This is a genomic window from Sulfitobacter sp. EhC04 (assembly GCF_001650875.1).
In the GTDB taxonomy this organism is placed as follows: domain Bacteria; phylum Pseudomonadota; class Alphaproteobacteria; order Rhodobacterales; family Rhodobacteraceae; genus Sulfitobacter.
Window position 1 is genome coordinate 1 of sequence record NZ_LXYI01000024.1, and the last position, 54,355, is coordinate 54,355.

The window sequence follows — 54,355 nt, forward strand, 5'->3', positions numbered from 1 at the left end:
AGACATCTTCCCCCGCCGCCATCGACATGGCCCCCGCCACCAGCCCCGCAAGGCCCGCGATCAGGATCTCGGGCCGACCCGATCCTGCTGCCGCCACCCCCACCACGATGCTGGCGGTTGAGACCAGCCCGTCGTTTGCCCCCAGCACCGCGGCCCGCAGCCAGCCGATGCGGTGAACCAGATGCGCTTCGGAATGGGCTGAATGGGTCATGGGTACGTCCTTCGTGTCTCATCCGGGCTGATGCCCCTGTTACGCCAAGCCACGCCCCTGCGCCAGACCGCCCGGCCCCCGACGCCCTACGCCCTACCGGGATGCCGATGCGCGCCCGTTGCGGCAGAAAAAGGCGCATCGACCAATGCGGCCCCCGCGCCCCTTGCCAGCAGGCGGAATTCCATGTTCATGTATGACAGGGGCCGCGCCTGCGCCCGTGCGCGCGCCCCGAGTTTTATTGAAACGGAACGAGGTATGTCATGTCCCGTCTTTTGAAATCCATTGCCCTGTCTACTTCGCTTGCCCTATTCAGCGCCGGCACAGCCTGGGCCGCCGATCCGGTCCAGCAGCATAATTCCAACGCCGTCTGGTTCGAGAACTGGATCGGGCTGAGCAACGCCAGCATGGTTGTTGCCGCCCCCAACGGCAAGATCACCGAAATCTTTGCAAAATCCGGCACGCCGGTGTTCGAACTGAAACCCGGCGAGGTTCTGGATGGCGTTTATCGCTATGAACTGCGCGCCGCGACCGAGGAAAAGCAGGAAATCGTGAACCCGATCGACAACGGCCGGGGCGAATTGCAGACAGAATCCTTTGTGCCCTTTTACCGCACCGGTGCCTTCTTTGTGGAACGCGGCGTGATCGTCACGCCGAAAGAGGTCAAGGAAGAAGAAGGCTGAACGCTTCTCCGCTCAGCCATCCCATTCGGCTACAGGCCCGCGCTCCCGGCGCGGGCCTTTTGCATCAGGCATCTGCACTTTCGGGCTGCGGCATCTGCAACCCGCCGAGAGACAGCACATGGTCCACCACCTGCTGCACACCCGTCCCGTGCCGCAATGCACAGAACGCCACCGGCCTGTCCCCGCGCATCCGCGCCGCGTCACGGGCCATGACCTCAAGCGATGCGCCCACATGCGGGGCCAGATCGGTCTTGTTGATCACCAGCAGGTCCGATTTGGTGATCGCTGGCCCACCCTTGCGCGGGATCTCTTCGCCCGCCGCCACGTCGATGACATAGAGTGTCACATCCGCCAGTTCCGGGCTGAAGGTGGCAGAGAGGTTGTCACCGCCGCTTTCGATCAGCACCAGATCGAGGTCGGCGTGCCGTGCGCGCATCTGCGCGATGGCCGCCAGGTTGATCGAGGCATCCTCGCGGATCGCCGTATGCGGACAGCCCCCGGTTTCCACCCCGATCACCCGGTCCTGCGGCAGGATCTGCATGCGCATCAGCGCCTCCGCATCCTCCTGCGTGTAAATGTCATTGGTGATCACCCCAATCGACAGCGCCGGGTGAAAGACACGGGCGAGTGCGGCGGTCAGCGTGGTCTTGCCCGCGCCCACCGGGCCGCCGATCCCGATCCGCAAAGGGCCATTCATCGAAGTCATGATCTGAATATCCTGTGTTCAAGGGTTTCGTGCCGCATCGCGGCCACGTCAGACAAAAAGGCGCTGCTGGCCAGATCGTCGAGGCCCATGCCGTGGCTCTGTGCAACAACCTGTTCCACCAGCGGGCTGAGCGCCGCAAGGCAGGCCTGCCCCTCTGTCTGGCCCAGCGGCACCAGCCGCACCGCCGCCGAGACCAGATTGCCGGCAAAGGCCTGAAGGTACATCCGCGCGGTCAGTTCCAGCGGCAGCGCCATCCGCCCGGCGGCATAGCCCACTGCAACGGGGTGTGTGAGGTCAGGCAGCGCGCCGCCCCAGATCGCGGCAGTGGTCCGCGCAAACGCCCCGCCCTGCACCTGCGTTTCCGCCAGCCGTTCGGCGCTGCTGGCAAAGGCGCGGGCATGGGCATCCACCTGGGCCACTTCATCCACGCTTTCGCAGGCATGGGCGGCGCGGATCAGAATGCAATCACTGCGCCCGGTGCCATGGGCCAGCACGTCCTCCAACCATTCCTGCAGGCGCGCGGCACTGTCGATCTGGCCGGTTGCAATCGCCATCTCCAGCCCGTGCGAATAGGCAAAGGACCCCAGCGGATAGCCGGGCGAAAACCATTGCGCGAGGGTCAGGATGGCGGCGTCAGTGGTCATGCGCCGTTTTCCCGTGTTCATGGCTGTGCGTGCGCCCATGGCCATAGGCACCGCCCTCGGGCGTGAAGGGGGCCGTGACCTCCGTCAGGCTCGCGCCCACATGTTCCAGCATATGGCCGATCACCGGATCGTTCTGGATCAACAGATGATCCTGCGCGATCTGGCAGGGCGTGTGCCGGTTGCCGATGTGCCAGGCCAGCCGCGCCAGTTCCGGGCCGGTGACACGCAGCAGCGATTCCTCTGCCGCGCGGACAAGGATATGGGTGCCGTCCTCCAGCACCAGCGCATCGCCATCTTCCAGCGAAGTTGTCTGCGGCAGGTCAACGACAAACGGCCGGCCCTCCAGCGTTTCCAACCGCTTGCGGCGCAGAAACCGCCCGTCGTAATCCAGCAGGCAGATTTCGGCAGGACCGGACCAATGGCCCTGTTTCAGATGGGTCTGCGCCAGGGGCAGCGTTCTTGTCCTTTCGGCGGTCTGTGTCATCCTCGGCTTCCTTTCTCAGAACATGAAATAGCGTTGCGCCATCGGCAGCACCTCTGCCGGGGCGCAGGTCAGCAATTCGCCGTCGGCGCGCACCTCATAGGTTTCGGGGTCCACCTCGACCTTCGGGGTGGCGTCGTTCAGCAGCAGGTCCTTCTTGCCGATATTGCGGGTATTCGCGACGGCAACGGTCTGTTTGGCCAACCCCAGCTTGCCCCGAATGCCATCCGCCTGCGCCGCGCCCGAGACGAAGGTGATGCTGGAGTGTTCCAGCGACCGCCCGTAGGCCCCGAACATGGGCCGCGTATAGACCGGCTGCGGCGTGGGGATCGACGCATTGGGGTCACCCATCTGCGCCACGACAATGGTGCCACCCATCAGCACCATTTCCGGTTTCACACCAAAGAACGCCGGGCTCCACAGCACCAGATCGGCCCGCTTGCCCACCTCGATGGAGCCGACAACATGGGAAACCCCCTGCGCAATCGCAGGATTGATGGTGTATTTCGCGATATAGCGGCGGACGCGGAAATTGTCGTTCTCGCCGGTCTCCTCCGCCAGACGCCCGCGCTGTTTCTTCATCTTGTCGGCGGTCTGCCAGGTGCGGATCAGCACCTCGCCCACGCGCCCCATGGCCTGACTGTCGCTGGCGATGATCGAAAACGCCCCCATGTCATGCAGGATGTCTTCCGCCGCAATTGTCTCCCGCCGGATGCGGCTTTCGGCGAATGCGATATCCTCGGGGATCGACTTGTCCAGATGGTGGCAGACCATCAGCATGTCCAGATGCTCTTCCAGCGTGTTCACGGTGAACGGCCGCGTCGGGTTGGTGGAGGACGGCAGGACAAAGCTTTCGCCGCAGATCTTTATGATATCCGGCGCATGGCCGCCGCCCGCCCCTTCGGTGTGGAATGCATGGATGGTGCGACCCTTCATCGCGCCCACGGTATGTTCGACAAAGCCGCTTTCGTTCAGCGTATCGGTGTGGATCATCACCTGCACATCCATATCGTCGGCCACGCTGAGGCAGCAGTCGATGGCGGCGGGGGTGGTGCCCCAGTCCTCATGCAGCTTCAACGCCGATGCGCCGCCCTTGACCATTTCCACCAGCGCCTCCGGCTGGCTGGCGTTGCCCTTGCCCGAAAGCCCGACGTTCATCGCGATGCCGTCAAAGGCCTGCAACATCCGCCCGATGTGCCAGGGCCCCGGCGTGCAGGTGGTGGCCAGTGTGCCATGGGCCGGGCCAGTGCCGCCGCCAAAACAGGTGGTGACGCCGGAATGCAGCGAATCCTCCATCTGCTGCGGGCAGATGAAGTGGATGTGACTGTCCACGCCCCCCGCCGTCAGAATGCGGCCCTCGCCCGCGATAATCTCTGTTCCGGGGCCGATGATGATATCCACGCCCGGTTGCGTGTCCGGGTTGCCCGCCTTGCCGATGGCATGGATCAACCCGTCTTTCAGCGCCACATCGGCCTTGAAGATGCCCGCATGGTCGATGATCAGCGCATTGGTGATGACGGTATCGACTGCGCCGCCCGCCCGCGTCACCTGAGACTGCCCCATGCCGTCGCGGATCACCTTGCCGCCGCCGAATTTCACCTCTTCGCCGTAGGTGGTCAGGTCACGTTCGACTTCGATCACCAGATCGGTATCGGCCAGCCGCACCCGGTCGCCGGTGGTGGGGCCATACATGGCGGCATATTGCGCGCGGGGGATGGATGTTGGCATGTCAGGCTCCTGGTTTCTTCAACGAATTTTCTTGCAGTCCCGCCCGGACGACAGGCCGGGCCGCGCCCGACCCTCCCGTCGAACCGAAGGTTTGCCTCCGGCAAAACGGAAGGGCGCATTTGCACCGGTGCGACAGGCGAAGCCGTTACACCGGGTCGCGGGCGCGCATTCCCAAAACGAGTGCGGCAGCGCCCACCCAGGCTCGGTCGCGGCCCTCAACGCTGCCATCATAGTGCCCCCATGACCTTGCCATTGAACCCGAACACCACACGCTTGCCGCCATAAGGCACCAATGCCACCTCGCGGCGCTGGCCGGGTTCGAAGCGCACGGCGGTGCCTGCGGCGATGTCCAGACGGCGCCCATTGGCTGCGGCGCGGTCAAATTCCAGCGCCGGGTTGGTTTCGGCGAAATGATAATGGCTGCCCACCTGCACCGGGCGATCACCGGTATTGGCGACCATCAGCACCACCGCATCGGCACCTTCGTTCAGGGTGATGTCGCCTGCGGCGGGGATCACTTCGCCGGGGATCATTTGCGGCGATCCCGCATGTTGCGCGCCCGGATGGCCGCACGCCCCGCCGTCACCGCGACGGCAGTGACAATGGCGAGCATGCCCAGCACCAGTGGCAGCCATGCCACCGCACCGTCCGAAACATGCGGATGCAGGTGCAGCCCCGCATCGGTATGGGCGGCCACCGGGGCGGCCAGGACGGCAAGGCCAAGGGTAGGAATGATTTTCATGGCAGTTTCCTTTTCAGCGGATCGGGTTGTGAACGGTCACCAGCTTGGTGCCATCGGGAAAGGTCGCCTCGACCTGTACGTCGTGGATCATCTCGGCGATGCCTTCCATGCATTGATCGCGGGTCAGCACATGGCCGCCCGCCTCCATCATGTCGGCCACGGAGCGGCCGTCACGCGCGCCCTCGACAACGGTGTCGGTGATCAGGGCGATGGCCTCGGGGTGGTTCAGCTTCACCCCCCGCGCCAACCTCTTGCGCGCCACTTCGGCGGCCATGGCCACCAGCAGCTTGTCCTTTTCCCTTGGGGTCAGTTGCATCTCAAAGTCTCCAGTTCATCGGCAGGTGCCCAGTGTTCAACAGCATCAAGGCGGGGATCAGGGTGCGGCGCAGCTCGAAACTGTCCGTCGCCAGCAGGCGCGCCACCAGCACCCCGCCCGGCAACAGGCTGGCCGCCGCCGTATCGGGCAGCAAGGCGCGCAAGGGCCCCAACTGGGCCTCGGCCTGCGTGCTGACAAAGACCAGCGTCGCCACCGCCCCTGCCCCCCCCGCAATGGCGGGCCGCGCCAGATGGGCCTGCACATCCCCGTCCAGCGCGATGCCGTCCAGATAGACCGGCGCGCCGTCGCGGTTGATGCGGATGCGGTCGCGCAGATGTGCGGCATGCAGCACCTCGCCCATCGCGGCGCGGCCAAAGACGAGGGTTTCCACCATCAGCAGCGATGCATCATTGGCCAGATCAACCGTCAGACGCCGGTTCAGCGCCGCATGGTCAAACAGGATGGTCTCCTGTGGCAACCAGTTCACCCGCGCCCCCGCCGCGACCGTCAGCCGGGTCTCGATGCACCCGACCTCGCCCGGTTGCGCCCGGTAGATCCGTTCCGCCGCCTGTGTGCTCAGCGTCAGGCAGGCGCCGGGACCCGCCGCCGCGTCGAGGTGCAGCCGGTCGCCCCCGGTCACACCGCCCGCCGTGTTCACGATCACCGCCTCGACATCCGGGCGGAAAACGCGCGGTAACACCAGCTTCATCGCCCCCGACTGGCGCAGGTTGGCCAGCCGCGTCACCCCGCCCGCGTCGGCGCGCACAGCGATGCTGCCAGCGCCACGGGTGCGGGGCTGAAGCGGGGCGGCATCAAGCCAGTCCTGCGGCGCAAAAGAAGTGATCGGCTGTCCTTTCCCGTATGGTTGCCGATCAACCTACCGCCCTCGACCGCCGCTGCAATTATTTGCGCGGGCCTGCGGGGCTTTTCGCCCGTTTTCAGGTCACAGTGATCATTTTTTGTGCAAAGCCACCTGCCACCGCTTGCCTGCGGCGGGTGCAGACCGCATCAAGAAAGCATGTCGGCCTTTGCCCCTCTCGCCCTCCGATCAGACGCGCTGACGGCGCAGATTCTGCCTTATGGTGCATCGCTGGTCCGCCTGCATCTGCGGGGCAGCCCGGACAACCTCGTGCTGGGGTTTGCCGACCCGCAGGATCACGCCCGGCTGGTGCTGCGCGCTAAACTGGCGGATGGCGAGGGCGGGTTGCCGGCAACCGCGCCCTTTGACCCTTCCATGCCTTCGCGCTGGAACCGCAAGACTGGCCCGACGCCCCGCACCATGCGCATTTCCCGCAGGTCACGCCAGCGCCGGGCGAGACCTGGCAGCAGACGACCAGTTACCGGATCACTTCGGCACCATAACGCCATATTTTTGCCGCAATTAAGCCCCGCTGTCGGCAAGGTCTTGCGCAAGCCTGTGATCCGGGCGCAGGACCCGCGCCTGAAAACAGGAGCAGTCATATGGCCCGCCATGACCCCGACCCGATACCCCAACCGCCAAAACCGGCCCCATCGCCGGACCAGACCCTGGCACAAAAGCCCAAACCCAAACCACCGCTGATCACCGACTACGCAAGTATCTGAGCAGCCTCCGACGGTCTTTCCCCTTGATTCCTTCAACTTGCACGCCAGTTTTTCGGTGTAAGACCAGGAAGGACCGCACCATTGGAACACCACGCCCACACCAGCGACCTGGCGCGCCTGCGCCGCCTCGCGACCCGTATGGACACCCAGTTTCGTCTGCCCGGCACCGGCATCCGCTTCGGCTGGGACGCCGTTCTGGGTCTTGTGCCCGGCGTCGGTGACACGCTCGCGCTTTTGCCTTCTGCTTACATCATGCAACAATCGCATCGCCTTGGCGCGCCGAAACCGCTTTTGGCGCGGATGGCGCTGAACACCGGCATCGACCTTGTGATCGGCTCTGTGCCGCTGGTCGGCGATATCTTCGACATCGGCTGGAAATCCAAGATCCGCAACGTGGACCTGCTGGAGCGCCACCTCAGACAGCAGGCCGCCCGCGCGCCCGACACCCCGCAGGTCGAAGGCGCGCTGTCCTCGCACCATCCCACCTTGCGCGGCTAGCGTCGGAGGCAATTCATCAGGTCACAAAGACCCGGCTTGAGACCTGAATGGAATTGTTCGACGGGTCCTTGGCGTTGGCAAAACTGTATCCTTCCGCTTGATGGATCTTTCCGAATGCCAACCCATCGGCTCTTGCAGCATCGCAGAACGCCGCGACATCTTCGACGTCGAAGACCAGCTTGACCAGAACCTGCCCTTCTTTCTGCTTTGCAGCCGCTGGATGCAAGAGAATGGTCAGCCCCGTGCTTTGCGGCACCAGTTCCACAATGCGGTCCCTTTCGGCGCGCTTCACCGAAAATCCGAAGTGCCGGGCATAGAAATCAGCCATCTGGTCGATCTTGCCCGTATAGATCACGATCCGGCCGAGTGCAGGTGCCATCGCCTGTTCCTTCAAAAGCTCCAATCGCGACCGCCATAGCACAAACAGGTGCCCAAGGCGCGCCCGGTCGGAAAATCGGCGGCCAAAAACGCCAACGCCCCCGCAGTTTCCCGCGAGGGCGTCAATAATCCGGGGCGTTCAAAGGCGATACAATGCGCGCCCTCAGCCAGACATGGCCTGCCTCAGCCGACCAGTTCCAGACCGGAGAAGAAATAGGCGATCTCCACTGCTGCCGTCTCCGGCGCGTCCGAGCCGTGCACGGAGTTTTCGCCAACGCTTTCGGCAAATTCGGCGCGGATGGTGCCTGCTTCGGCATCGGCGGGGTTGGTGGCCCCCATCACTTCACGGTTCTTGGCAATGGCGCCTTCGCCTTCCAGAACCTGTGCCACGATCGGCGCGGAAGCCATGAATTCGCACAGCTCGTCATAGAAGGGACGTTCCGCATGCACCTTGTAGAACTCGCCCGCCTGCGCCTTGGTCAGGTGGATACGTTTCTGCGCCACGATGCGCAGACCGGCATCCTCGAACTTCTTGTTGATGGCGCCGGTCAGGTTGCGGCGGGTGGCGTCGGGCTTGACGATCGAAAATGTACGCTCAAGGGCCATGTGGCTTGCTCCTTCGGGGTGTTGAATTTGGCGCTCCCTAGCATGGGGTCCGGGGCTTGAAAAGCCGCGATTGACGGGGCCTGCAACTTGGTCCACACCGCGCGCATGTTACGCATTTCCGAAATCAACTATTCCGTCGAGGGCCGTCCGCTCTTTGAAGAGGCAAGCGCCGTCATCCCCGAAGGTCACAAGGTTGGCCTTGTCGGGCGCAATGGCGCGGGCAAAACCACGCTGTTCCGCATCATCCGGGGCGAGCTGGGCCTTGATGCCGGGGCCATCAGCCTGCCCAGCCGGGCCAAGATCGGCGGCGTCGCCCAGGAAGTTCCTTCCTCGGATGTTTCGCTGATCGACACGGTGCTGGCCGCCGACACCGAACGCGCGGCGCTGATGCAGGAAGCCGAGACCGCCCAGGACCCCGGCCGCATCGCCGACATCCAGGCGCGGTTGGCCGACATCGACGCCTGGTCCGCCGAAGGGCGCGCCGCCTCGATCCTCAAGGGTCTGGGCTTTGACGATGCCGAACAGCAGATGCCCTGCTCCGACTTTTCGGGCGGCTGGCGCATGCGCGTGGCGCTGGCGGGGGTGCTCTTTGCCCAGCCCGATCTGCTGTTGCTGGACGAGCCGACCAACTATCTCGACCTTGAAGGCGCGCTGTGGCTGGAAAGCTATCTGGCAAAATACCCCCATACGGTCATCATCATCAGCCACGACCGTGGTCTGCTGAACCGCGCCGTCAACGGCATCCTGCATCTCGAAGACCGCAAGCTGACCTTCTATCAGGGCCCCTACGACCAATTCGCCCGCCAGCGCGCCGAACAACGCGCCGTGCAGGCGGCGATGGCCAAGAAACAACAGGCCCGCCGTGACCACATGCAATCCTTCGTGGACCGGTTCAAGGCCAAGGCCTCCAAGGCCAAACAGGCCCAGTCCCGCCTCAAGATGATCGAGAAGATGGACATGATCTCGACCCCCGAACAGGCGGCGAAACGGGTCTTCACCTTCCCGGAACCGGAGGAACTCTCGCCGCCCATCATCTCCATCGAGGGCGGCTCCACCGGCTACACCGCCGGTCAGCCGGTGCTGTCACGGCTGAACCTGCGCATCGACCAGGACGACCGCATCGCGCTTCTGGGCAAGAACGGCCAGGGCAAATCCACCCTGTCGAAACTGCTGTCGGACCGGCTGGTGCTGATGGACGGCAAGGCGGTCAAGGCCAACAAGCTGCGCATCGGCTTTTTCGCCCAGCACCAGGTCGATGAATTGCACATCACCGAAACCCCGTTGCAACACATGATCAGCGCCCGCCCCGGCGTGCTGCATTCGAAACTGCGCGCGCAGCTTGCGGGTTTCGGCCTTGGCGCCGATCAGGCCGAAACCGAAGTGGGCCGCCTGTCGGGTGGCCAGAAGGCGCGCCTGTCGCTGCTGCTGGCGACGCTGGACGCCCCGCACCTGCTGATCCTCGACGAACCGACCAACCACCTCGACATTGAATCCCGCGAGGCGCTGGTGGAGGCGCTGACGCAATATTCCGGCGCGGTGATCCTGGTCAGCCACGACATGCACCTGCTGTCCATGGTGGCCGACCGGCTCTGGCTGGTCTCGGACGGCACCGTAACCCCCTACGAGGAAGACCTCGAAAGCTACCGCAAGATGTTGCTGCAGCCGACCCGTCCGGTCAGCAAGAACAGCAAGCCCAAGGAAGCCCCCAAAGAGAAGCGCGCCAGCCGCGAAGATATCCTTGTCCTGCGCTCGGAAGTCCGCAAATCCGAATCCCGCGTTGAGAAAATCAACGAAATGCGCGATAAACTGGCCAGGAAACTGGCCGATCCCGCCCTCTACGAGGACACCAAGGTGGGCGAGCTTGAAGTCTGGAACAAGAAATACGCCGAAGTGATGCAAGCGCTCGAACGTGCTGAAACACTCTGGCTGTCGGCACAGGAAAAGCTGGAGAAAGCCACCGCCTGACTTTCTTTTTGGCAAGAAATATTCCCGGGGGTATCGGCCCCGGGCCGATGGGGGCAGCGCCCCCGCAAAACAATGTAATGGGCGCAGCCCGCAATCGGATCACGGCAGCATGACGCTCGACACCGCCTATATGATCACGGCCCTGGTCACCATGTTCGTGGTGATCGACCCGATCGGCATTGCCCCCCTCTTCATCGCCCTGACGCCTGGCATGACACGCGCCCAGCGGCGACGCGTAGCCTGGCGGGCGGTGCTGGTCGCCGGGTTCGTGCTGACCCTCTTTGCCTTTCTGGGCGAGGCGGTGCTGGGCTTCATCGGCATCTCCATGCCTGCCTTCCGGGTCGCGGGGGGCATCCTGCTGTTCCTGACGGCGCTCGACATGCTGTTCGAGCGGCGCACCAAACGGCGCGAGGACCGCACCGACGAGACCTCCGTCGATGACCCTTCGGTCTTTCCGCTGGCGATCCCGCTGATGGCCGGTCCCGGCTCCATCGCCTCGGTGATCCTGCTGACCGGCGAGCGACCGGGGGCCGAGGGGCTGGTCACCGTGCTGGGGATCACCGCGCTGACGCTTGTGGTGATGGCGTTGCTGTTACAGGCCTCCAGCTATCTTGAACATGTGATCGGCAAGACCGGGATCGACGTGATCACCCGGTTACTGGGCATGTTGCTTGCCGCGCTTTCGGTGCAATTCGTGCTCGACGGGCTCAGCGCCTTCGGTTTTGGCCCCGGCACGGGCTGACACCACCGCCGGTCGCGCCTATATCTCAAAGCGCCCCGCCTTGAACTTGATACGCCAATACCCTGCCGCGCTGCGCGCTCTCGGGAGATTGGCGAAGTGATATGTTTCAGGTTAAAGGCGGGACGCTGTAAGCCAGCAGGAGGTGATGCGAGACATGGGCGACATCGACACAATGCAATTGATCTACCTGATCGTACTGGGCGCGATGGTGGCCGGCTGGTTCTTTCTGCAATCGCGCGAAAGCCTGAACCGCAGCCTGCAATATGCCGCCGTCTGGGGCATGATCTTTGTCGGCGGGGCCGCCGCCGTGGGCCTGTGGCAGGACATCAGCCGCGACGCGCGACGCCCGCAGATGGTGCTGACCGGCGGCGACCGGATCGTGGTGCCCAAATCGCGCGACAGCCACTACTACCTCACGCTTGACATCAACGACACGCCGATCCGTTTCGTGGTGGACACCGGTGCCACCGATCTGGTGCTGACCCAGGCCGATGCCCGCAGCGCCGGGATCGACCCCGACAGCCTGAATTTCCACGGCAGCGCCAATACCGCCAATGGCACGGTGCGCACTGCCTTTGTCCGGCTGGATACCGTCACCCTGGGCGACGTCACCGATACCAATGTCGCCGCCGTGGTGAACGCGGGCGAGATGCAGCAATCGCTGCTGGGCATGGGTTACCTGCAACGCTGGGGCCGCATCGAAATCACCGGTGGAGAGTTGATCCTGACGCGTTAAGGGCGCGCGGGCGGCGTTGTCAGGCGCTCAGGTCTCCGCCTTTTTCTCCCAACGGCCTGATTCCTCTGACCAGTATTGGGCCGAGGCACCCGCTTCCTTCAGCGTCTTCCATTGGGCGCGGGCGCGGGTCAGGGCGGCTTCGTCATCGCCATCGAACAACACGCAGACCCGTTCCAGCGCCGCAACCTCCTCTGCCGTCACCTCGGCCCCATGCACGGACATGACGCAGGCGGGGGTGTTCGCGGCCTCGGCGGCCGTGGTCAACAGCACCGGCTGCGCGGCATCATGCGGCCCGCCTGCCATGCCATGCGGCAGGAACCCGTCGTCGGGGCCCAGCCACAGCGCGCGGTCCAAGGCCTCCAGCCCCGCCAGATCCGGGCCGCGCACGGCCACGCGCCAACCCTGGGCCTGTGACCTGTCCAGCAGCATCCGCAAAGTGTCGACCAATGGCCGCCGCGTCAGGTGATAGAAATAGGCCGCCCCCATCGCCGGTTCACTCCGTCTCGAAGCGGTCGGCCACCAGCCGGTTCAGTGCTGCAACGCCCCAGCCTGTCGCCCCTGTGGGGGCCAGCGCCGTCTCCGACTTGACCGAGGCAACCCCGGCGATGTCGAGGTGTATCCATGGGGTCTCTTCCTTGACGAAGCGTTGCAGGAACTGGGCCGCGGTGATCGACCCCGCCGCACGGCCGCCGATGTTCTTCATATCCGCGATCCGGCTTTTCAGCAGGTCGTCATAGGCCTGACCCAGTGGCATCCGCCATGCGCCTTCGCCCTCGGTCTCCGCCGCCTTGAGGAAATCAGCGCAGAACCCGTCATTGTTGGAAAAGACCCCGGCGTTTTCATGGCCAAGCCCCACGATGATCGCGCCGGTCAGCGTCGCGAGATCAACCATCGCGGCGGGTTTGAACCGGTCCTGCGCGTACCACATCACGTCGCAGAGCACCAAACGCCCCTCGGCGTCGGTATTGATGACCTCGACCGTGTCCCCCTTCATCGAGGTGATCACATCGCCCGGACGGGTGGCATTGCCCGACGGCATGTTCTCGACCAACCCCACCAGACCCACGACATTGGCCTTGGCCTTGCGCAGCGCAAGGCTGCGCATCACGCCGGCCACAACGCCTGCGCCGCCCATGTCCATGGTCATGTCTTCCATGCCGGCACCGGGTTTCAGGCTGATCCCGCCGGTGTCGAACACCACCCCCTTGCCGACCAGTGCCAGCGGTGCCGCATCCTTGGCCCCGCCTTCCCAGCGCATCACCACCACTTTGGACGGGCTGTCGGAGCCCTGCCCCACGCAGAGCAGCGTGCGCATGCCCAGCTTTTCAAGCGCTGCCTCTTCAAGCACCTCGACCTTGAGGCCGAGCTTTTCCATCGCGGCAAGCCGGTCGGCGAATTCGGTTGTCGTCAGCACGTTGGCGGGGGCGTTGATCAGGTCCCGGGTCATGAAGGCCCCTTCGGCCACCGCCATCAGCGGCGCGGCCTCTGCCTGCGCCTCTTCGGGCTTGCTGCACATCACGGTCACGGTGCCCTCGCGGTCTTTCGGCGCGCTCTTGTGGTCTTCGAACCCGTAGTCGCGCATGGCAAGGCCAAAGGCCATTTCCGCCACCCGGCGCATGCCCGCCGCCAGCACCAGCAGGTCAGCGGTGCCGCGCGCCTTGGCCAGGCTTGCACCTGCGCGGCGCGCCTCCTTGACGCTGATACGGCGCGGCAGGTGGATCACATCCACCGCCTCCGCCGCCAATCCGGCGGGATAGGCCATCGCCACACCCTGCCCCGGCTTCATCTGCGCGAACTTCTCGCCCTCGACCAGACGCGCCAGCGCCCCGCGCATCAGCTTGTTGACCCGCCGCGCGCCCGCGTCCAGACGCCCCTCCGGGTTGACGAAAACAGCGATCCGGCCCTTGTGGCTGGCGATCTTGTCGATGTCGGTTTGGGAAAAGCTGATCGGGGTGAGGTCGGTCATGAAAGGGCCCTTGTTCTGGTTTCCCGCAAAGACCTAGCGCGCCTGCCCGCCCATGACCAGATATCAGTTTTCCCCCCGCAGCTTTTACATTAATGTCGCATTCAACATCGCCGTCAGAGCGCCGGATGACACCTTGGGGGGATCGCAGTGGCCAGACTTGACCGCTACATGCTGTCGCAGTTTCTGCTGCTGTTCGGCTTTTTTGCGCTGGTTCTGGTGGCGCTGTTCTGGATCAACCGGGCGGTTTTGCTGTTCGACCGGCTGATCGGCGATGGCCAGTCCGCGCTGGTGTTCCTGGAATTCACCGCCCTTGGCCTGCCCAAGCTGATCCTGACCGTGCTGCCGATCGCCACCTTTGCCGGTGCAGCCTATGTCACCAACCGGATGAGCAGCGAAAGCGAGCTGACCGTACTGCAATCGACCGGCTCCGGCCCCTGGCGGCTGGCGCGGCCCGTCTTTGTCTACGGTCTGTGCGTGGCCGGCATGATGTCCGTGCTCAGCCATTTTCTGGTGCCGATGGCGCAGGGTCAGCTCAGCCAGCGCGAGACCGAGATTTCCCAGAACGTCACTGCGCGCCTGCTGACCGAAGGCACCTTCCTGCATCCGGGCGAGAACGTCACATTCTACACCCGGCTGATCGACACCGACGGCGTGTTGCGCGACGTTTTCCTGTCAGACCGGCGCAATCCCGACGAAGGGGTGATCTATACCGCCGCCGAAGCCTATCTGGTGCGCAACGGCGAAGGCACCACGCTGATCATGGTGGACGGGCTGGCACAGCGCCTGAACCGCGACACCAAACGGCTGGCCACGGCCAAATTCCGGGACTTTTCCTTTGATATCTCGGCGCTTGTCAGCAAATCCGCAGGGCGGCGCATTTCGGTGCCAAACCGGACAACCCCGGCTTTCCTGACCTCCTGGGACCAACTGTCAGAGGACTCGGGCGACAGCCTGGGCACGATTGCGGAAGAGTTTCATTCCCGCTTTGCCCAGCCCCTGTTCTGCGTGGTGGCGGCGATGGTCGGCTTTTCCACCCTGCTGCTGGGCGGATTCTCGCGCTTTGGGGTCTGGCGCGAGGTCGTCATCGCCTTTGGCTTGCTGATCGCAATCGACGGGTTTCGCGGCGCGCTGGTGGACGAGGTGCTGACCGACCCGTCCAACTGGCCGCTGATGTACATGCCGGTCCTTGTCGGGACAATCCTGGTGGTGGCGATGCTGTCGGTGGCATCGCGGCCCAGCCTGTTGCGGCGCCGACGGCGGGGGGCTGCGGCATGATCCTGCATCTGTATTTCGCCCGGCGTTTTGCCATCACCTTTGTCACCATCACCGCCATACTGTTTGCACTGGTGATGCTGGTCGATGCGGTCGAACAGGCGCGCCGCTTTGGCAGCTATGACCTGGGATGGCAACGCATCCTGGGGCTGACCCTGTTGAACACACCGCAGACCATCAACCTGATCCTGCCGCTGATCATGATCCTTGCCACCGTGGCATTGTTCATCTCGCTGGCCCGGTCATCTGAAATGGTGGTGACGCGGGCCGCGGGCCGGTCCGCCCTGCGCGCGCTGATCGCGCCCGTGGTGGTGGCGCTGATCATCGGGGTGATGGCGGTGGGCATGCTGAACCCCATCGTTGCGGCCACCAACAACCGCTACCTGCAATTGTCCGAAAGCTACCGCGCTGACGGGGCCTCTGCCCTGTCGATCAGCGACGAAGGGCTGTGGCTGCGCCAGGGCAATGTCGATGGCCAGACCGTGATCCGCGCCTGGCGCTCGAATGCCGATGCATCGGTGCTTTATGACGTGACCTTTATCACCTATGAGCACGACAAGGGGCCGGTGCGCAGGATCGAGGCCGGATCAGCCGCCCTGACCGACCGCGAATGGCGGTTGCGCGACGCCAAGTCATGGCCGCTGGAGGCCGGGGTCAATGCCGAAGGCAGTGCCACCACCCACGACCTGCTGACCATTCCGTCCTCTCTGACGGTGGAGCGCATCCGCGAAAGCATCGGCGCGCCGGGTGCGGTGTCGATCTATGACCTGCCCGAATTCATCCGGCAGCTTGAGCAGGCAGGCTTCAGCCCGCGCAAGCACCAGGTCTGGCTTCAGGCCGAATTCGCGCGGCCGTTTTTCCTGATAGCCATGGTTCTTGTTGCGAGCGCCTTCACCATGCGGCATACCAGATTTGGTGGTACAGGGGTCGCTGTACTGGCATCTGTGCTATTGGGGTTCACGTTGTATTTCATTCGCAGCTTCGCGCAAATCCTTGGTGAGAACGGGCAGATTCCCGTTCTTCTGGCCGCCTGGGCCCCGCCTGCGGTTGCGATCCTGCTGGCACTTGGCCTGCTCCTGCATGCAGAGGATGGCTGAGCCGTGTACCGCTGGCTGCTGATACTGGCCCTCGCCGTGATGCCGCTCTCCGCCAAGGCGCAGCAAAGCGCGCCCCCCGCCGCGGTGCTGGTGGCCGATCAGGTCTTCCTGACCCGCGACCGGACGCTGGTGGCCCAGGGCAACGTCGAGGCCTTTCAGGGCGAAACCCGCCTGCGCGCCCGCACGATCAGCTACAACCAGACCACCGGGGCGTTGACCATCGAGGGCCCAATCGTCATTTCCGAAGGCGACGACACGCTGATCCTGGCGGATGCGGCGGAACTGGACCCGGATCTGCAAAATGGCCTGCTGCGCGGCGCGCGGCTGATCCTGAACCAGCAATTGCAACTGGCCGCCAACCAGATCAACCGCGTCGACGGGCGCTACAGCCAGCTTTACAAGACCGCCGTGACGTCGTGCAAGGTCTGCGAGGACGGGCGCGCGCCGCTCTGGCAGATACGGGCCAAGCGGGTGGTCCATGACAAGCTCGAACAGCAGCTCTATTTCGACGAGGCATCGTTTCACATCCGCAACTTGCCGGTCTTCTACTTGCCGCGCCTGCGCCTGCCCGACCCGACGCTGGCGCGGGCCACGGGGTTCCTGCAACCCTCGATCAGGACCACATCGCAACTGGGTACGGGTTTCAAGATCCCCTATTTCATCAAGATCGGGGACCACCGCGACCTGACCCTGACCCCCTATCTGTCCAGCGCCACCCGGACCCTGGAATTCCGCTACCGGCAGGCGTTCAAATCCGGGCGCATCCAGTTCGACGGCGCCTATACCCGCGACGACCAGCGCCCCGGCGAAACCCGTGGATACCTCTTTGGTGTGGGCCGGTTCGACCTGGCGCGCGATTATGTGCTGGAGTTCGGGATCGAGACCACCAGCGACCCGGCCTATCTGACCGACTACGGCTATTCCGCCAAGGACCGCCTGACCAGCCAGCTGACCGTGAGCCGCGCGCGCCGCGACGCCTATGTGCGTGCCAGCATCTACAATTTCGAATCTCTCCGCGATACCGAAGTGAACGACGAATTGCCCACCATCGTCCTTGACGGCGACTACGAGCGGCGGATGTTCCCTTCCGGCATCGGCGGCGAGGTGCGGATGCGAATCCAGGCGCACAGCCACCGGCGCACCTCGGATACCGACATCATCGGGCGCGACGTGGCCCGCCTGCACGGAGAAATCAAATGGCTGCGGCGCATGACCTTTGGCAACGGGCTGGTTGCGGACGGGCAGATCGGCGCCAGCTTCAACGCCTTTGATATCGTGCAGGACAGCAGTTTCGCGCAGAACCACTCTGACATCGTACCGGCAGCGGCCCTTGCCCTGCGCTATCCGATGATCCGGCGCGGGCGGGGCGGTGTGACCCACCTGCTGGAACCGATTGCCCAGATCGGCTGGTCCGGCGGCAACCGCCTGCCGATCCCCAACGATGAAAGCACGCGGGTCGAATTCGACGAGGGCAATCTGCTGTCACTGTCGCGCTTTCCACGCCCCGACCGCCGCGAAAGACATGCGGTGGCGGCCATTGGCCTCAACTGGTCGCGCTTTGATCCCACCGGATGGGACGCACATCTGACCATCGGCCAGGTCCTGCGCGAACAGGCCGATCTGGAATTCACCACAACCTCCGGCCTGGCGGGCACCTCTTCGGATTTCCTGCTGGCGGGCCAGATCAAGACCGCGCAGGGCCTGTCGCTGACCGGGCGCGGGTTGTTTGACGACGAATTCCAGTTCGCCAAGGCCGAGCTGCGCGGCGACTGGGAATTTACCCGCGGACGCCTTGGCGGCAGCTATGTCTGGCTGGACTCCGATCTGGCCGAAGACCGCACACAGGCGGTGTCCGAGATCGCGCTTGACGGCGATTACCGGATCAACAGGCAATGGACCGCATCAGCCGACTGGCGTTTTGACGTGGCAGACGACCGCGCCGCCTCGGCGGGCGTCGGCCTGACCTACAACAATGAATGCGTGTCGGTCGACCTTTCGGTCAATCGGCGCTATTCCACTTCAACAAGTGTTGAGCCCTCTACCAATATCGGTTTTAACATCGGGCTCAGGGGCTTTGCCGCCTCCAATGGAACAGAAAGATACGTGCGCTCATGCCGAAACTGATCAGACCGACACATTCGTTCATCCCAAGGTGGGCGTTCATCCCAAGGTGGGCGTTCATCTCAAGGTGGACGTTCCTCCCAAGGTGGGCTGCGGCCCTTGGACTGGCGCTGTGCCTGCTGGTGCCGCCTGCCGCCATGGCCCAGAACCTCTATGCCTCCGTGGCGCGGGTCAATGACAAGACCATCACCGAATTCGAGGTCCAACAGCGCCAGCGCTTCATGCAACTGCTCAACGCCCCCGGCTCGGACCGCCAGAATGTGATCGACAATCTGATCGAGGAACGTCTGCGCAATGACCTTGCCGACCGATACGATCTGAAATTGCCGCCAGAGGGGATCGAGGCCGGGCTGACCGAATTTGCCGGCCGCGCGAACCTCAGCCTGGAAGAATTCACCGCCGCGCTGGAACAATCCGGCGTGGCACAGCAGACATTCCGCGATTTTGTCGTGACCCAGCTGACCTGGCGCGAGCTGATCCGCGCGCGCTATGGCGCGCAGGTCAACATCTCGGACGCCGAGATCGACCGCGAACTGGGCCGCAGCGGCTCTGGCAGCGGCATCCGCGTCCTGTTGTCGGAAATCATCATCCCCGCCCCGCCGCAGAACGCCGCCCGTGTCAGCGCGCTGGCCGACCGGATTGCCCAAAGCACGTCAGAGGCCGAATTCTCCCGTTATGCCCAGCAATACTCCGCAACCGCCTCCCGTGGCCGGGGCGGCAGGATGCCATGGACCCCGCTGGAAAACCTTCCACCTTCGCTGCATCCCATCCTGCTGGCGCTTGCGCCGGGCGAGGTGACATCGCCGCTGCCGATCCCCAATGCCGTGGCGCTGTTCCAGCTGCGCGGGATCGAGGAAACCGGCGCGCCCAGCAAGTCCTATTCCGAAATCGAATACGCCGCCTATTACATCCCTGGCGGACGCAGCGAACCGGCCTTGGCCCAGGCGGCAAACGTGCGCGCCCAGGTCGATACCTGCAATGACCTCTATGGCGTGGCCAAGGGCCAGCCCGAAAGCGTGCTGGACCGCGGCTCCAAGAAACCGGGCGACATTCCGCAGGACATCGCGATCGAACTGGCCAAGCTTGATCCAGGCGAAAGCTCCACCGCGCTGACGCGGGCAAACGGGCAGACCCTGGTGTTCCTGATGCTGTGCAAGCGCACCACAGAGGCAAACGCGGAAGTCACCCGCGAGGCGGTGGTCGCAAGCCTGCGCCAGCGCAAGCTGCAAGGCTATGCCGACCAGCTGACGGAACAATTGCGTGCCGATGCCCGCATCATCGTGAAATGACCCAAGCCCACCGGGACGGAGAGGCGCAGGACAGGCCTGTGGTGATCTCCTGTGGTGAGCCCGCAGGCATCGGACCCGAAATTGCCGCCCGCGCATGGGCGGCACTTGCCGGTGAAATCCCGATGCTCTGGCTGGGCGACCCCCGCCACCTGCCCGCCGATGTCCCGCACCGCACCGTCCGCGGTGCGGCAGAGGCGGCAGAGGTGTCGGCAGACGCCCTGCCGGTGCTGGCGCACAACTTTGGCCCGGCCATGATACCCGGCACCCCGCGCCCCGAACACGCGCAGGGCGTGATCAACATGATCGCGCTGGGGGTGGAGATGGTCCGGGATGGCAGCGCCTGCGCCCTGTGTACCGCCCCGATCCACAAGAAGGCGCTGATGGACGGGGCCGCATTTGCCTATCCCGGCCATACCGAATACCTCGCCGCCCTTGCCGGTGTCGATCGGGTGGTGATGATGCTGGCCTCGGATCAACTGCGCGTGGTCCCCGCGACCATCCACATCGCGCTGGCCCAGGTGCCGACCGCGCTGACCCCCGAAAGCCTGCGCCGCACCATCGAGATCACCCATGCGGGCCTGCGCGACCTCTTCGGCATTGCGGCCCCCCGCCTCGCCATTGCCGGGCTGAACCCCCATGCGGGCGAAGGCGGTGCCATGGGCCGCGAGGAACTGGACTGGATCGCGCCCCTGATCACCGAAATGCGCGGCAAGGGCTTTGACCTGACCGGCCCGCTGCCCGCCGACACCATGTTCCACGCCGCCGCCCGCGCGCGCTATGACGCAGCGGTGGCAATGTATCACGATCAGGCGCTGATCCCGATCAAGACGCTGGATTTCGACAAGGGTGTGAATGTGACCCTGGGCCTGCCCTTCCTGCGCACCTCGCCCGATCATGGCACCGCCTTTGACATCGCGGGCAAGGGGCTGGCCAACCCCACCAGCATGATCGAGGCAATCCGCCTCGCACACCGCATGGCCACAGGCACCACATGACCTTTCATTGTTCCAGAAATATACACATCCCCGGCCCGCGTCCGGGCGCAGGATGTGCCCCATGAGCGCCATCGACTCCCTGCCGCCCCTGCGCGAGGTGATCCAGACGCACGGGTTGTCGGCGCGCAAGTCGCTGGGGCAGAACTTCCTGCTGGACCTGAACCTGACCGCCAAGATCGCCCGGCAGGCCGGTGACATGGCCGATTGCGACGTGCTTGAGATCGGACCGGGGCCCGGCGGGCTGACCCGTGGCCTGCTGTCCGAAGGCGCGCGCCATGTGCTGGCCATCGAAAAGGACAGCCGCTGCCGCCCCGCATTGGATGAAATCGCCGCCGCCTATCCCGGCAGGCTGACGGTGCTCGAAGGCGACGCGCTGGACATCGACCCGCTGGCCCATCTGACGCCGCCGATCCGGGTGGCGGCCAACCTGCCCTATAACGTCGGCACCGAACTGCTGATACGCTGGCTGACCCCGCCCGACTGGCCGCCCTACTGGCAAAGCCTGACCCTGATGTTCCAGCGCGAAGTGGCTGAACGCATTGTGGCACCGCCGGGCAGCAAGGCCTATGGCCGCCTTGCCCTGCTGGCCCAATGGCGGGCAGAGGCGCGGATTGTCATGCATCTGCCGCCCGGCGCCTTTACCCCGCCGCCCAAGGTCTCCTCTGCGGTGGTCCATCTGACCGCCCTGGCCGAACCGCGCTTTCCGGCCGATGCCGCCGTGCTGAACCGCGTGGTTGCCATGGCCTTCAACCAGCGCCGCAAGATGCTGCGCTCGGCGCTCAAGGGCATCGCGCCCGATATCGAGGATGTGCTGAACGCCGCCGGAATCGCGCCCACCGAACGCGCCGAACAGGTCCCGCTTGAGGGGTTCTGCGCCCTGGCCCGCGAGGTGGCGAAACGATGATCCGGCTGATCGCAGCAATCGCGCTGCTCTGCGCGCTTGCCGCCTGCGCCCCCACCACCGGCCCGTCACCCGGTTCGCGGGCGGATGTGGCGGCGCTGACCCGCGCCTTGCAGGCGATGTCCCCCGGCGTCGATCCGGCAGAGGCCGCACATGCGGCTGATCTGTCCTACCGCTATACCTTTCAACTGGCGCAACAGTACCAGATCACCGATGCGCCGCTTGTGCATAACGCCAAGGTCAACGCCGGGAAAAAACCGCGCGGGCTGTGCTATCACTGGGCCACGGACATGCAGCATCTGCTGAATCAGTCGGGGTTCGAAACGCTTGAGATCCAGCGCGCCATCGCCAATGCCGCAAACCCGATCCTGATCGAACATTCGAGCGCCGTGATCACCGCGCGGGGTGCCCCGATGCACAGCGGCGTCATCATCGACCCATGGCGTCAGGGCGGCAGATTATTCTGGTCGCCGGTGACGCAGGACCGCCGCTATGACTGGAAGGAACGCGGCGCGGAGCTGCGCCGCCTTGGGCGCGTCACCTACGTCAACCCCGATGGCACCGCCTCTCTGCAACCGGAGTGATCATGCCCCGCTTCCCCCGCCCCCTCCTGCCCGCTGCGCTGGTCCTTGCCGCCAGCATCGGCATGGCCTCCGCCACCGGGGCGGAAACCCTCTGCACATTGGTGATGGAGGTGCAAAGCGGCGAACTCCTGCTTGAGCAAGGCGACTGCAAGACGCGGGTCACCCCGGCCTCGACCTTCAAGATCCCGCTGGCGGTGATGGGATACGCATCCGGCATCCTGGAGGATGCACACGCCCCGGTGCTGTCCTACCGCCCCGGCGAACCGGATTGGGGCGGCGCGAACTGGACCCGCGACACCGATCCCACCGATTGGCTGACCTATTCCGTGGTCTGGTACTCGCAACGCATCACCGCCGCCCTGGGCCAGCACGGTCTTGCGGAATATGCGGAATCCTTCGGATACGGGAATGCGGATTTCTCCGGCGATGCGGGCTATGACAACGGCTTGGAACGCGCCTGGATCGCCTCTTCGCTCACCGTGTCGCCGATCGAGCAGGCCATGTTCCTGCGCGGCCTGCTGCGCGATGAACTGCCCGTCAGCCCCAAGGCCATGGCACAGACCCGCGCCATTGTCGAAAAACGGAAAGTGGGCGGCTGGACCCTGCACGGCAAGACCGGAGGTGCCTATCCGCGCCGGGCCGACCGCAGTTTTGACCGTGCGCACGGCTGGGGCTGGTATGTGGGCTGGGCAGAGCTTGGCAAACGCAAGCTGATCTTTGTCAGGCTGACACAGGATCGCACGCGCAAGACGGGATCACCGGGCATCCGCGCCCGCGACGCCTTTATCGAGATATGGCCGGATCTGGCCAAGGGCCTGCGGCGGTAATCTCCGGCACCGGGCAAAGGCCCCGCCGCCCCCTGAGGAACGGCGCGGCAGGTTATTCCGCCGCCTGGCCCGGATCGCTGCTGTCACTGTCCGCCTTCGGCTTGCGGCGGTAGGTGCGCTTGGGCTTCGGCTTGCTTTCCGGCGTTTCGACCAGACCGCTGCTGTCCTGATCATCGTCATCGCTGCCGCCTGTCACGAAGTCCGGCAGTTGCGCAGAATCTTTCTGGGGCGGCTTCTTGGTGCGCTTGGGCTTTTCAGGCGCGGGCTGCTTGGCCTCTTCGACCGCAGGCTGGTGATCATCACCGGGCTGCGGCTGATCGCCCTGATGGGTGTTTTGCTGATTGTTGTTTTGCTGATTGTTGTTGTGTTGATTCTGGTTGCCGTCGCGTTCCTGCCGCTCCGACCGCTCGCGGTCGCGTTCGGCCTGGCGCTCGCGGTTCTGGCGTTCCTGCTCCTCGCGGCGCTGGTCGATCTCGCGCTGCGCTTCGGACAACAGGCGCAGGTAATGCTCCGCGTGCTGCTGAAAATTCTCTGCCGCAACGCGGTCATTGCTTAGCTGCGCGTCGCGGGCAAGCTGATTGTATTTCTCAATCACCTGCTGCGGGGTGCCGCGCACCTTGCCTTCGGGACCGCTGCTGTCAAAGACGCGGTTGACGACATTACCGCCGCTTTGCGGCTGCCGGTTGCGGTTATTCTTGGACCGGGACCGTGATCTGCTGGATTTCATGAAATGATGTCAGTCTTTGGTGAGTTGTCATAAGAACCGGTGCAGCGATCATCGCCAATTGCACCCGATTGCGAAAGATTGTTGGGCTTACCGCCGCGCGGGACCGCCAAAGGCATCCACCGCTGCAACACCCTCGATAAAACATGGGCTGGGCGACAGGGCAAGGGCAAAGTGGCGAAAATTAAATAAAGTGGCCCGTTTCCGCCACTCAGGCTGGGTTTGCAGCACTTACAACCCGCGCGCGCCCGCCCAGATCATGGGCCAGATGCACATCGCCCCAGCCCGCGCGCCGGAAAATATCCTGCACCGCCGCGCCCTGCTGCCAGCCGATTTCCACCAGCACCCGGCCGGTTGCGGTCAGATACCCCTGCGCTTCCTCAGCAATGGTCCTATAGGCAGACAGCCCGTCCGCCCCATCGGTCAGCGCGATGCGCGGTTCGTGATCGCGCAATTCCGGTGCCACCTCGGCCATTTCCTCGGCCGCGAGATAGGGTGGATTGGACACGATCAGGTCAAAGCGCCCCTCGACCGCATCGAACCAGTCCGACTGCCGGATATCCGCCCGCGCCGCCACACCATGCGCAACCGCATTGGCACTGGCCTGCAGGCAGGCCCCTTCCGACAGGTCGATGCCCAGTCCCGTCGCCTCGGCCCGCTCCGCCAGCAGGGTCACGAGGATACAGCCCGACCCGATGCCAAGGTCCAGCACCCGCTCAAACGGCGCGCCAAGCGCCAGTTCGATCAGCGTCTCGGTTTCCGGGCGCGGGTCCAGCACCTCGCGGCTGACCTTGAAATCGCGGCCATAAAAGGCGCGCGCCCCCACCAATTGGCTGACCGGCACCCGCACCGCCCTGAGCGAGACCAGCCGCTCGAACCGCTCCGCGATTTCTGGCGCGATCTCTTCGGGGGCAATCAGCGTCACCCGCCCGGCATCCACCGAGGCCGCATGGGCCAGCAACAGCCGCGCATCGCGGGCCGGGTCCGGCACACCCGCCGCCCTGAGCCGCGCCGCTGCCGCCGCCATGATTGCGCCCGCCGTCGTCATGCGTTCATCGCCGCAAGCTGCTGCGCCTGCGCATCAGCCGTCAGCGCATCCACGATCTCGTCCAGATCGCCCTGCATCACCGCATCCAGCCGGTACAGCGTCAGATTGATCCGGTGGTCGGTCATCCGCCCTTGCGGAAAATTATAGGTCCTGATCCGCTCCGACCGGTCGCCCGATCCCACTTGCGCCGCCCGGTCGGCTGAGCGTGCGCTGTCCACCCGTGACCGTTCCATGTCATAAAGCCGCGCTTTGAGCACCTGCATCGCCTTGTCGCGGTTGCGGTGCTGCGACTTTTCCGAAGAGGTCACCACGATCCCTGTCGGAATATGGGTGATCCGCACGGCGGAATCGGTGGTGTTGACATGCTGCCCGCCCGCACCCGAGGACCGCATCGTGTCAATGCGCAGATCATTGGCGTTGATCTCGATATCCACATCCTCGGCCTCCGGCAGCACCGCGACAGTGGCGGCAGAGGTGTGGATGCGCCCGCCGCTTTCGGTGCTGGGCACCCGCTGCACCCGATGCACACCGCTTTCGAACTTCAACCGGGCAAAGACATTCTGGCCGGTGATATGCGCCACCACTTCCTTGACCCCGCCCAGTTCCGTCATCTGGCTTTCGATCAGGTCGAACCCCCAGCCGCGCGTCTCGGCATAGCGCTGGTACATCCGCAACAGATCCGCCGCGAACAGCGCCGCCTCGTCGCCGCCGGTGCCGGGCCGGATTTCCAGCATCGCAGGCTTGGCGTCAGCGGCATCGCGCGGCAAAAGCGCCAGTTGCAGCGCCGCCTCCACTTTGGGCAATGCCTCCTTCAGGGTCGGCATTTCCTCGCGCGCAAGCTCGGCCATCTCAGGGTCCGCCAGCATCGCCCTGGCGTCCTCCATGTCCCTGAGCAACTGCCGGTACAGGTCGATCTGCTCCACCACCGGCTTCAGATCGGCATATTCCTTGGCAAGCGCGGCAAAATCAGCCCCGTCGGACCCGGCAGACATGGCGGCCTCCAGGTACTGGAAGCGCTGGGTGATCTGCAAAAGACGGTCCATGGGTATCATCGTCAGGGATGTCGCTGATGGAAAGGCTTTGGTCAAGGGCCGCCGCGTGCTATAGTGGCACCATGTTTCGCGCAGCGCTTCTGATCGGGCTGATCGCCCTGCCCGCCGTCACCTTGGGCGATGTCACCTCGCCCAGTGGCAAGACGGTTGATTGCTATTGCACCGACCGCAACCACAACCGCATCGAACTGGGTGAAACCATCTGCCTGCAGGTGGACGGGCGCATGTTCATGGCGCAATGCCAGATGTCGCTGAACGTGCCGATGTGGCGCGAGGTGCAAAAGGGCTGCCTGTCCTCAGAGCTGAGCCAGCCATCCCTTGATCCGCTTGGCGTTTACCCCAAAATCTGAGCGGCCGAAGCGCAGGCGCCCGAAAACCTCCAGAATGCCGTCATCCAGTGTCACCGTGGTGTAATCGGGAAACCCGATCCAGCGGGTGCGGCTGACGTAAGTCACCTGCCAATCCCCGACAGACCCGGCCAGAACCTGCGTCCCGGCAGTGCCGCGTATGATCCGATCCAGCTGTTCCAGCCTGGCAGGCCCTGCGGCCCCCACATCCTCCCGCCAGATGAAACCGCCGTCCAGTGGCGTCTCGCCCAGCGGCGCACCGGCGGAGGCATGATGCCAGCGCATCACATTATGCGGGGCCAGCCGGATATAGGCCAGCAAGCCCGCCAGCAGGAGGACCAGGATCAAGAAAAAATACATGCGCACCCCAGCTCTTTCATTGTTCCAAAAATACACCCTTCCGCCCTGTCAGCGGTACGCGACCCCCGGCAGGACGCACAACAGCTCGTAAAGGATGTTCGCCCCGGTCAGTGCCGTATTGCCTGATGTATCGTAGGGCGGCGAGACTTCAACCAGATCGGCCCCGACAATATTGAGCCCCTTCAGCCCCCGGATCAGCTCAAGCGCCTGCATCGTGCTCAGCCCGCCGATCTCCGGCGTGCCGGTGCCGGGGGCAAATGACGGGTCAAGACTGTCGATGTCAAAGGTCACATAAGTGGGCAGCTTGCCGATGTCGCGGCGGATCTCGCCACTCAGCGCCGACAGGCTGCGCCCCCAGAGTTCATGCGCCGGAAACTGCTGGAACCCCCAGGCCGCGGCCTCGGCAAAATCATCCGCGCCGTATCCGGTGCCCCGCAACCCGATCTGATAGACTTTCGAAGGGTTTATCAGACCTTCCTCATGTGCGCGGCGGAACACGGTGCCATGGGTCTCCCGCACGCCGAACATCTCCTCGTTCACATCCGCATGGGCATCCACATGGATCAGCGCCACCGGCCCGTGCCGCCGCGCCATCGCACGCAGGATCGGCAGGGTTATGGAATGGTCTCCGCCGATGGCCAAGGGCATCGCATCATAGTTGAGGATCGCATCGTAACTCTCTGCAATGATGCGCAAACTGTCGCTCAGCGAAAAGGTGTTGATCGCCAAATCGCCAATATCGGCTACCTGCAGGCTGTCGAAGGGGGCCGCCCCCGTGGCCAGGTTATAGGGCCGCAGCATCGCGCTTTCGCTGCGCACCTGCTTGGGGCCGAACCGCGTGCCGGACCGCCAGGAGGTGCCGATGTCCATCGGCACCCCCAGCACCGCCACATCCAGCCCCGCCAGATCATTCACCGATGGCAGCCGCATGAAGGTATTTGGCCCCGAGAACCGCGCCAGGTCGTTGCCGCTGATCGGCTGGTTCTTGCCGCTCATGCCGTCCTCATCCGGTGCCCCAGCAGACAAAGGATCTCCGTCGCCACATGCGCCCCGGCAATCGCCGTGGCCCCGGTGCTGTCAAACGGCGGAGAGACCTCCACGATGTCGCCGCCCATGATATTGATCCCCGCCAGATCGCGCAGCATGATCGCGCATTGCGCCGATGTCAGCCCGCCCCAGACAGGCGTGCCGGTGCCGGGGGCAAAGGCCGGGTCCAGCGCGTCGATGTCAAAGGTCAGATAACAGGGCCGGTTGCCCAGCACTTTCTTGATCTTCGCCACGGCGGCGGCAGGCCCCTTCTCATGCACTTCGCGGGCGTCGATGGTGGTCACCCCCAATGTGTCGGGATTGGTGGTGCGGATGCCCACCTGAACGCTTGTCGCCGGGTCCACGATCCCCGATTTCACCGCCTTGTAGAACATCGTGCCATGGTCGATCCGGTCCATGTCGTCATCCGGCCAGGTGTCGGAATGGGCATCGAATTGCAACAGGCTGATCGGGCCGTATTTCTCTGCATAGGCCTTGAGTATCGGAAAGCTGATGTAGTGATCGCCGCCCAGCACCACGCTGGCAGCACCGGCGTCCAATATGCCCTTGATATGCGCCGTCAGCGCCGCCGGGAATTGCGAGACATGGCCGTAGTCAAAGGCCAGATCGCCATAATCCGCGATGGCAAATTCGCTCAGCACGTCGAAATCCCAGCCGTAAGGCGGGTCATAGGGTTGCAGCGTGCTGGCCTCGCGGATGGCGCGGGGGCCAAGGCGGGTGCCGGTGCGGTTGGTCACCGCCTGGTCAAAGGGCACGCCGGTCACGGCGATGTCCACGCCCCTCAGATCCTTGGTATAGCGCCGCCGCAAAAAGGACGTGGCCCCACCAAAGGCATTCTCAAAGCTCGGCCCCTTAAGGTCATCACGGGTAAAGGCCTGATCGACCTGGGTTTTTGCATCTTCCAGCGCCATGGCTCAGACCTCCGCCACGGGCTGCGCCCGCTCGACCAGCCGGGCAAAGAAGGATGCGCCGATGGGTGCGATCTCATCGTTGAAATTGTACTTCGGATGATGCACGCCCGCGCCCTCGCCCTGGCCCAACAGCAGATAGGCCCCCGGCCGTGCCTCCAGCATGTAGGAGAAATCTTCCGCCCCCATGACCGGGGCGAAATCTGTCTCGACCCCTGCATTGCCCGCCACCTCTTCGGCGACATCGGCGGCGAAACCGGTGCTTTTGGGGTCATTGACCGTCGGCGGATAGCCGAATTCAAAGTCCAGTTCCGCATGCAGATCAAAGCTGGCCGCATGGCCGTCCACGATGGCCTGCATCCGGCGCAGAACCATGGCCTGCACCTCCTTGTCAAAGGTGCGCACGGTGCCGTTGATATAGACCTCTTCGGGGATCACGTTGTCGGTGGTGCCGGTGTGGATCTGGGTGGTCGAGATCACCAGTTGCGACTGCGGGTTGGTGTTGCGGCTGACGATGGTCTGCAGCGATTGTACCAGCGCACAGGCGGCCACCACCGGGTCGATGCATTCATGGGGCCGCGCGCCATGGCCGCCCTGCCCGGTCAGCCGGATGGTAAAGGTATCCGCCGCCGCCATGATCGGCCCCGCCGTGGTATGGAACCGCCCGAAATCCAGCCCCGGCGCATTGTGCAGCGCATAGACCTGGGCGATGTCGAACCGGTCCATGACCCCCTCGTTCACCATGACCTCACCGCCGCCGCCGGCCTCTTCGGCGGGCTGGAACAGCAGGGCGACACGGCCCGCGAAATTGCGCGTCTCGGCCAGGTATTTCGCCGCCCCCAGCAGCATCGCGGTATGGCCGTCATGGCCACAGGCATGCATCTTGCCCGCATGGGTGCTGGCGTATTCCAGCCCGGTTTCCTCAAGTATCGGCAGCGCGTCCATGTCGGCGCGCAACCCGATGGTGGGGCCGTCGCCCTGCCCGTTGATGATCGCCACGATCCCGGAGGTGGCCACCCCTTCGTGCAGTTCGTCCACGCCAAATTCGCGCAGCCGCGCCGCAACAAAGGCCGCCGTCTGGTGACACTCCAGCCCCAGTTCCGGGATGGTATGCAGATGCCGTCGCCATGCGGTCATATCCGCGCTGAAATCGGCGATGCGGTTGACAACAACCATGGGCTGGACTCCTCGGGCTTAAATACTCACCTTCGCATCTGACACCACACAGGACCCGGTTGCAATGGCACAAGACCTCATCCACGACCCCGACGCGGGCATCGAACGGCTGCTTGAAATCATGCGCCGCCTGCGCGACCCGGACACCGGTTGCCCCTGGGACATCGAACAGGATTTCGGCAGCATCGCCCCCTATACGATCGAGGAAGCCTATGAGGTCGCCGACGCCATCGCACGCGGGGACTGGGCCGAACTGGAGGGCGAATTGGGCGATCTGCTGCTGCAATCGGTCTATCATACGCAAATGGGCGCGGAGGCGGGGCATTTCACCTTTCAATCCGTGGTGCGCAACATCTCTGACAAGATGGTGGCCCGGCATCCGCATGTCTTTGGCGACGACTCCCGCGACAAATCCGCCGAGCAGCAAACCGCCGATTGGGAGGCGATCAAGGCGCGGGAACGTGCCGGCAAGGCGCAAAAGGGCGCGCTGGACGGTGTGGCGGTCGGGTTGCCCGCCCTGCTGCGCGCCTACAAGCTGCAAAAACGTGCCGCACGAGTGGGATTCGACTGGCCGGATACCGGCGAGGTAATCGCCAAGATCGCAGAGGAAGCCGCCGAACTGGTCGAAGCGCGCGACACCCTCGGACAGGATGAAATGGAAGAGGAATTCGGTGACCTGATGTTCGTGATGGCCAACCTGGGCCGCCATCTGGGGCTGGACCCGGAGGCAGCGCTGCGCGCGGCAAATGCCAAGTTCACCCGCCGTTTCGCCGGTGTGGAGGCGCAATTGGCCGCTGCGGGCAAACGCCCCGAAGACAGCACGCTGGAGGAGATGGACGCGCTTTGGGATGCAGTCAAGGCGCAGGAGCGCAAGACCGCCCCCTGACACCGCCCCCCTTTTGTTCCGCCGTCAAACCCCCTATTTCAGCCAAAAGGAATTTTCCCATGCCCCCACGCAAGATCATCATCGACACCGACCCCGGCCAGGACGATGCCGTCGCCATTTTGCTGGCGCTGGCCAGCCCCGAAGAGATCGAGGTGCTGGGCATCACCTGTGTTGCGGGCAATGTGCCGCTGGACCTGACATCGCGGAATGCGCGCATCGTCTGCGAACTGGCGGGCAAACCGGATGTCAAAGTGTTTGCAGGCTGCGACCGCCCGCTGGGCCGCGATCTGGTCACCGCTGAACATGTGCATGGCAAGACCGGCCTCGACGGCCCCGACCTGCCCGATCCCAGCATGCCGCTGCAGGACGGTCACGCGGTGGATTACATCATCGACACCCTGCGCGCCGAGCCCGCAGGCAGTGTCACCCTGTGCCCGCTGGGGCCGCTGACCAACATCGCCACGGCGTTTGAAAAGGCCCCCGACATCGTCGCAAAGGTGCAGGAGATCGTCCTGATGGGTGGCGGCTATTTCGAGGGGGGCAATATCACGCCCACTGCGGAATTCAACATCTACGTCGACCCGCAAGCCGCTGATATTGTTTTCAGATCAGGCGTTCCGCTGGTGGTCATGCCACTGGATGTGACACACAAGGCGCTGGTAACCAAGCCGCGCAACGATGCCTTTCGCGCGCTGAACACGCCCGCAGGCATTGCCGTGGCGCAGATGACCGACTTCTTCGAACGCTTCGACAAGGAGAAATACGGATCGAACGGCGCGCCGCTGCATGACCCCTGCGTCACCGCCTATCTGATCAACCCGGACCTGTTCACCGGCCGCCACATCAACGTGGAGATCGAGGTGACATCGGAACTGACCATGGGCATGACGGTCGCGGACTGGTGGCGCGTCACCGACCGTGCGCCCAATGCGATGTTCATGGGCGGCATTGACGCCGATGGCTTCTTTGCCCTGCTGACCGAACGGCTGGCGCGGCTATGAGCGCCTCGCTCACCCTTGGCAAGCCGGAGCATCTGGACAAGCTTGTGGCCCTTGTTGCGGCCTTTCATGCCGAGGAAGGGATCGTGATGACCGACGAGGCGCGCCACAAGGGCGTTGCCCCCTTGCTGGACGGCATCCCCCATGGTGCCGCCTATCTGATCGGCCCGCCCCGCGCGCCCATCGGCTATATCGTGATCACTTTTGGCTGGTCGGTTGAATTTGGCGGTCTGGATGCCATCATTGACGAGCTTTACATCCGCCCCGGCGTGCGCGGGCGTGGCATTGCGTCAGAGGCGTTGATCGCCCTGCCCCGCGCGCTGGCGGGCGGCGGTCTGCGCGCGATCCATCTGGAAGTCGACAATACCAACGAGGCCGCCAAGAAGCTTTACCGCCGCGCTGGATTCGCGCCGCGCGACAACTATATGTTCATGTCGAGGAAGCTATGAAAACACCCGCCTTTGACAACAGCTATGCCGCCCTGCCGGCGGCCTTTTATACAAGGCTGACCCCGACGCCGGTCAAGGCACCGAGGCTGCTCGCCTTCAATGATGACATGTCATATTTGACAGGTCTTGATGCGGTGCCGCCCGAGGACCGCGCGGCGGTGTTCAGCGGCAACCAGGTGCCGGACGGGGCCGCACCGCTGGCACAGCTTTATGCGGGGCATCAGTTCGGCACCTATAATCCGCAGCTTGGCGATGGTCGCGCGATCCTGCTGGGCGAGGTTCTGGGCCGTGACGGCATCCGCCGCGACATCCAGTTGAAAGGCTCCGGTCCCACCCCCTATTCGCGCATGGGCGATGGCCGTGCCTGGATGGGCCCGGTGCTGCGCGAATACGTGGTCAGCGAGGCGATGCATGCCCTTGGCATCCCCACCACCCGCGCCCTGGCCGCCGTCGCCACGGGCGAGGACATCTGGCGCGAACAGGGTGCGCTGCCCGGTGCCGTCCTGACCCGCGTGGCGCGCAGCCACCTGCGGGTCGGCACCTTTCAGGTCTTTGCCCACAGGGGCGAGGTCGCGGCGCTGAAGACCCTGACCGACTACGCCATCCAGCGCCACTATCCGGATGCGAAAGGCCCGATGGACCTGCTGCGCGCGGTCTGTGCCGCACAGGCCAGTCTGATCGCGCAATGGATGTCGGTCGGCTTCATCCACGGCGTGATGAACACCGACAATGCCGCGATTTCGGGCGAAACCATCGACTATGGCCCCTGCGCCTTCATGGATGCCTTTCACACGGGCCGGGTGTTCAGCTCCATCGACCAACAGGGCCGCTATGCCTATGGCAATCAGCCCAATATCGCGGTCTGGAACATGGCGCAGCTTGCGACGGCCCTGATCCAGCAGATGGAAGACAAGGACGCCGCCGTCGAAGAGGCAACCGAGGTGATCCATGCGATGCCCAAGCAGATCGAGGAGGCCTGGCGGACACGTTTCGCCGCCAAGATCGGGATCGGCACGCCGGTGGCGGATGACACAGCGCTGATCGAGGATCTGCTGGCGCTGATGCAGAAGGATGGCGCGGATTTCACCAACACCTTCCGCGCGCTTGGCACTGACAACGCCCGCGATCAGTTCACCGACCGCGAGGCCTTTGACGCCTGGGCCAGCCGTTGGCGCAGCCGCATCGCGTCAGAGCCGGAACCGCTTGCGCTGATGAACGCCACCAACCCGGCGGTGATCCCGCGCAATCACCGGATCGAACAGATGATCGAAGCTGCCGTGGCGGGCGACATGGCCCCCTTCGAGCGGCTGACAAAGGCACTGGCCACCCCGTTCGAGGTAACCGACCCGGAGCTTGCCCGCCCCCCGTCGCAGGACGAGATCGTGCCCGCAACCTTCTGCGGGACCTGAGCCGCCGGATCAGCCGCCGGGAAAGACCAGCTTTTTCGCCCGCGGTTTGCGGTTGATCAGGTAGATGCCCGCAGCCACCAGCACCAGCGCACCCCAGACCGATGCGGCCACGTTCTCTGACAGCAGCAGCCAGCCCAGGATTACCGAGAACACCGGCGACAGAAAGCTGAACGAGGCGACGGAGGATGCCGGATAGATCGACATCAGCCAGAACCATGCAAGGAACCCCAGGCTGGCCACCGCGATGATCTGGAACAGCAGACCCGCGATGTGCACAGGCTCGATCCCCCGGATCAGCGGCCCGAACAGCGGCGCGATCAACAGCAGGATCGGTGCGGAAATCGCCACCTGGAACATGAGCTGCAGCGCGGGCGGCACCTCTGAAAGCGGCGTGATCCGCACGCAGAGCACGATCCCCGCCCAGCAGAGCGCCGACGCCAGCGCCAGCAGGTCGCCGGTCCAGCTGGCCCCGGCCGCATCCCGGTCCAGCAGCGCAATCGCCACCCCCGCCATGGCCATGACCAAACCCAGCACCTTGAGCCGGGTCAGCCCCTCGCCCGGAAACAGGAAATGCGCCAGGATCGCCAGCCAGACCGGCATCGTATAAAAGATCACCGAGACGCGGCTGACGGTGGAAATATCCAGTGCGATGAAAAGGCACATGAATTCAAAGGCAAAGAACAGGCCCGACAGGATGCCGCCAAGCCATGCGCGGCGCGGGATCTGCATCGGCACGCCGCGCAGCTTCATCCAGATCAGCAGGACCACCACAGCACCCGCCGACCGCAGACCGGCAGAGAACACCGGGTTGAACCCGCCTGCGGTGACCTTGACCACCACCTGGTTGAAAGCCAGGTGAAGGGCAAAGGCAATCAGCGCCGCCGCCCCGAAAAGGTCCATGTGATCCTTGCGTTCCATCCGCACAACAACGGTCAGTAGATCGGGGAAGTCAATGCGCGATCAAACGCTTGTTGACGCGCCGCCGGTAATTTTCCCCGCTACGCCGAGGCGAAACATGCCACATTGGGGCAAACGAGCCATGAAAGGGAATGAACATGAGTCTGATGAAAACACTCGCCAAAGTCGCCATCGGTGTCGCGCTGGCGAAGGGTGCCAGCTCGATGATGAAGCGCAACGCAGCAGGCGGTTCGGGCAATGCCGGGGGCCTTGGCGGGCTGCTCGGTGGTCTGACCGGCGGCGGCGCGACCGGCCAGGTCGGACAGGGCCAGCGCATGGGTGGCAGCCACAGCCCCAAGGGCGGCCTTCAGGACATGATGGGCGGTCTGCTGGGTGGCAGGACCAGCACGGCGGGCGCTGCCTCGGGCGGATTGGGCGGCCTGCTGGAAAGCCTTGGTGGTTCAGGGCGTTCGGGCGGTCTTGGCGGGATGCTGGGCGGTCTGGCCGGTGCTGCCGGTGCCGGTGGCCTGCTCTCCGGCACGGACGAGACCCTGCGCCGCCACCCCGAAAAGGAAAACGCCAGCTTCGGCGCGGTCCTGAACTCGCAGTTCGACAGCACGCCCGAACCCGAAATCGAACCTTCGCAGGATCAGGAAGCGCTGGCCGCCCTGATGCTGGCGGCGATGATCCAGGCGGCGAAATCCGATGGCACCTTTGACGAGGATGAAAAGGTAAAACTGCTGGATCACCTCGGCGAGGTCGATCAACAGGAGGCCGCCTTTGTCCAGGCGCAGATGCAGGCACCTGTGGATGTGGATGCGCTGGTCCGGGACACGCCCGAGGGCATGGGGCCGCAGATCTATGCGGTGTCGCTGCTGGCCATCGACCTCGACACCCAGCAGGAAGCGCAATACCTGCACAAGCTGGCGCAGGCCTACGGCATGACCCCGCAGGAAGTGAACGAGATTCACGCCGACATGGGGGTGCCGTCGCTTTACGCGTGATGTCGAACCTTGCGCATGTTTGACCGATACCGGACCTTCGACGCAGCGCGCCGCGTAATGGTTCGAAACGCCCTCCAGCTCAGGCGATGTCCGGCCTGCGCCTTATGTCGCGCCCGACTCGAAGAGAACATTCGCCGCCACCGCGCTGCCGTCTTCATGCCAATCGGCCCAACCGGGAAAATCAAGGGGTTTGGCCTCGTCCAGACCGGACAGCCGCATGGACCAGTCATCCAGGTTTCGTTTCAGCCGGTCGTGAAGAACGTTTTCGTCTTCGTAGCTGTAGCCATGTCCCTGCACCCCGTAGGATATGAAGGGCGGAAGCACTGAAAAGCCGAGATAATGCATCGAGTACTGCACCGGCCATAACATCGTGTCGAAATTGCCACCCCGTCCGCCCGGACCAAAGGCCCCGCGCGGGGCCCCCGTCGTGACCGAGACCAGCGCGCGTCGCCCCCTGAAATATCCCGCATCATACCGCATCCGGCTGGTGTAAAGGCCGCCGCTGACAAATACCCGGTCCATCCATCCTTTCAGCATCGCCGGGGGACCGTGCCACCATAACGGAAATTGCAGGATGACCAGATCGGCCTGTTCAAGCAGCCCGATTTCCGCCGCGACGTCGGCAGGCAAGGTGTCGGTCTTCCATGCATGGCGCTGCTCGTTCAGGGCCGCAAAACTTTCGGTCGCGGCCCGGCTTTTGTAGTGGTCGGCGCGTTCGACGGGGTCAAAGCCCGCTTGGTACAGGTCGCTGACCGTCACCGTGCCTCCCGCCGCGCGCAGCCTCTGCCCTGCGGTCTGGGTGAGCATGGCGTTATATGACCCCGGTGCCGGGTGAACATGAACAATATGGGTATGCATCTGCAACTCTCCGCTGACGGTTGACATCAGCTTCCATAGTAATGTTCATATTTGATGTGTCTTCGAAAGATTCATTGGCTTAGCATTGCAAGAATGAACAACAAGCTCGACTGGAACGATTACGAAATCATCCTGCGGATCGCGGACGCGGGGTCTTTGTCCGGGGCTGCGGAACAGATGGGGTCAAGCCATCCGACCCTGTTCCGCAAGATCAATGCTGTGGAAGAAAAGCTTGGCGTGCGGCTGTTTGATCGGCTCAGGACCGGGTATCAGATTACGCCCGCAGGCGAAGAACTGGCATCCGCCGCCCGCCAGATTGCCGAACTGACCAACACCACCGAAAGGCGCCTGTCCGGGCAGGACCTGCGGCCCTCGGGTGTGGTGCGTGTGGCGACAACCGACACCTTGCTTTTCGGCATCCTCGCGGGGGAGATCGGCAGATTCCGGCAAGTGGAACCCGACATCATTCTTGATGTCTCCGTGTCGAATGAGATTTCCAATCTTTCGCTTCGCGAGGCCGATATCGCGATCAGACCCGCATCGTCGCCGGACGACCACCTTGTCGGGCGACGGCTGGGCGTTATCCGCCAGGGTATCTATGCGCATCGCTCGCTTGATCTTGACGCAGCCACCCGACCGGCATGGGGGGCCTTGCCCTGGGTCGGGCCAAGCGCGTCAATGGGGTATGGCCAGTTGCACAGATGGATGAAAAGCGCCGGTCTTGACGACGCGTGTGTGTGCCGTCTGGACAGTGTGCTGAGCATCTTTGCGGCGGTCCGGTCCGGTATCGGCGTTGCGGTTTTGCCGTGTTATCTGGCCGATGCCTGCGCCGAACTTGTCCGGCTTGGGGACCCGATTGATGACGTTGCGGTGGACCTTTGGATCTTGACCCATCCGGACCTGCGCCGCACAGCGCGCGTGCGGGCGGTTCTGGACCATTTCGGGAGAATTGGTGCGCGCCTGTGACGAGACGCAGTTGGCCATTCGCCCGTGACGTACAGGCGCGCCAAAGCCGTCGTTTTGCCACCTGCGCCAAACCCGGCGCACAATCCACACCGGAAAGGAAAAAGGCAGCCGGGGCCTGAATGCCCCCGCTGCCCTGTTTCCGCGAACCGCGAAATGCGGCGCAGTGCGGCCCGTGTCAGGCTGCGTGCTGGCCTCTGGGCTTGCCACCGCCGCCGCCGCCACCGCGCCGCCGGTTGCGTCCTGCGCCGCCGGGCTTGGCAGCACCACCGCCGCCGCCACCACCGCGCGGACCACCGCCACCGGGGCGCCCGCCGCCACCGCCGCCGCCCCGGCGACGTCCGCCAGCCTGCTTGGGCTTGTCGGGAATTTCGGAGGCTTCCCAGACCCGACCCGAGGCCACGGGTATGGAAATGCCCATGGTCTTCTGAATTGCCTTCAGCTCGCCCATCTCGTCCGGTGCGCAAAAGGCGATGGCCGCGCCATCCTTGCCCGCCCGCGCGGTCCGGCCGATCCGGTGCACGTAGTTGTCGGGCACATTGGGCAGTTCATAGTTGTAGACGTGTTTCACATCGGGAATGTCCAGCCCGCGCGCGGCCACATCGGTGGCCACCAGCACGGTGATCTTGCCCTCCTTGAACCCTTCGATGGCGCGGTCGCGCTGCCCCTGGCTCTTGTTGCCATGGATGGAAGCCGCGTCGAAACCGGCCTTGACCAGCGTCTTCATCAGCTTTTCGGACCCGTGTTTCGTGCGGCCAAAGACCAGCGCGCGCTCGCCCTTGTGTTTGGCCAGCAGCTCGGTCAGCAGCGCGGTCTTTTCCGCCTTGGCAATGAAATGGACCTCTTGCGTGACCTTGTCAGCGGCCTTGCCCGGCGGGGTGACTTCGATGCGGATCGGACGCACGAGATAGGAATTGGCAATCTCGTTCATCAGTTTGGGCATGGTGGCCGAGAACAGCATCGTCTGACGCTCTTTCGGGATCACGGCGGAAATCTTGCGCAGGTCATGGATGAAGCCCATGTCCAGCATCTGATCTGCTTCGTCGAGCACCAGGAAGGTCGTCTCGCTCAGGTCCACCGCGCGGCGGTCCATCAGGTCCAGCAGACGGCCCGGTGTCGCCACCAGCATGTCCACGCCCCGCTCCAGCCGCTTGATCTGTGGATTGATCGACACGCCGCCGACCACCATCTGCGCCTTGAGCGGCGAATTTTCACAATAACCCTTGAGGTTGACCATGATCTGTTGGGCAAGCTCGCGGGTCGGGGCCAGCACCAGCGCACGCACGCAGCGCGGTCCGGGGCGGCGGGGATTTTCCAGCATCTGCGCCACCAGCGGCACGCCGAAGGCCGCCGTCTTGCCGGTGCCGGTCTGCGCCAGGCCCATCACGTCGCGCCCGTTCAGCGCATGGGGGATCGCCTGTTTCTGGATCGGTGTGGGATCGGTGATCCCCATTTCCTTGAGCCGCGCCACCAGTTTCGGCGGCAGCTCCATCATGTCGAAATCGCTCATCTTTTATCTTTCCGGCACGGGCAATACCCACGCCCTGTCGTAGGGGCGCATCACGCGCCCGCAGGGTCACGCCAAGGGAATCGCAGGTATCGGGCTGACTGCCACAACACCTGTCCATCGGCGCTTGGCCCCACGCGTGATTTTGGGAACATCGGCGGACCTTGTGAACCGGATCGCATTCATGCCCCGACATCTGTCGAAAGGGGCTGGCACCGGCACTGCTCACGCGGCAGAAGGCATCGCTTGACCCCCACATGGCGTGCTGCGGTGCAGAAGTCAACCTTTCACCGCAGAGCCCGCGCAGTGACCGTGCGAAACCCGGTGGCCCCGGACTGGGTTTCCCGCTAAAGCAGGGGTCCGTACGAACCGGAAAGACATGTCATGAGCAAACCCATCATCAAACGCTGCGAGGCCATGGGCCTGCGCATGACCGGCCAGCGCCGCACCATCGCCACCGTGATCGAAGAAAGCGAGGACCACCCGGATGTGGAGGCGCTGTTCAGCCGCGCCGTGGCCCTGGATGCCGGTATTTCCATCGCGACGGTCTACCGGACCGTGAAGCTGTTCGAAGAGGCGGGCATTCTCGACAAGCTGGAGTTCGGCGACGGGCGCGCGCGCTATGAAGATGCGGAACGCGACCACCACGATCACCTGATCGACATGCATTCGGGCGAGGTGATCGAATTTGTCGACGCCGAGATCGAAGCGCTGCAGGAAAAGATCGCCGAGAAACTGGGCTATGAACTGCGCGGTCACCGGCTTGAGCTTTACGGCGTGCCGATCAAGAAGACCTGAAGGTTATCTGCAAGGCGTGTGCGAAAGACAACAACGTCGCGCCCACGGACCGTGGCCGCGATCCGCTTGGAGGTCTGCCGTGCGGAACATCGCCGCCGCGCCATTGGCGCAGTGCCTACCCCCAAGCGCCCCCGCCCGGCTCGCGCCTCACGTCAAATTGGGCTCCTTTCCGACCTCCACCGCGCTATGCACGAAGGTCCGGTTTCCCATTTCGGATCAATTGATGACGCAGAGGTCAAATTCGCCTAACCTCTGACCGCATGAGAATTGGTGTCATAGGATGCGGCAAGATTGCCAGCGCAGCCGTCCGGGGCATTGCTGCGGACGGTCATCAGATCATCGTGTCCGAGCGCAGCGCCGTGCATGCAAATGCGCTATCGGAAAGCTTTGCCAACGTCAGAATCGCGGACAATCAAGGCGTCGTGGATGCAAGCGACGTCATCTTTCTGGGGCTGATGGCCGGAACCGCGCCTGATATTCTGGGCGCTCTCGCCTTTCGGGAGGGCCAGCGGATCATCACCTTCATGGCGGGGGCCAGTCTGTCGGCTGCCGATGCGATGGTGCGCCCTGCCCGCGCGGTTGCGATCATGATGCCCTTTCCCGGCATTGCCGAAGGCGGCACGCCGGTGATGATGCAGGGCGACGAAACCCTCGTCCGGGACTTGTTCGGTGCAAGGAACAGTATTTTCCCGCTCAAGACCGCAGAGGAGCTTGCGGCATATCTGTGCGCCCAGGCCGTGCTGTCGCCGGCCGCGCGGATGGTGCAGGACGCGGCGGGTTGGCTGGGGGAGCGTGTGTCGGACAAGGTGCAGGCGGAGGCCTTTCTGCGGGTGCTTGTGACCTCGAACCTGTCGGCCATGACAAGTGCTGCCCTGCTGGAGGCGCTGAACACGCCGGGCGGCTACAATCAGCGGCTTCGACAGCATATGGAGGCTGCTGGCATGCCGGATGCCCTGCGCGACGGGCTGGACGCCCTGGCGTAGGCTTTCGGGCGGGAAACTGCAGTTTGGTCCCTGTGCCGGCCTGAACTGGTATCGCGTGAGCGGCCTGTGGCCGGGCCGCGCCCCTTCTGGTGGATCATGCTGCTAGACTTCACCACGGACCTCTGCCACACCGCTTTCATGACAGAACAAATTCCAAATGCTTCACTGCGTGACCGCCCCCTGCTTGCGGTGCTGGTCGACGCGGACAATGTGCCCGCCAAACACGCCGCCAAGATCATGCGCGAGGTCGCCTCGATTGGTGAACCTGCGCTGCGGCGCGTCTATGGTGACTGGTCGAACCCGCATCTGAAGGGCTGGAAACAGCCGATTCACGAGCTGGGACTGGTGGCGCATCAGGAGACCTCGAACTCCACCGGCAAGAACGCCTCTGACATCGGCCTGGTGATCCATGCCATGGACATCCTGCACGGCGGCAAGTTCGACGCCTTTGTCATCGTGTCCTCTGACAGCGATTTCACCGCTCTGGTGAACCGCCTGCGCGAGGACGGGCTGACGGTGATCGGCATCGGCGAGGCCAAGACGAACCCCGCCCTGCGCAATGTCTACAACCGTTTCATCCTGATCGAGAACATCCCCGACCCGGATGCGCCAAAGACCGTCAAGGAGAGCAACGCCAAGGCCGACAAGGCCCTGCCGCTGTTCGAAGATGCGATGGACAAGATCGACGCCGAGGACGGCTGGTACAACCTGGGCCAGGTCGGTCAGGCGATTCAGGCAAGTCACCCCGATTTCGACACCAGGACCTATGGCCATACCAAGCTGAGCGCGCTGGTCGCCGCATTGACCGCGCTGGAGACGGAAAAGAACGGCAACCGGCTGGTGATCCGGCTGAAGAATTAGCTCACCACGCCACCGGGGGCGCCCTGGGCCGGATGGATGGAAAACTGACAGGCCCTGCTTTGCAGAACCAGTGACATTTCTGAATGGTGTTTACACCTGCCGCTCTCGGCTGTGCCGGGTCTCTTTGGCGCGGGGCCTCAGTATGGTGGATCTGAACTTCGCTCCGCGCTTCGCATCAGTGAGGCGAACTTCAGATTCGGGTGACTGGCGCTATGGGCAGCCTTCGGCACTCGGGTTGCGGCGGCCCAGCATCAGTGGCAGCAGCACCGTCAGCACCAGCAGCCGCGCGATATGGCAGGCCGCGACAAAGCCGGGGACCACGCCCAGCACCACGCCCATGGCGATCATCGTTTCAAGCCCGCCGGGGGCAAAGGCCACCAGCACATGCGCCAGCGGCATCCCCAGTGCCAGCGCAACGGGCAGCGCGCCCAATCCCGCGACCCCGACCGCCACAAATGTCACCATCAGCCCCGCCCCCAGCCCCTGCATCAGCAGGGCGGGCGTTACGCCCGAGAATCGCGTGCCGATCAACGCGCCAAGCACCAGATAGGCAGGCTGGACCAGCCAGCCCGGCAATACCCCTGTGGCAAGCCCCGTGAGATGCCCCATAGCAGAGGCGACCATCGCCCCCAGCAGCAGCGGTGCGGGCACCGACAGCCGGGCAAAAACCTGTCCGAGGCCAAGCGAGATCAGGGCAACCACGACGAGGGCCGCCGGTTCCATCTCTTGCCCCTGCGGTGCGATGTTGCTGGCGACCTCAACCCCAAGGGTGATGGCAACAAAGGGCACAACCAGTGTCAGCGCCAGCAGGCGCACCGACTGCACGATGGACACGCGGGCCACGTCCAGCCTGCTGTCTGCCGCGATTGCGATGACGAAACTCAGATGCCCCGGTGCCGCCGCCAGCAGCGCCGAGCGGCCATCGAAACCGAAGAACCGGGTCAGGATCGCCCGGCTGACAACCAGGATCAGCCACAGCACCAGCGCCATCAGGACAAAGGCCAGCGGCCAGCGCAGCATTGCCCCCAAAGCGTCGCGGTCAAAACCCGCGCCCACCGCGATGCCAAGCACCACAAAGCAGGCATCACGCAGCCGCAGGTCCACCCCCGTGCGCAGCCCCGCCAGCCCGGCCAGCGAGACCGCCACCGCAGGCCCCAGCAGGATGAAGATCGGCGCAGAGAGCGCCCATGCCACAGCCGCGCCCAGGACACCGACGGCAAGTGTCAGCAAAGTAACCTGCGGCGAGGAAGTCATGTTGGGCCAGCGCATGGCCGACAGCTATCATCGCAGATGCGCGCCTTCCAGCCATCCCTTGTCCTTTGCACAAAAACCGGGCATCGGTGCAGCAACTGGCAAAGGACGGGCATCATGGACAATTTTCGCGGCGCGCTGCTGATGGTGTTGTCCATGCTGGGCTTTGCCTTTGAGGACATGTTCATCAAGCTGCTGGCCGATGCGCTGAGCGTCGGGCAGATTCTGGTCATGCTGGGCTTCGGCGGTGCGCTGGTCTTTGGCGGCGTGGTTGTGGCGCAGGGGCGCAAACCGCTGAGCCGCGACATGCTGAACCTGCCGATCGCCCTGCGTGCACTGGGAGAGATCATCGGCACGATGTGCTTTGTCTCGGCCATCGTTTTGACCCCCATTTCAAGCGCCTCCGCCATTCTGCAGGCCACGCCACTGGTGGTCACGCTGGGGGCGGCGCTGTTTCTGGGCGAAGCGGTCGGCTGGCGTCGGTGGAGCGCAATCATCGTGGGCCTGCTGGGCGTGCTGCTGATCATTCGGCCCGGCATGGACAGTTTCCAGATGCTGTCGCTGTTGGCGGTGGGTGCGGTCTTTGCCCTTGCCATGCGCGATCTGGCAACCCGGCGCACGCCTGCGATCTTTTCCTCCATGCAACTGAGCTTTCTGGGCTTTGTCGTGATCATCCCGGCGGGTCTGATCCTGATGGTCGCACAGGGGGATCGCTTCGTGCTGCCGCGCGGCATCGAATGGGTCTATTTCCTGACCGGGATGAGCATCGGCATCTTGGCCTATTACGCCATCGTGGCGGCGATGCGGGTGGGCGAGGTCAGTTTCGTGACGCCGTTCCGCTATGCGCGGCTGTTGTTCGCGCTGGTCATCGGCGTGACGGTGTTTGGCGAAAGCCCCGATGCGCTGACATTGATTGGCGCGGCGGTGATTGTCCTGTCGGGCATCTACACGGTCTGGCGCGAGCGCAGGATCGGCGTGCTGCCCTGAGCGCTTGACGGTCCTGGAATTCCAGGGGTTCGCGCGGTGGGCCGAACGCTTTGGCCCGGTGGCGCGGCAGATGGAGACAAGCAGGGCGACGCCCTTGGCCTGCATGACCGGGACGGTGCCGGGTGCTTGCATGACCTTCGAATGACGACATGTCATGCAAGACATGTCAAAAATGACATGTCATCTTATTCCGGACCTCAGGCAGCCGCAGGTCGCACCGGAGCCGCCCCGCGCCTCTGCCCGTTTCAGCGCCGCCTGGCCGCAGGCGCAGGCCGGCCCGATCGCCCTCCCCGGCAAAGCCTTCTTTTCATCCTCGCCCCTTGCCGCTAAAACCCGCGCAAAGTCATTTATCCTTAGGACATCTCATGAGCACCATCATCGACATCCACGCCCGCGAAATCCTGGACAGCCGGGGCAACCCCACGGTCGAGGTCGACGTGATCCTTGAAGATGGCACCATGGGCCGGGCCGCCGTGCCTTCTGGTGCCTCCACCGGTGCCTATGAAGCGGTCGAGCGCCGCGATGGCGACAAGGCCCGCTACATGGGCAAGGGCGTGCTGGAAGCCTGCGCCGCCGTGAACGGCGAAATCGCAGAGGCGCTGGTGGGCATCGACGCGACCGAACAGGTGGAAATCGACGCGATGATGATCGAGCTGGACGGCACCGAAAACAAGAGCCGCCTTGGCGCCAACGCGATCCTTGGCGTGTCGCTGGCGGCGGCCAAGGCAGCGGCGGATTACTGCACGCAACCGCTCTACCGCTATGTCGGCGGCACCTCGGCCCGCGTGTTGCCGGTGCCGATGATGAACATCATCAACGGCGGCGAACATGCCGACAACCCGATCGACATCCAAGAATTCATGATCATGCCGGTTGCGGCCGAAAACATCCGCGACGCGGTGCGCATGGGCGCCGAAGTCTTTCATACGCTGAAAAAGGAACTCTCCGCGGCGGGTCTCGCCACCGGCGTGGGCGATGAGGGCGGCTTTGCACCCAACATCAGCTCCACCCGCGACGCGCTTGATTTCATTCTGAAATCCATCGAAAAAGCAGGCTACAAACCGGGCGAGGACATGTATCTCGCCCTCGACTGTGCCGCGACGGAATATTACCAGTCCGGCGTCTATACCCTGGCGGGAGAAGGCAAGAAACTGAGCTCGGCGGAAAACGTCGATTACCTCGCCGCCCTGGTGGCGGACTACCCGATCATTTCCATCGAAGACGGCATGTCTGAGGATGACTGGGACGGCTGGGCCGCCCTGACCGCGCGTCTGGGCGACAAGGTGCAACTGGTGGGCGACGATCTGTTCGTCACCAACCCTGCCCGCCTTGCCGAAGGAATCAAACGGGGCTCGGCCAATGCGATGCTGGTCAAGGTCAACCAGATCGGCACGCTCACCGAAACGCTGAAAGCCGTCGACATGGCCCACCGCGCCGGCTTCACCAATGTGATGTCGCACCGCTCGGGCGAGACCGAGGATGCCACCATCGCGGACCTTGCCGTGGCCACGAACTGCGGCCAGATCAAGACCGGCAGCCTTGCGCGTTCGGACCGGTTGGCGAAGTACAACCAGTTGATCCGCATCGAGGAAATGCTGGGCGAAACGGCCGAATACGCGGGCCGGTCGATCCTGAAATAAACGTCGATCCTGAAATAAACACCGCCATCAGACCAGAAAGGGAGGGCGCAATGCCCTCCCTTCACGTTTGCGTGCCAGCGAAATCAATCGTCCCACATATTTTCATCGACCTCCGGCAGATTGTTCAACTCTTCCTCGGTCAGGTTGGTCACATAGTGGATTGTTCCGCCACTTCCGGCAAAGCGCACATTCTCAAGCGGCAGGATCACATCGCGGTCGCCGATGTCGAGAAAACCTCCGATCTCGGCCAGAACACCAATGATCTGTCCATTGCGGTCAAAGAGCACATCTTCGATCTCGCCGACCCGGCTCCAGTTCGCGTCCACTTCGGTATAGCTGGCGTTGTCGGTCCAGACCGTGTCACCCTCGGTCATCTCCATCCGGTAAACACTGCCGTCGGTGATCTGATCGGCTGAAATCAGGTTGGCCGGATTCATCTGCTGCTGCGCCATCGCCATGGTGGAGACTGCTGAAAGGGCGGTCGTGGCTGCAATAAATATGCGTTTCATGTCTGATGCTCCTTTATGTCTGTTTCTCAACGCGGACGGCTGGTAAGAGTTCACGCGCCGCCGATCAATTCTTGCCGGAGAAGACATGCCGGATATTCCCTACTCGATCCAGCCAGCGGAAAGCCCCGCCGACCTCGCCGCCGTCCGCGCGCTCTGCTGGGATTACCGCGCCGCGTTGATTGCCAATTCCGAAACCGACCGGCAGATCACTGAAACCTTCTACCCGGTGCCCAAATACGAAACCCTGATGCGCGACCTGCCCCGCCTGCACGCGCGGCCGCGCGGCGTGATCCTGCTGGCCCGTGACCCGGATGGCACCCCGATCGGCTGCGGCATGTCGCACCCGCTGGATGCGGAAACGGCAGAGATCAAGCGCGTCTACGTCACACCCGCCGCACGGGGCCTCGGCCTGGCCAAGGCGCTCTGCCGCGCACTGATCGAACAGGCCCGCGCCGACGGCTATGGCCGCGTGGTGCTCGACACCTCCCGCCATCTGCCTGCCGCCGCGCCGCTGTACCGCGCCCTTGGCTTTGCCGACCGCGGCCCCTATCAGGACATCCCGTCAAGCGCCCTGCCGCATCTGCTGTTCTTCGAATACGCGCTGACCTGAAAGCCGAGGCCCCCATCATGACCGCCGACCAGATCATCGCGCATCTCGACCTTGCCCCACACCCGGAGGGTGGACATTACCGCCAGACCTGGGTGGCAGACAACGCGGGCCGCCCCAGCGGCACCTGCATCTATTTCCTGCTGCGCGCGGGCGAGCGCAGCCATTGGCACCGGGTCGACGCAACCGAAATCTGGCTATACCACGCCGGTGCGCCGCTGATCCTGTCGCTGTCTGATACCGATACCGGACCCGCCAAAGATCACCTGCTGACCCCGGATCTGGCCACCGGCGCACCACAGATCATCGTGCCGGAAAACCACTGGCAGGCCGCACGCAGCACCGGCGACTACACCCTGGTCAGCTGCACCGTCTCTCCCGGCTTCCACTTCGACGGCTTCACCCTCGCGCCGCCCGGCTTCGACATTCCCCGCTAAAGCGCCCCGCCTTGAACTTGAAACGCCAATACCCTGCCGCGCTGCGCGTTCTCGGGACATTGGCGAAGTGATATGCTTCAGGGTAAAGGCGGGACGCTGTTACATCCCTGGTCTGGCGCCGCCCTTACTTGAGAACGTCAGGGCACCAGCCAACCGGATTGCCAAACACAATCGCCGAGGGCCCCCGAAGGGGATACGGCTATTGTGCTTGGGAAGACGGATGGCTGGTGCGATGAAAGAGATCAATCAAGGGCGGCGCCAGACCTTCCTGGGATGGTGGGCCCGCAGCGCAAATCAATAATGTCGTCTGCGCGCAGCGCAGGCATTCGGATCACGTCGGATCAGATCACCCCGGCATGCTGACCGTGCCACCGCCTACCGCCGCGCGCACGCCGGTGGTGCCGGGGCAGGACGTGGGCAGCCCCCGCGCCACCCGCACCGCGAGATAGGCAAAGGCCTGCGCCTCCAGCATGTCGCCATCCAACCCGACCTCCTCCACCGGCACCACGGGGCACTCCAGCGAAACGCTGAGCATCTGCATCAACACCGGGTTGTGCCGCCCGCCGCCGGTAACCAGCACCCGTGCGGGCGGGCGCGGGCAGTGCTGCATCGCCTCGGCCACACCGGCGGCACACATCGCCGTCAGCGTGGCGGCGGCATCGGCATCGGAAAGCTCGCTCACCAGCGCCACCATCTCGGCAAAATCGTTGCGGTCCAGTGACTTGGGCGGGATACGCGCGAAATAGGGTTCGGCCAGGAACAGCTCAAGCGCGCCGGTTTCCACCCTGCCCCGCCGCGCGATCCTGCCGCCCTCGTCAAAGGGCAGACCCAGCCGCGCCTGCAACAGATCGTTGAGCGGCGCATTGGCGGGCCCGGTGTCGAAGGCCAGCAAGGCCCCCTCTGCCTCCGGTGCCTCGATGCCTGGGTCCACCCATGTCAGGTTGCCCACGCCGCCAAGGTTCAGGAATCCCACCGGGCCGTTGATGCCCGCGAACCGCGCGCAGGCGTGGTGAAAGAACGGCGCCAGCGGCGCGCCTTCGCCGCCAAGCTGCACATCGGCGCTGCGGAAATCCCAGACCACGGGCAGGCCCAGCTTCTGCGCCAATGCTGCGCCATCGCCCACCTGCAAGGTCCCGCGGCTGCGCGGCGCATGGGCCAGCGTCTGGCCGTGAAAGCCGATCAGATCCACCGCGCCAAAGCCACCCAGCAGTTCCAGATGCGCGGCTTCCACGACCTCTGCCGCCGCCTGCACTTCCGGCCCCGCCCATTTGCCCAGACCTTCCGCGATAACCGCCCGCTCCTGCGGGGAATAAGCGCGATAACCGCTCTTGCCGAAAGACGTGATCTGCCGGCCGTCGGTGCGCAGCACCGCCGCATCCACGCCGTCCAGCGATGTGCCCGACATCGCCCCCAGCGCGGTCACCACGCCCGTTTTCCCGATGGCCCTGCTCATGTTGCCGTCCAAGGCCTTTCCCTTTGATCCTGCTGCGCCTATAGATGCCCCGCAATCCCAGCCCGAGGCAAGACATCATGACCTATCACCCCAAATCGGAGTTCATCCACACGATGATGCAACGCGGCTTTCTGGCCGATTGCACCGATTATCAGGGGCTGGACGAGGCCATGCTGAAGGGTGCGCAGCCGGGCTACATCGGTTTCGACGCCACCGCCAAATCGCTGCACGTCGGTTCGCTGATCCAGATCATGATGCTGCGCTGGTTGCAAAAGACCGGCGGCAAGCCGATCACCCTGATGGGCGGCGGCACCACCAAGGTGGGCGATCCGTCGTTCCGCGCCGATGAACGCCCGCTTCTGGGGCCAGAGCAGATTGACGACAACATCGCGGGCATCAAGCGCGTGTTCAGCGCTTACCTGAGTTATGGCGACGCCCCCACGGACGCGCTGATGATCAACAATGCCGAATGGCTGGACGGGCTGAACTACCTCGATTTCCTGCGCGACATCGGACGGCATTTCAGCATCAACCGGATGCTTTCCTTCGAATCGGTCAAATCGCGGCTGGACCGCGAGCAGAGCCTCAGCTTCCTCGAATTCAACTACATGATCCTGCAAGCCTATGATTTCATGGAGCTGCACCGCCGCTATGGCTGCATCCTGCAGATGGGCGGCAGCGATCAATGGGGCAATATCGTCAATGGCATCGACCTGACCCGCCGGGTGATTGATGGCGAGGTTTATGGCCTCACCTCACCGCTGCTGACGACCTCGGATGGCAAGAAGATGGGCAAATCCCAGTCCGGCGCGATCTGGCTGAATGGCGACATGCTGTCACCTTATGAATTCTGGCAGTTCTGGCGCAATACGACGGATGCGGATGTGGGCCGGTTCCTCAAGCTTTATACCGAGCTGCCGGTCGATGAATGCGACCGTCTGGGCGCGCTGGCGGGGTCCGAGATCAACGAGGCCAAGGTGCGGCTGGCCAATGAGGTCACCGCGCTGCTGCATGGTTCAGAAGCGGCTGCCGCTGCCGAGGCCACCGCGCGCGAGGTTTTTGAGAAGGGCGGCATTGGCGATGACCTGCCCACCCTGACGCTCTCTGCCGCCGATCTGGGGGATGGTATTTCCATCGTGCAACTGCTCGTGAAATCCGGGCTGGCAGGGTCCGGCAAGGAGGCCAAGCGCCTGATTGCCGAAAACGGCGCACGGCTGGACGATCAGCCGCTGACCAATGCGGGGCTGATACTGGATGCCAAGGCACTGGCCAGCCCGATCAAACTGTCGGCGGGGAAAAAGCGCCATGCGCTGGTGCAGATCGGCTGACGCGGCAGGTGCGGGACAGCCGCAACTTACGTTTTCACCGGTTCAGTGAAACGCCGCTGCGCCGTTGCACCACCGTCATCCTCGGGCCTGACCCGAGGACCTCGCACCCCTTTCCCCCCACCGTCATCCTCGGGCTTGACCCGAGGACCTCTTGAATTTGGGTCCTTCCTGGCAGAGATCCTCGGATCAAGTCCGAGGATGACGCCTCTGTGGTGACGTTGCCACCTCCATGGTGACGATGACACCTCTACGGTCAGGATGACGACGGCTCTTCGACCAGCCCCGCCCGTCACCCGGCCAGGCCACACGCGAAACGTGGCATTAACCATTTTCACGCTCAAATCGCGGCATGCGCGATACCGCCCCTCCAACCGACACGCCGCTGATGCAGGACCCCTCCTTTGCCGCCGCCCTGCGGCTGTGCGGCGCCTCTCCGGTGATCCTGCCCGGTGGGCTGATGATCCTGCATCGTCGCATTCTGGGTCTGCCTGTCAACATGCTGCCGCGTACAGTGCCGCCGGATGATCTGTTCGAACAGCTTGCAGCGGCAGATTTGCACCGCCATCCGCTGATCCTGTCGCCGGAGGTGCCCTGCCACTTGCCCCGCGCCCTGCGCCTGATGGCCGCGCAGCGGAGGGCCGTGCTGGACCTCTGCCCCGATCCCGGCCAGCGCATCGCCCGTCTGCATCCGAAATGGCGCAACCAGTGGCGCAAGGCGGGGCGCGCGGGCCTGCATCTGTCGCATGCACCCATGCCAGCCGATCCGAGCCACCCGCTGTTGCTGGCAGAGGCACGGCAGCGCGCGCAGCGCGGCTATGCGGGCTGGCCCCTGCCCCTGACCCGCGCCTTTGCCGCCGTGGCCCCGGCGCAGACCCGTCTGTTCACCGCCCGGCACGGGCGCCGGGTGGTGGCGCAGATGCTGTTCCTGCGCCACGGCGCCGGGGCCACCTATCACATCGGCCATACCTCTGCCGAAGGGCGCAGATGCCATGCCCACAACCTGCTGCTGATCACGGCCTGCGACTGGCTGGCCGCAAAGGGCCACCTGACCCTCGACCTTGGCCTGCTGCACCGGCGCACAGCCGGCCTGAACCGGTTCAAGCAGCGCAGCGGGGCGCGGGCGCAACCAACCGGCGGCACCTGGCTGTGCTGGCATCCTCTTGCGCACCGCCGCTGCCCATGATCATCTGACCCCCTGTTCAATTGCATATCCGGGAGGGGCCACATGCAGCTCGACACCACCGCCGCCATCATCACCGGAGGGGCCTCTGGCCTGGGCGAGGCAACCGCCCGCCACTTTGCCGCACGCGGCGCGCAGGTCACCCTGCTGGACCGCGACACCACACGCGGGCCGCAGGTCGCCGCCGAGATTGGCGGTCACTTCGCGGAAACGGATGTGACGGATGAAGAATCTGTCAAATCCGCTATCGCGCTGGCCATCCAGAAGATGGGCAAGATCACTGCCGCCGTGAACTGTGCCGGTATCGCCCTTGGCATCAAGACGCTGGGCCGCGACGGGCCGCATCCGCTGGGCGATTTCCAACGCACCATCGACATCAACCTGGTGGGCAGCTTCAACATCGCGCGGCTGGCGGCGCAGGCCATGGCAGGCAACGACCCCGAACCCGATGGCGCGCGCGGTGTGATCATCAACACCGCCTCTGTCGCCGCCTTTGACGGGCAGAAGGGCCAGGCCGCCTATGCCGCCTCCAAGGGGGGTATCGTGGGCATGACCCTGCCGATGGCCCGTGATCTGGCCAAGGAGGGCATCCGCGTGATGACCATTGCCCCCGGTATTTTCAAGACGCCGATGCTGGCGGGCTTGCCCGAAGACGTGCAGGCCAGCCTTGCCGCCGATGTGCCCAACCCCGCGCGGCTGGGCGATCCTTCGGAATACGGGCGGATGGCCGGTTTCATCGTCGAGATGGGTTATCTGAACGGCGAGGTGATCCGCCTGGACGGCGCGCTGCGGATGCGTTGAGCGGTGATGCAGACTGCGCGGGAGAAAATGGCGGCGGGCGCATGGTACTCCTGCCTTGATGCGGAGCTTGACGCCCTGCGCCGGACCGCGCGGGAGGCGGTGCATCAGCACAATCACATGGCCCCCGGTGCGCGCGAGAGCCTCAGCGCGCCGCTGCGGGGGCTTTTTGCCGCCCATGGTCCGGATTGCCTGATCGAAGCGCCGTTTCACGCCAGCTATGGCTGTCACATACACCTTGGAGCGCGGATATACATCAACGCGGGGTGCGTGATCCTGGACAGCGCGCAGGTGGTGATCGGGGATGACACGATGATCGGCCCCGGCGCGCAGATCCTTTGCGCCCAGCACCACAAGGACCCGGTCAAACGCGCGGAAGGACTGGAAATTGCCCTGCCGGTGACGATTGGCCGGAACGTCTGGATCGGTGCCGGGGCGATTGTCATGCCGGGGATCACGATCGGCGAGACCGCTATCGTCGGGGCCGGTGCCGTGGTCACCCGCGATGTAGCTGCCGGGCAGACCGTTACCGGCGTGCCGGCGCGGCCGATCTGATCAGCCGCCGGAGATTTTCAGCCCGATCACGCCGCCGACGATGGCCAGCACCGAGACCGCCTTGAGCGGGGTCATCGCCTCGCCCAGCAGCAGCGTGCCCAAAGCGACCGTCCCCAACGTCCCAAGCGCGGTCCAGACCGGATAGGCGATGGAAACCGGCAGATGTTTCATCGCAAGGGCGAGGAACCACAGGCCAAAGATGATCCCCACGATGGTCACCAGCGACGGTGTGAGCCGGGTGAAGCCATTCGACATCTTCATGCCCATCGCGAACATGACCTCGAAAACCGCCGCCAGAATAAGAAGTAGCCAAGCCATGATGTGATCCTTTCACGCCGCTCTTGCCGCCGCGCCGCCGGGCGCGGATCAGGCCTCTGCCTTGTCTTCCAGCAGCAGCCATTCCTCTTCTGCCGCGGACAGTTTTTCCTGACGTTCCACAAGGGCTTGCGTCGCCTTGTTGAACTTCACCGGCGCGCGGGTGAACAACTCGGCGTCGGCCAACAGCCCCTCCAGCTTGCCAATCTCGGCCTCCAGCCGCGCGATCTCGGCGGGCAAGGCCTCAAGCCGGTGCTTTTCGGTAAAGCTCAGGCCGGTTTTCTGCGCCTTAGCGGTCTTTTCCCGCGCCGGGGCGTCCTTTGCCTTGACCACACTTTGCGAAAAATCGTCCTGCCCGCGCTGGGACAGATAATCGGTCCAGCCCCCGGCATAGACCGTGGCGCGCCCGTCGCCTTCCATCGCGATGGTGGTGGCGGCGACACGGTCCAGGAAATCGCGGTCGTGACTGACCAGAATCACCGTGCCATCGTAGGTTTCCAGCAGTTCCTGCAAGAGGTCGAGCGTTTCCACATCCAGATCGTTGGTGGGTTCGTCCAGCACCAGCAGGTTGGACGGGCGCGCCATCAGTTTGGCCAGCAGCAGCCGCGCCTTTTCGCCCCCCGACAGGGACCGCACCGGCGCCCGCGCCTGCGCCTCGTCAAAGAGGAATTCCTTGAGATAGCCCACCACATGTTTTGGCTGGCCGCGCACCAGCACCTGATCGGCCTTGCCGCTGACGCGCATGTCCGGATCGCCGGTCAGCGAATCCCAAAGCGACATGTCACCGTCCAACTGTGCGCGCGCCTGATCGAACAGCGCCAGTTCAAGGTTGGTGCCCAGCGTGACCCGGCCCGCGTCGGGCTGCTCCGCCCCGATCATCATGTTCAGCAGTGTGGTCTTGCCCACACCATTTGGGCCGACCAGCGCAATCCGGTCGCCGCGCTGCACCTTGAGGGAAAAGTCGCGCAGAATCACCTTGTCGCCAAAGCCCTTGGCGATGCCGTCGGCCTCGATCACCTTGCGGCCCGATTTCGGGCCTGCATCCAGCGCCATTGCCGCCGTGCCCTGCCGCCTGATCTGACCGGCCCGTTCCGCGCGCAGGTCTTGCAACGCGCGCACCCGGCCCTGATTGCGCTTGCGCCGGGCCGAGATGCCCTCGACCGCCCAGCGGGCCTCTGCCTTGATCTTGCGGTTCAGCTTGTGGCGCTGGCTGTCTTCCTCTTCCCAGATCTGGTCGCGCCAGGTCTCGAAATCGCCGAACCCCTTTTCCTGTCGCCGCACCTGACCCCGGTCGATCCACAGGGTTGCGCGCGTCAATGCGCGCAGAAAGGCACGGTCGTGGCTGATGATGACAAAGGCGGTGCGCGTGGTTTTCAACTCTTCTTCCAGCCAGCCGATCGCCTCGATGTCCAGATGGTTGGTGGGCTCGTCCAGCAACATCAGTTCCGGGGCCTGCGCCATCAGCCGCGCCAGCGCCGCGCGCCGCCGTTCCCCGCCCGAGGCCGTGGCCACCGGGCGCGCGGGGTCAAACTTCAGCCCCTCGCCTGCCCGCTCGACCTTGTACATCTCGCCGGGGTCCAGCCCATGGGCGGCAAAATCGCCCAGCGTGTCAAAGCCGCTCAGATCCGGGTCCTGTTCCATATAGCCCACGGAAACGCCCGGCCCCGCGATCACCTCGCCGCTGTCGGCCTCGACCAGCCCGGCCATGACCTTCATCAGGGTGGATTTGCCCGACCCGTTGCGCCCGACCAGCGCCACCCGGTCGCCCGGTTGCACGACCAGAGACAGGTCCTCGAACACCGGATCACCACCGAAGGTGAGCGATATTTCATTCAGTTGAAGAAGGGGTGCACGTGCCATGGGCCGCTGCTAGCGTCACCTTGAGGGGAAATCAACGCCCCTCCTCTTTTTGGCCAAAAATATCCTAGACCAAGGCCCGCAACAGGCGCTT

At 64.3% G+C, this 54,355-nt stretch carries 62 protein-coding genes (1 of these 62 cut by a window edge); 33 read left to right on the top strand and 29 right to left on the bottom strand.

The window, feature by feature from the left end; all coding sequences use genetic code 11:
• On the bottom strand, positions 1 to 211 hold a 211-nt coding region (locus A8B82_RS11905), incomplete at its 3' end, for a VIT1/CCC1 transporter family protein (RefSeq protein ID WP_201120799.1).
• Between the two features lie 260 nt (positions 212 to 471).
• Here A8B82_RS11905 and A8B82_RS11910 point away from each other — a divergent pair.
• Positions 472 to 891 carry a hypothetical protein gene (locus tag A8B82_RS11910; RefSeq protein WP_067292562.1) on the top strand — a complete coding sequence of 140 codons (420 nt, stop codon included), beginning with the start codon at positions 472 to 474 and terminating at the stop codon, positions 889 to 891.
• A gap of 64 nt (positions 892 to 955) precedes the next feature.
• Here the strand turns inward: A8B82_RS11910 and ureG are convergent, their stop codons facing one another.
• From ureG to A8B82_RS11950, 8 genes are all read right to left on the bottom strand, one after another.
• A complete protein-coding gene (ureG, locus tag A8B82_RS11915; protein ID WP_067292563.1) occupies positions 956 to 1,597 on the bottom strand; it encodes an urease accessory protein UreG in 642 nt (213 codons plus the stop codon).
• Positions 1,594 to 2,241 carry an urease accessory protein UreF gene (locus A8B82_RS11920; RefSeq protein ID WP_067292566.1) on the bottom strand — a complete coding sequence of 216 codons (648 nt, stop codon included), beginning with the start codon at positions 2,239 to 2,241 and terminating at the stop codon, positions 1,594 to 1,596. Before A8B82_RS11920 ends, ureG begins: the two co-directional genes overlap by 4 nt.
• Positions 2,231 to 2,725, bottom strand: coding sequence for an urease accessory protein UreE (locus A8B82_RS11925; RefSeq protein ID WP_067292567.1), 495 nt, complete (start codon positions 2,723 to 2,725; stop codon positions 2,231 to 2,233). Before A8B82_RS11925 ends, A8B82_RS11920 begins: the two co-directional genes overlap by 11 nt.
• A gap of 15 nt (positions 2,726 to 2,740) precedes the next feature.
• On the bottom strand, positions 2,741 to 4,450 hold the full coding sequence (gene ureC / locus A8B82_RS11930; protein ID WP_067292570.1) for an urease subunit alpha: 1,710 nt from the start codon (positions 4,448 to 4,450) through the stop codon (positions 2,741 to 2,743).
• A 227-nt stretch (positions 4,451 to 4,677) separates the two neighbouring features.
• Positions 4,678 to 4,983: an urease subunit beta gene (locus A8B82_RS11935; RefSeq protein WP_067292572.1), complete on the bottom strand. Its 306-nt coding sequence runs from the start codon at positions 4,981 to 4,983 to the stop codon at positions 4,678 to 4,680.
• On the bottom strand, positions 4,980 to 5,192 hold the full coding sequence (locus A8B82_RS11940; protein WP_067292574.1) for a hypothetical protein: 213 nt from the start codon (positions 5,190 to 5,192) through the stop codon (positions 4,980 to 4,982). Before A8B82_RS11940 ends, A8B82_RS11935 begins: the two co-directional genes overlap by 4 nt.
• A 13-nt stretch (positions 5,193 to 5,205) precedes the next feature.
• Entirely contained in the window at positions 5,206 to 5,508 is a 303-nt protein-coding gene (locus A8B82_RS11945; protein WP_067292577.1) for an urease subunit gamma, read from the bottom strand.
• Between the two features lies 1 nt (position 5,509).
• Complete coding sequence (locus A8B82_RS11950) at positions 5,510 to 6,274, bottom strand: urease accessory protein UreD (protein WP_235604680.1); 765 nt, start codon at positions 6,272 to 6,274, stop codon at positions 5,510 to 5,512.
• Between the two features lie 479 nt (positions 6,275 to 6,753).
• Here A8B82_RS11950 and A8B82_RS23965 point away from each other — a divergent pair, with 479 nt between their 5' ends.
• The 3 genes from A8B82_RS23965 (at position 6,754) to A8B82_RS11960 (ending at position 7,590) form a co-directional block, all read left to right on the top strand.
• Positions 6,754 to 6,870, top strand: a complete 117-nt coding sequence (locus A8B82_RS23965; protein WP_138069749.1) for a hypothetical protein — start codon at positions 6,754 to 6,756, stop codon at positions 6,868 to 6,870.
• A 99-nt stretch (positions 6,871 to 6,969) separates the two neighbouring features.
• On the top strand, positions 6,970 to 7,092 hold the full coding sequence (locus A8B82_RS24680) for a hypothetical protein (protein ID WP_268873811.1): 123 nt from the start codon (positions 6,970 to 6,972) through the stop codon (positions 7,090 to 7,092).
• 81 nt (positions 7,093 to 7,173) lie between these two features.
• Positions 7,174 to 7,590, top strand: coding sequence for a DUF4112 domain-containing protein (locus A8B82_RS11960; protein ID WP_082899273.1), 417 nt, complete (start codon positions 7,174 to 7,176; stop codon positions 7,588 to 7,590).
• A gap of 16 nt (positions 7,591 to 7,606) precedes the next feature.
• On the opposite strand, the gene A8B82_RS11965 is transcribed toward A8B82_RS11960, so the two are convergent.
• Positions 7,607 to 7,969, bottom strand: coding sequence for a VOC family protein (locus A8B82_RS11965; RefSeq protein ID WP_067292584.1), 363 nt, complete (start codon positions 7,967 to 7,969; stop codon positions 7,607 to 7,609).
• A 182-nt stretch (positions 7,970 to 8,151) separates the two neighbouring features.
• Positions 8,152 to 8,574, bottom strand: coding sequence for a nucleoside-diphosphate kinase (gene ndk / locus A8B82_RS11970; protein ID WP_067292587.1), 423 nt, complete (start codon positions 8,572 to 8,574; stop codon positions 8,152 to 8,154).
• Between the two features lie 105 nt (positions 8,575 to 8,679).
• On the opposite strand from ndk, the gene A8B82_RS11975 reads away from it, so the two are divergent.
• The 3 genes from A8B82_RS11975 (at position 8,680) to A8B82_RS11985 (ending at position 12,017) form a co-directional block, all read left to right on the top strand.
• A complete protein-coding gene (locus tag A8B82_RS11975; protein ID WP_201120801.1) occupies positions 8,680 to 10,539 on the top strand; it encodes an ABC-F family ATP-binding cassette domain-containing protein in 1,860 nt (619 codons plus the stop codon).
• Positions 10,540 to 10,648: 109 nt separating this feature from the next.
• Positions 10,649 to 11,281 carry a MarC family protein gene (locus A8B82_RS11980; RefSeq protein WP_067292592.1) on the top strand — a complete coding sequence of 211 codons (633 nt, stop codon included), beginning with the start codon at positions 10,649 to 10,651 and terminating at the stop codon, positions 11,279 to 11,281.
• Positions 11,282 to 11,435: 154 nt separating this feature from the next.
• Positions 11,436 to 12,017: a retropepsin-like aspartic protease family protein gene (locus A8B82_RS11985; protein WP_067292594.1), complete on the top strand. Its 582-nt coding sequence runs from the start codon at positions 11,436 to 11,438 to the stop codon at positions 12,015 to 12,017.
• A gap of 27 nt (positions 12,018 to 12,044) precedes the next feature.
• Here A8B82_RS11985 and A8B82_RS11990 read toward each other — a convergent pair whose 3' ends face one another.
• Positions 12,045 to 12,503 (bottom strand): DNA polymerase III subunit chi, encoded by a 459-nt coding sequence (locus A8B82_RS11990; RefSeq protein WP_067292597.1) that lies wholly within the window; start codon positions 12,501 to 12,503, stop codon positions 12,045 to 12,047.
• A 7-nt stretch (positions 12,504 to 12,510) separates the two neighbouring features.
• A complete protein-coding gene (locus tag A8B82_RS11995; RefSeq protein ID WP_067292600.1) occupies positions 12,511 to 13,983 on the bottom strand; it encodes a leucyl aminopeptidase in 1,473 nt (490 codons plus the stop codon).
• Between the two features lie 147 nt (positions 13,984 to 14,130).
• Between A8B82_RS11995 and lptF the strand changes: the two genes are divergently transcribed.
• The 8 genes from lptF (at position 14,131) to blaOXA (ending at position 23,069) form a co-directional block, all read left to right on the top strand.
• Entirely contained in the window at positions 14,131 to 15,258 is a 1,128-nt protein-coding gene (gene lptF / locus A8B82_RS12000) for an LPS export ABC transporter permease LptF (protein WP_067292601.1), read from the top strand.
• The gene (gene lptG / locus A8B82_RS12005; protein WP_067292604.1) at positions 15,255 to 16,352 is read left to right on the top strand and encodes an LPS export ABC transporter permease LptG; all 1,098 of its coding nucleotides are present in this window, start codon (positions 15,255 to 15,257) and stop codon (positions 16,350 to 16,352) included. The genes lptF and lptG overlap by 4 nt, the downstream gene beginning before the upstream one ends.
• Positions 16,353 to 16,391: 39 nt before the next feature.
• Entirely contained in the window at positions 16,392 to 18,476 is a 2,085-nt protein-coding gene (locus A8B82_RS12010) for an LPS-assembly protein LptD (RefSeq protein WP_067292714.1), read from the top strand.
• Positions 18,477 to 18,610: 134 nt separating this feature from the next.
• Complete coding sequence (locus A8B82_RS12015; RefSeq protein WP_082899274.1) at positions 18,611 to 19,762, top strand: peptidylprolyl isomerase; 1,152 nt, start codon at positions 18,611 to 18,613, stop codon at positions 19,760 to 19,762.
• Positions 19,759 to 20,757 carry a 4-hydroxythreonine-4-phosphate dehydrogenase PdxA gene (gene pdxA, locus A8B82_RS12020; protein ID WP_067292605.1) on the top strand — a complete coding sequence of 333 codons (999 nt, stop codon included), beginning with the start codon at positions 19,759 to 19,761 and terminating at the stop codon, positions 20,755 to 20,757. The genes A8B82_RS12015 and pdxA overlap by 4 nt, the downstream gene beginning before the upstream one ends.
• A gap of 61 nt (positions 20,758 to 20,818) precedes the next feature.
• Positions 20,819 to 21,661, top strand: a complete 843-nt coding sequence (gene rsmA / locus A8B82_RS12025; protein WP_067292608.1) for a 16S rRNA (adenine(1518)-N(6)/adenine(1519)-N(6))-dimethyltransferase RsmA — start codon at positions 20,819 to 20,821, stop codon at positions 21,659 to 21,661.
• Positions 21,658 to 22,242: a hypothetical protein gene (locus A8B82_RS12030; protein ID WP_067292611.1), complete on the top strand. Its 585-nt coding sequence runs from the start codon at positions 21,658 to 21,660 to the stop codon at positions 22,240 to 22,242. Before rsmA ends, A8B82_RS12030 begins: the two co-directional genes overlap by 4 nt.
• Before the next feature lie 2 nt (positions 22,243 to 22,244).
• Positions 22,245 to 23,069: a class D beta-lactamase gene (blaOXA, locus tag A8B82_RS12035; protein ID WP_067292614.1), complete on the top strand. Its 825-nt coding sequence runs from the start codon at positions 22,245 to 22,247 to the stop codon at positions 23,067 to 23,069.
• Positions 23,070 to 23,121: 52 nt separating this feature from the next.
• Here the strand turns inward: blaOXA and A8B82_RS12040 are convergent, their stop codons facing one another.
• From A8B82_RS12040 to prfA, 3 genes are all read right to left on the bottom strand, one after another.
• Complete coding sequence (locus A8B82_RS12040; protein WP_067292616.1) at positions 23,122 to 23,796, bottom strand: DUF4167 domain-containing protein; 675 nt, start codon at positions 23,794 to 23,796, stop codon at positions 23,122 to 23,124.
• Between the two features lie 208 nt (positions 23,797 to 24,004).
• A complete protein-coding gene (gene prmC / locus A8B82_RS12045) occupies positions 24,005 to 24,841 on the bottom strand; it encodes a peptide chain release factor N(5)-glutamine methyltransferase (RefSeq protein ID WP_067292619.1) in 837 nt (278 codons plus the stop codon).
• Positions 24,838 to 25,893 carry a peptide chain release factor 1 gene (gene prfA, locus A8B82_RS12050; protein WP_067292622.1) on the bottom strand — a complete coding sequence of 352 codons (1,056 nt, stop codon included), beginning with the start codon at positions 25,891 to 25,893 and terminating at the stop codon, positions 24,838 to 24,840. The genes prmC and prfA overlap by 4 nt, the downstream gene beginning before the upstream one ends.
• A gap of 62 nt (positions 25,894 to 25,955) precedes the next feature.
• Here prfA and A8B82_RS12055 point away from each other — a divergent pair, with 62 nt between their 5' ends.
• Positions 25,956 to 26,243 carry a hypothetical protein gene (locus A8B82_RS12055; RefSeq protein ID WP_067292719.1) on the top strand — a complete coding sequence of 96 codons (288 nt, stop codon included), beginning with the start codon at positions 25,956 to 25,958 and terminating at the stop codon, positions 26,241 to 26,243.
• Here the strand turns inward: A8B82_RS12055 and A8B82_RS12060 are convergent.
• Genes A8B82_RS12060 through A8B82_RS12075 form a run of 4 tightly spaced genes read right to left on the bottom strand, consistent with a single transcriptional unit; the run spans position 26,190 to position 29,731 of the window.
• A complete protein-coding gene (locus tag A8B82_RS12060; RefSeq protein WP_067292625.1) occupies positions 26,190 to 26,600 on the bottom strand; it encodes a DUF1499 domain-containing protein in 411 nt (136 codons plus the stop codon). The two genes, A8B82_RS12055 and A8B82_RS12060, sit on opposite strands and share 54 nt — an antisense overlap.
• Positions 26,601 to 26,648: 48 nt before the next feature.
• Positions 26,649 to 27,596, bottom strand: a complete 948-nt coding sequence (gene speB / locus A8B82_RS12065; RefSeq protein ID WP_067292628.1) for an agmatinase — start codon at positions 27,594 to 27,596, stop codon at positions 26,649 to 26,651.
• Positions 27,593 to 28,558, bottom strand: a complete 966-nt coding sequence (gene speB, locus A8B82_RS12070; protein WP_067292631.1) for an agmatinase — start codon at positions 28,556 to 28,558, stop codon at positions 27,593 to 27,595. Before speB (A8B82_RS12070) ends, speB (A8B82_RS12065) begins: the two co-directional genes overlap by 4 nt.
• 3 nt (positions 28,559 to 28,561) lie before the next feature.
• Positions 28,562 to 29,731 carry a M20 aminoacylase family protein gene (locus A8B82_RS12075; protein WP_067292633.1) on the bottom strand — a complete coding sequence of 390 codons (1,170 nt, stop codon included), beginning with the start codon at positions 29,729 to 29,731 and terminating at the stop codon, positions 28,562 to 28,564.
• A 64-nt stretch (positions 29,732 to 29,795) separates the two neighbouring features.
• Between A8B82_RS12075 and mazG the strand changes: the two genes are divergently transcribed.
• Genes mazG through A8B82_RS12095 form a run of 4 tightly spaced genes read left to right on the top strand, consistent with a single transcriptional unit; the run spans position 29,796 to position 33,473 of the window.
• Positions 29,796 to 30,617 (top strand): nucleoside triphosphate pyrophosphohydrolase, encoded by an 822-nt coding sequence (gene mazG, locus A8B82_RS12080; RefSeq protein WP_067292636.1) that lies wholly within the window; start codon positions 29,796 to 29,798, stop codon positions 30,615 to 30,617.
• Positions 30,618 to 30,676: 59 nt separating this feature from the next.
• On the top strand, positions 30,677 to 31,618 hold the full coding sequence (locus A8B82_RS12085) for a nucleoside hydrolase (protein ID WP_067292638.1): 942 nt from the start codon (positions 30,677 to 30,679) through the stop codon (positions 31,616 to 31,618).
• Entirely contained in the window at positions 31,615 to 32,064 is a 450-nt protein-coding gene (locus tag A8B82_RS12090; protein WP_067292639.1) for a GNAT family N-acetyltransferase, read from the top strand. Before A8B82_RS12085 ends, A8B82_RS12090 begins: the two co-directional genes overlap by 4 nt.
• Positions 32,061 to 33,473: a protein adenylyltransferase SelO gene (locus tag A8B82_RS12095; RefSeq protein ID WP_067292641.1), complete on the top strand. Its 1,413-nt coding sequence runs from the start codon at positions 32,061 to 32,063 to the stop codon at positions 33,471 to 33,473. Before A8B82_RS12090 ends, A8B82_RS12095 begins: the two co-directional genes overlap by 4 nt.
• A 9-nt stretch (positions 33,474 to 33,482) precedes the next feature.
• Here the strand turns inward: A8B82_RS12095 and A8B82_RS12100 are convergent, their stop codons facing one another.
• Positions 33,483 to 34,391: a DMT family transporter gene (locus A8B82_RS12100; protein ID WP_067292642.1), complete on the bottom strand. Its 909-nt coding sequence runs from the start codon at positions 34,389 to 34,391 to the stop codon at positions 33,483 to 33,485.
• 137 nt (positions 34,392 to 34,528) lie between these two features.
• Here A8B82_RS12100 and A8B82_RS12105 point away from each other — a divergent pair, with 137 nt between their 5' ends.
• Positions 34,529 to 35,374, top strand: coding sequence for a tellurite resistance TerB family protein (locus A8B82_RS12105; RefSeq protein WP_067292722.1), 846 nt, complete (start codon positions 34,529 to 34,531; stop codon positions 35,372 to 35,374).
• A 102-nt stretch (positions 35,375 to 35,476) separates the two neighbouring features.
• On the opposite strand, the gene A8B82_RS12110 is transcribed toward A8B82_RS12105, so the two are convergent.
• On the bottom strand, positions 35,477 to 36,259 hold the full coding sequence (locus A8B82_RS12110) for an NAD(P)H-dependent oxidoreductase (protein ID WP_235604681.1): 783 nt from the start codon (positions 36,257 to 36,259) through the stop codon (positions 35,477 to 35,479).
• 66 nt (positions 36,260 to 36,325) lie between these two features.
• Between A8B82_RS12110 and A8B82_RS12115 the strand changes: the two genes are divergently transcribed.
• Complete coding sequence (locus A8B82_RS12115; protein ID WP_067292643.1) at positions 36,326 to 37,198, top strand: LysR family transcriptional regulator; 873 nt, start codon at positions 36,326 to 36,328, stop codon at positions 37,196 to 37,198.
• Positions 37,199 to 37,373: 175 nt separating this feature from the next.
• Here A8B82_RS12115 and A8B82_RS12120 read toward each other — a convergent pair whose 3' ends face one another.
• Positions 37,374 to 38,705, bottom strand: a complete 1,332-nt coding sequence (locus A8B82_RS12120) for a DEAD/DEAH box helicase (protein ID WP_067292644.1) — start codon at positions 38,703 to 38,705, stop codon at positions 37,374 to 37,376.
• Positions 38,706 to 39,086: 381 nt separating this feature from the next.
• Between A8B82_RS12120 and A8B82_RS12125 the strand changes: the two genes are divergently transcribed.
• The 3 genes from A8B82_RS12125 to A8B82_RS12135 all read left to right on the top strand — a co-directional run bounded on the left by A8B82_RS12125 (position 39,087) and on the right by A8B82_RS12135 (position 41,344).
• The gene (locus A8B82_RS12125) at positions 39,087 to 39,500 is read left to right on the top strand and encodes a Fur family transcriptional regulator (RefSeq protein ID WP_067292645.1); all 414 of its coding nucleotides are present in this window, start codon (positions 39,087 to 39,089) and stop codon (positions 39,498 to 39,500) included.
• Positions 39,501 to 39,760: 260 nt separating this feature from the next.
• Positions 39,761 to 40,483, top strand: coding sequence for an NAD(P)-binding domain-containing protein (locus A8B82_RS12130; RefSeq protein WP_067292646.1), 723 nt, complete (start codon positions 39,761 to 39,763; stop codon positions 40,481 to 40,483).
• Between the two features lie 138 nt (positions 40,484 to 40,621).
• On the top strand, positions 40,622 to 41,344 hold the full coding sequence (locus A8B82_RS12135) for an NYN domain-containing protein (protein ID WP_067292726.1): 723 nt from the start codon (positions 40,622 to 40,624) through the stop codon (positions 41,342 to 41,344).
• Between the two features lie 210 nt (positions 41,345 to 41,554).
• On the opposite strand, the gene A8B82_RS12140 is transcribed toward A8B82_RS12135, so the two are convergent.
• Positions 41,555 to 42,613 carry an AbrB family transcriptional regulator gene (locus A8B82_RS12140; protein ID WP_067292649.1) on the bottom strand — a complete coding sequence of 353 codons (1,059 nt, stop codon included), beginning with the start codon at positions 42,611 to 42,613 and terminating at the stop codon, positions 41,555 to 41,557.
• A 99-nt stretch (positions 42,614 to 42,712) separates the two neighbouring features.
• Between A8B82_RS12140 and A8B82_RS12145 the strand changes: the two genes are divergently transcribed.
• Positions 42,713 to 43,582, top strand: a complete 870-nt coding sequence (locus A8B82_RS12145) for a DMT family transporter (protein ID WP_067292650.1) — start codon at positions 42,713 to 42,715, stop codon at positions 43,580 to 43,582.
• A gap of 365 nt (positions 43,583 to 43,947) precedes the next feature.
• Entirely contained in the window at positions 43,948 to 45,222 is a 1,275-nt protein-coding gene (gene eno / locus A8B82_RS12150; protein ID WP_067292653.1) for a phosphopyruvate hydratase, read from the top strand.
• A gap of 83 nt (positions 45,223 to 45,305) precedes the next feature.
• Here the strand turns inward: eno and A8B82_RS12155 are convergent, their stop codons facing one another.
• A complete protein-coding gene (locus tag A8B82_RS12155; RefSeq protein ID WP_067292655.1) occupies positions 45,306 to 45,731 on the bottom strand; it encodes a PRC-barrel domain-containing protein in 426 nt (141 codons plus the stop codon).
• Positions 45,732 to 45,816: 85 nt separating this feature from the next.
• Between A8B82_RS12155 and A8B82_RS12160 the strand changes: the two genes are divergently transcribed.
• Together A8B82_RS12160 and A8B82_RS12165 are read left to right on the top strand one after the other, a co-directional pair.
• Entirely contained in the window at positions 45,817 to 46,341 is a 525-nt protein-coding gene (locus A8B82_RS12160; protein ID WP_067292658.1) for a GNAT family N-acetyltransferase, read from the top strand.
• A 17-nt stretch (positions 46,342 to 46,358) separates the two neighbouring features.
• Positions 46,359 to 46,775 (top strand): cupin domain-containing protein, encoded by a 417-nt coding sequence (locus tag A8B82_RS12165; protein WP_067292660.1) that lies wholly within the window; start codon positions 46,359 to 46,361, stop codon positions 46,773 to 46,775.
• 346 nt (positions 46,776 to 47,121) lie between these two features.
• Here the strand turns inward: A8B82_RS12165 and A8B82_RS12170 are convergent, their stop codons facing one another.
• On the bottom strand, positions 47,122 to 48,228 hold the full coding sequence (locus tag A8B82_RS12170) for an anhydro-N-acetylmuramic acid kinase (protein WP_067292729.1): 1,107 nt from the start codon (positions 48,226 to 48,228) through the stop codon (positions 47,122 to 47,124).
• A gap of 77 nt (positions 48,229 to 48,305) precedes the next feature.
• On the opposite strand from A8B82_RS12170, the gene tyrS reads away from it, so the two are divergent.
• From tyrS to A8B82_RS12190, 4 genes are all read left to right on the top strand, one after another.
• On the top strand, positions 48,306 to 49,556 hold the full coding sequence (tyrS, locus tag A8B82_RS12175; protein WP_067292663.1) for a tyrosine--tRNA ligase: 1,251 nt from the start codon (positions 48,306 to 48,308) through the stop codon (positions 49,554 to 49,556).
• A gap of 349 nt (positions 49,557 to 49,905) precedes the next feature.
• Positions 49,906 to 50,739 (top strand): GNAT family N-acetyltransferase, encoded by an 834-nt coding sequence (locus A8B82_RS12180; protein WP_067292666.1) that lies wholly within the window; start codon positions 49,906 to 49,908, stop codon positions 50,737 to 50,739.
• A 42-nt stretch (positions 50,740 to 50,781) separates the two neighbouring features.
• Positions 50,782 to 51,537 carry a 3-hydroxyacyl-CoA dehydrogenase gene (locus tag A8B82_RS12185; protein WP_067292669.1) on the top strand — a complete coding sequence of 252 codons (756 nt, stop codon included), beginning with the start codon at positions 50,782 to 50,784 and terminating at the stop codon, positions 51,535 to 51,537.
• Positions 51,538 to 51,543: 6 nt separating this feature from the next.
• Entirely contained in the window at positions 51,544 to 52,089 is a 546-nt protein-coding gene (locus A8B82_RS12190; protein WP_067292672.1) for a sugar O-acetyltransferase, read from the top strand.
• Here the strand turns inward: A8B82_RS12190 and A8B82_RS12195 are convergent, their stop codons facing one another.
• From A8B82_RS12195 to A8B82_RS12205, 3 genes are all read right to left on the bottom strand, one after another.
• On the bottom strand, positions 52,090 to 52,407 hold the full coding sequence (locus A8B82_RS12195; protein ID WP_067292674.1) for a DMT family transporter: 318 nt from the start codon (positions 52,405 to 52,407) through the stop codon (positions 52,090 to 52,092).
• 48 nt (positions 52,408 to 52,455) lie between these two features.
• Positions 52,456 to 54,264: an ABC-F family ATP-binding cassette domain-containing protein gene (locus A8B82_RS12200; protein WP_067292677.1), complete on the bottom strand. Its 1,809-nt coding sequence runs from the start codon at positions 54,262 to 54,264 to the stop codon at positions 52,456 to 52,458.
• 64 nt (positions 54,265 to 54,328) lie between these two features.
• A protein-coding gene (locus A8B82_RS12205; RefSeq protein WP_067292679.1) for a GNAT family N-acetyltransferase crosses the window boundary here: on the bottom strand, positions 54,329 to 54,355 show its 3' portion. It continues 696 nt past the right edge of the window; the window shows 27 of its 723 coding nt (coding positions 697-723); its start codon lies beyond the right edge, outside the window; its stop codon occupies positions 54,329 to 54,331.

Coding starts and splice junctions, on each gene's coding strand:
- A8B82_RS11910 (WP_067292562.1), top strand. CDS start 472: ATGTCCCGTCTTTTGAAATCCATTGCCCTGTCTACTTCGCTTGCCCTA.
- ureG (WP_067292563.1), bottom strand. CDS start 1,597: ATGACTTCGATGAATGGCCCTTTGCGGATCGGGATCGGCGGCCCGGTG.
- A8B82_RS11920 (WP_067292566.1), bottom strand. CDS start 2,241: ATGACCACTGACGCCGCCATCCTGACCCTCGCGCAATGGTTTTCGCCC.
- A8B82_RS11925 (WP_067292567.1), bottom strand. CDS start 2,725: ATGACACAGACCGCCGAAAGGACAAGAACGCTGCCCCTGGCGCAGACC.
- ureC (WP_067292570.1), bottom strand. CDS start 4,450: ATGCCAACATCCATCCCCCGCGCGCAATATGCCGCCATGTATGGCCCC.
- A8B82_RS11935 (WP_067292572.1), bottom strand. CDS start 4,983: ATGATCCCCGGCGAAGTGATCCCCGCCGCAGGCGACATCACCCTGAAC.
- A8B82_RS11940 (WP_067292574.1), bottom strand. CDS start 5,192: ATGAAAATCATTCCTACCCTTGGCCTTGCCGTCCTGGCCGCCCCGGTG.
- A8B82_RS11945 (WP_067292577.1), bottom strand. CDS start 5,508: ATGCAACTGACCCCAAGGGAAAAGGACAAGCTGCTGGTGGCCATGGCC.
- A8B82_RS24680 (WP_268873811.1), top strand. CDS start 6,970: ATGGCCCGCCATGACCCCGACCCGATACCCCAACCGCCAAAACCGGCC.
- A8B82_RS11965 (WP_067292584.1), bottom strand. CDS start 7,969: ATGGCACCTGCACTCGGCCGGATCGTGATCTATACGGGCAAGATCGAC.
- ndk (WP_067292587.1), bottom strand. CDS start 8,574: ATGGCCCTTGAGCGTACATTTTCGATCGTCAAGCCCGACGCCACCCGC.
- A8B82_RS11975 (WP_201120801.1), top strand. CDS start 8,680: ATGTTACGCATTTCCGAAATCAACTATTCCGTCGAGGGCCGTCCGCTC.
- A8B82_RS11980 (WP_067292592.1), top strand. CDS start 10,649: ATGACGCTCGACACCGCCTATATGATCACGGCCCTGGTCACCATGTTC.
- A8B82_RS11985 (WP_067292594.1), top strand. CDS start 11,436: ATGGGCGACATCGACACAATGCAATTGATCTACCTGATCGTACTGGGC.
- A8B82_RS11990 (WP_067292597.1), bottom strand. CDS start 12,503: ATGGGGGCGGCCTATTTCTATCACCTGACGCGGCGGCCATTGGTCGAC.
- A8B82_RS11995 (WP_067292600.1), bottom strand. CDS start 13,983: ATGACCGACCTCACCCCGATCAGCTTTTCCCAAACCGACATCGACAAG.
- lptG (WP_067292604.1), top strand. CDS start 15,255: ATGATCCTGCATCTGTATTTCGCCCGGCGTTTTGCCATCACCTTTGTC.
- A8B82_RS12010 (WP_067292714.1), top strand. CDS start 16,392: ATGCCGCTCTCCGCCAAGGCGCAGCAAAGCGCGCCCCCCGCCGCGGTG.
- A8B82_RS12015 (WP_082899274.1), top strand. CDS start 18,611: ATGGCCCAGAACCTCTATGCCTCCGTGGCGCGGGTCAATGACAAGACC.
- pdxA (WP_067292605.1), top strand. CDS start 19,759: ATGACCCAAGCCCACCGGGACGGAGAGGCGCAGGACAGGCCTGTGGTG.
- rsmA (WP_067292608.1), top strand. CDS start 20,819: ATGAGCGCCATCGACTCCCTGCCGCCCCTGCGCGAGGTGATCCAGACG.
- A8B82_RS12030 (WP_067292611.1), top strand. CDS start 21,658: ATGATCCGGCTGATCGCAGCAATCGCGCTGCTCTGCGCGCTTGCCGCC.
- blaOXA (WP_067292614.1), top strand. CDS start 22,245: ATGCCCCGCTTCCCCCGCCCCCTCCTGCCCGCTGCGCTGGTCCTTGCC.
- A8B82_RS12040 (WP_067292616.1), bottom strand. CDS start 23,796: ATGAAATCCAGCAGATCACGGTCCCGGTCCAAGAATAACCGCAACCGG.
- prmC (WP_067292619.1), bottom strand. CDS start 24,841: ATGACGACGGCGGGCGCAATCATGGCGGCGGCAGCGGCGCGGCTCAGG.
- prfA (WP_067292622.1), bottom strand. CDS start 25,893: ATGATACCCATGGACCGTCTTTTGCAGATCACCCAGCGCTTCCAGTAC.
- A8B82_RS12055 (WP_067292719.1), top strand. CDS start 25,956: ATGTTTCGCGCAGCGCTTCTGATCGGGCTGATCGCCCTGCCCGCCGTC.
- A8B82_RS12060 (WP_067292625.1), bottom strand. CDS start 26,600: ATGTATTTTTTCTTGATCCTGGTCCTCCTGCTGGCGGGCTTGCTGGCC.
- speB (WP_067292628.1), bottom strand. CDS start 27,596: ATGAGCGGCAAGAACCAGCCGATCAGCGGCAACGACCTGGCGCGGTTC.
- speB (WP_067292631.1), bottom strand. CDS start 28,558: ATGGCGCTGGAAGATGCAAAAACCCAGGTCGATCAGGCCTTTACCCGT.
- A8B82_RS12075 (WP_067292633.1), bottom strand. CDS start 29,731: ATGGTTGTTGTCAACCGCATCGCCGATTTCAGCGCGGATATGACCGCA.
- mazG (WP_067292636.1), top strand. CDS start 29,796: ATGGCACAAGACCTCATCCACGACCCCGACGCGGGCATCGAACGGCTG.
- A8B82_RS12085 (WP_067292638.1), top strand. CDS start 30,677: ATGCCCCCACGCAAGATCATCATCGACACCGACCCCGGCCAGGACGAT.
- A8B82_RS12090 (WP_067292639.1), top strand. CDS start 31,615: ATGAGCGCCTCGCTCACCCTTGGCAAGCCGGAGCATCTGGACAAGCTT.
- A8B82_RS12095 (WP_067292641.1), top strand. CDS start 32,061: ATGAAAACACCCGCCTTTGACAACAGCTATGCCGCCCTGCCGGCGGCC.
- A8B82_RS12100 (WP_067292642.1), bottom strand. CDS start 34,391: ATGGAACGCAAGGATCACATGGACCTTTTCGGGGCGGCGGCGCTGATT.
- A8B82_RS12105 (WP_067292722.1), top strand. CDS start 34,529: ATGAGTCTGATGAAAACACTCGCCAAAGTCGCCATCGGTGTCGCGCTG.
- A8B82_RS12110 (WP_235604681.1), bottom strand. CDS start 36,259: ATGTCAACCGTCAGCGGAGAGTTGCAGATGCATACCCATATTGTTCAT.
- A8B82_RS12115 (WP_067292643.1), top strand. CDS start 36,326: ATGAACAACAAGCTCGACTGGAACGATTACGAAATCATCCTGCGGATC.
- A8B82_RS12120 (WP_067292644.1), bottom strand. CDS start 38,705: ATGAGCGATTTCGACATGATGGAGCTGCCGCCGAAACTGGTGGCGCGG.
- A8B82_RS12125 (WP_067292645.1), top strand. CDS start 39,087: ATGAGCAAACCCATCATCAAACGCTGCGAGGCCATGGGCCTGCGCATG.
- A8B82_RS12130 (WP_067292646.1), top strand. CDS start 39,761: ATGAGAATTGGTGTCATAGGATGCGGCAAGATTGCCAGCGCAGCCGTC.
- A8B82_RS12135 (WP_067292726.1), top strand. CDS start 40,622: ATGACAGAACAAATTCCAAATGCTTCACTGCGTGACCGCCCCCTGCTT.
- A8B82_RS12140 (WP_067292649.1), bottom strand. CDS start 42,613: ATGCGCTGGCCCAACATGACTTCCTCGCCGCAGGTTACTTTGCTGACA.
- A8B82_RS12145 (WP_067292650.1), top strand. CDS start 42,713: ATGGACAATTTTCGCGGCGCGCTGCTGATGGTGTTGTCCATGCTGGGC.
- eno (WP_067292653.1), top strand. CDS start 43,948: ATGAGCACCATCATCGACATCCACGCCCGCGAAATCCTGGACAGCCGG.
- A8B82_RS12155 (WP_067292655.1), bottom strand. CDS start 45,731: ATGAAACGCATATTTATTGCAGCCACGACCGCCCTTTCAGCAGTCTCC.
- A8B82_RS12160 (WP_067292658.1), top strand. CDS start 45,817: ATGCCGGATATTCCCTACTCGATCCAGCCAGCGGAAAGCCCCGCCGAC.
- A8B82_RS12165 (WP_067292660.1), top strand. CDS start 46,359: ATGACCGCCGACCAGATCATCGCGCATCTCGACCTTGCCCCACACCCG.
- A8B82_RS12170 (WP_067292729.1), bottom strand. CDS start 48,228: ATGAGCAGGGCCATCGGGAAAACGGGCGTGGTGACCGCGCTGGGGGCG.
- tyrS (WP_067292663.1), top strand. CDS start 48,306: ATGACCTATCACCCCAAATCGGAGTTCATCCACACGATGATGCAACGC.
- A8B82_RS12180 (WP_067292666.1), top strand. CDS start 49,906: ATGCGCGATACCGCCCCTCCAACCGACACGCCGCTGATGCAGGACCCC.
- A8B82_RS12185 (WP_067292669.1), top strand. CDS start 50,782: ATGCAGCTCGACACCACCGCCGCCATCATCACCGGAGGGGCCTCTGGC.
- A8B82_RS12190 (WP_067292672.1), top strand. CDS start 51,544: ATGCAGACTGCGCGGGAGAAAATGGCGGCGGGCGCATGGTACTCCTGC.
- A8B82_RS12195 (WP_067292674.1), bottom strand. CDS start 52,407: ATGGCTTGGCTACTTCTTATTCTGGCGGCGGTTTTCGAGGTCATGTTC.
- A8B82_RS12200 (WP_067292677.1), bottom strand. CDS start 54,264: ATGGCACGTGCACCCCTTCTTCAACTGAATGAAATATCGCTCACCTTC.